We start from the raw sequence: 56215 nt of genomic DNA, 5'->3' as shown, positions 1-56215 counted from the left end.
TAACGCCCAGGGCAGCTGGTAGCCCCGGCGCCGGATCCCGGAGCCCCGGGCCGACGCCGACCCTTCAACCGCAAACCACGGGGTCCAAACTGCGGGGTCGCCCGTTTTTCGGCCCTTAACCACGGGGTTGCCACCGACCCCGTGGTTTAGACCCCGTCGTTTGGGCGGGGAGTTGAGGCGCGTCGGCTTTCGCACGTCCGGGTGGGCGGAGTTCGCACCCCGCCGTGGCCCGGCGCCTAATCGAAGACGACGGTGCGGTTGCCGTACACCTGCACGCGGTCCTCCAAGTGCCAGCGCAGGCCGCGGGCGAGAACCTGCTTCTCGGCGTCGCGGCCCTCGCGCTGCATGTCGCGCGGGGTGTCCTTGTGGGAGACGCGGATGACGTCCTGCTCGATGATCGGGCCGTCGTCGAGATCCGACGTGGCGTAGTGGCAGGTCGCGCCGATGAGCTTCACGCCCCGCTTGTGCGCCTGGTGGTACGGGCGGGCGCCCATGAACGACGGCAGGAAGCTGTGGTGGATGTTGATGGCGCGGCCCTCCCACATCTCGCACAGGTCCGGCGGCAGGATCTGCATGAAGCGCGCCAGCACGATGGCGTCGGGGTCCTCTGCGTTGACCAGTTCGGCGACCTCGTCGAAGGCCTTCCGCTTGCCGATGGCGTCCTTCGGGAAGGGCACGTGGTGGAAGGGCACGCCATGCGCCCGGGCCAGCGGCTCGAGGTTGTCGTGGTTGCCGATGACCGCGGCGATGTCCATGGGGTAGTCGTTCTGGTCGACGCGGCCGAGGAGGTCCTGCAGGCAGTGTCCTTCCTTGGTCACGAGGATCACCGCGCGCTTGGGCACGCCGTTGTCGCTGATCTTCCACTTCGCCTCGGGGCCGAGCTGTTCGACGACGGGGCGGAAGGCCTCGCGGATCTCCTCCAGCGTCATGTCGAGTTCGTCGGCGCGGACGGCCTGGCGGGTGAAGAACCACTTGCTCTCGGGGTCGGAGAAGAAGTGGGCCTCGGTGATCCAGGCGCCGATTCCGGTCAGGAACGACGACAGGTGGGAGACGATGCCGGTCGAGTCGGGGCAGCCGAGCGTCAGGATGTACTGGCGCTCCTGCGGGGCCTGCTTCGGTTGGGCCAACGGTGAACGGGTCATTCCCGGCATTTTAGTCGGCGGGCTTACGCTGGGGTCCATGAGCCATCCGTTTGCCGTGCAGAATGCCGCGAAGACCGATGTCGCGATCGTCGATCCCGAGTTGTCCGCCGACGGGGTTCGCGCGGCGGTGGAGGCGGCGGCGGAGGCCGGGTGCGCGGGGGTGCGGTTGTTGCCCGCGATGATGGGCGCGCTGGGCGGGGCGGATGCGGGTCGGCTGCGGGTGGGGGTGGTGTGCGGCTTTCCGACGGGCCGGTCCCACATTTTGGTCAAGGCCGCGGAGGCGCGTTTGGCGGCGGAGCACGGTGCGCATGATGTGGCGGTCGTCCTGGATCGGGCGGCGGTGGCCGCGGGCGACGTCAATGCGGTGTTGTCGGAGGTGGTGGCGTTGCGTGGGGCGGTGGCCGCGCCGACGCAGCTGACGGTGGTGGTCGAGGCGGGGCTGCATGCCTCGGGTGTGCTTGACGACGACGCCTTCGACCGGATCATCGGTGCCATCGCCGCCGGCGGGGCGGATGCCATCGCCACCGGAACGGGGTGGGGGACGGTCGGTGCGGCCGTGGGGGAGACCGGCCCGGAGCAGATTCTGCGCATTCGGGCGGCGGCGCCGGGCGTCGGAGTCATCGCGGTGATCGGGGAGGAGATGACCGATGACGCGCGGGACCCCGGTCGCTGCGCCGGTGAAGCGCTGGCGGCCGGGGCCCATGTGGTGCAGGTGCCGGGACCGTTGCCGGATTCCGTTTAGCGGTACTCGATCGCCGAGAGGCCCGACAGCGCGATGTCGGCGCCCTCGAGGGTGATGGACACGCCGCCGTCGGTGACCGCGATGTCCGCGACGGTGAAGCCGTGGCCGATGTCCTGCACGGGGCCCGCCACGGCGGCTTCGGCGAACAGGGAGATCAGGCCGCCGGCGTCGATGCCCATGAAGGAGCCGCCCTCGACTTCGGCGGTGACGCCGCCGTCGCGGACCACCGGGCGCAGGTCGACGGTGGCCAGGCCGCCGGAGAACTCGGCGGTGAGCACCCCGCGATCCGGGTGCGGGGTCAGGTCGGTCAGGCGCACGGCCGAGGTCACCAGATCCTCGAAGAAGTTGCCCGACCCGCCCGACGCATCGGAGACGCGGAGGTTGGCCTCGGCGATCATCAGCTCCGGCGGCAGTTCGGCGACGACCTCGACCTGCTTGGCCACCGGGTCGCTGGTGTTGGAGATGTCCACGTCGGTGAGGGTGACGTCCGCCGCCGGCGAGCCGACGATGCGCGGTGCGCCGTTTTCGGCGCGGGGGTCGGTGATGTCCAGAGTCGACGGGGTCTTCAGGTTCATGCCGCCGAGTTCGCTGGTCGCCAGCGCCAGCAGCACCGGGCTCGAGCCGAACGACGTCTGCACGTCTTCGGTCACCACGGCGCCGCGGGCCTCCTCCTGCTCGCGGAAACCGTCCGCGATTTCCTTGCCCAGGAACATCCTCAGGGCGATTTCGCCGACGATCAGCACCAGGGCGATGACAAGCACCACCCCGATGATCGTTCCCACCGGGTTTCCCCGCTTCTTGGACTTTCCGATCTTCGCGTTCACGTGTCACAGCATGACGCAAACACTCCGTCGGAGCCAACGAACGCCACGACGGCGAACGCCCGCACACCGTGGGGTGCGCGGGCGCGGGCCGTCGCAAAGCAAACGACGGACGGTGCGGCGACTGCCGCCGCCGGGACGGGACGGATCAGGCGTTGCCGGCCAGGTACTCCTGCAGGACGGCGGCTTCGCGCTGGAAGATGCCGTCGACGGCGGCGGCGACCTTCGGCTCGAGGATCGCGCCCATCATCGGCACGTTCACGGTGACGTCGGCGCCGGTGACGATGGCCGAACCATCGCCGGCCGGGGACAGCTTCTGGGTGCCCGAGAACGTCACCGGCATGCCCGTGACGTCGGCGGTGACCGTCGCATCGGCGGTATCGCCGGACAGCGGGCCCCAGGAGATCTTGCGCACGACGACGAGGTCGTTCTTGATCAGGGTCTTGACGGCGTCCGGCAGGGCGTCGGTGGCCAGGGTCTGCTTGATCTCGACGTTGACGCGGTCGCCCTCGTTGTCGAAGGAGACGACCTCGCCGGCGGGCATGGACGGGTTCTCGGCCAGGAACGTCCAGTAGGCGTTGTCCGACAGGGCCGCGTGGACCTTCTCGGGGGCGTAATTGACGTTGGCGGTGATTTCGGTATGGGAAGCCATGGGCCCGATACTAACGTGGGGGGCGTGCACGAATCAGCCTTGACGCGAATCTCCGTAGTTTCCGGGGCCAAAATCGACCACGACGTGGCTTTCCGCGATCTGACGACGCTGCGCCTCGGCGGCAAACCCGCCGCCGCGGTGCGCTGCTCGACCGTCGACGCGGTCGTCGACGTCGTTCGGACGCTCGACGAGGAGGGCGTGCCGCTGCTCGTCGTCGGCGGCGGATCGAACCTCGTCGTCGCCGACGAACCCGGCGACCTGGTGGCCGTGATCATCGAGGCCGACGACATTGCGCTGGGCACGTCCGGGCACGGGCTCGACGTCGATGGCGCGACCGTGGAGGCGGAGGCCGGCGCGGTGTGGGACGACGTGGTGGAGATGTCCGTCGCCGCCGGGTTCGGCGGGCTGGAGTGCCTGTCGGGCATTCCCGGGTCGGCGGGGGCGACGCCGGTGCAGAACGTCGGCGCGTACGGCGTGGAGGTGTCGTCGACGTTGGAGAGCGTGCGGTTGTACGACCGTCGCACCGGCGCCGACGAGTGGGTGTCGCCGGAGTCCCTCGAGCTGGCGTACCGGTACTCGAATCTGAAATTCACCGCGCGGGCCGTGGTGCTGGCCGTGCGGTTCCGCCTGACCGTCGACGGGTTGTCGGCGCCGCTGCGATACGGCGAGTTGGCCAAGCGCCTGGGCGTCGGCCCGGAGGAGGGCGCGTCCGGCGAGGCCCGCCGCCCCGTCGCCGACGTGCGCGAGGCCGTGCTGGCCCTGCGTCGCGGCAAGGGCATGGTGCTTGACGACGCCGACCACGACACCTGGTCCGCCGGTTCGTTCTTCACGAACCCGATCGTCGGAGAGGCCGAGGTGGAGGCCGTGCGGGAGCGGGTGGCGCGCAGGTGCGGTGCGGACGTCGCCGAGTCGATGCCGTCGTACCCGGGCGGGAAGCTGTCGGCGGCGTGGCTCATCGAGCGCGCCGGTTTCCCGAAGGGCCACCCGGGACCGGAGGCGCCGGCGCGGCTGTCGACGAAGCACACGTTGGCGTTGACCAACCGGGGCGGGGCGACGTCGGCGGACCTCATCGCCTTGGCGCGCGAGGTCCGCGACGGCGTCCGGGACGCCTTCGGAGTGACCCTGGTGCCCGAGCCGGTGTGGATCGGCGCCGAGCTGGACTAACGCCGGGCCGGCGCCCGGAGGCGCGGGATCAGTGCCCGCGGGTCGCCAGCGAATCGACGGAGACGCCGGTCTCCTGCAGCTGGGCCAGCAGCACGTCGCGCACGTCGCGGCGGCGTACCTTGCCCATCTGGTCGCGCGGCATCTCGTCGAGGTGGAAGAAGGCGCGCGGCACCTTGTAGCCCGTCAGGTTCTCGCGGGCATGCGCCCGGTACGCCCCGACGTCGAGGTTGGCGTAGTCGCCCAACGCCACCGCGGCGACGACGAGCTCCGACCCATCCGACTTCGGCAGGCCCACCACCGTCGCGTCGACGATGTCGGGGTGCTCCAGCAGCACTTCTTCGACCTCGGCGGGGTAGACGTTGAAGCCGCCGGTGATGATGACCTCCTTGATGCGCGCCACCAGGCGCAGGAATCCGTCCTCCTCCAGCACGCCGACGTCGCCCGTGCGGTACCAGCGGCCGCCTTCCGCGCCGTCCGGGCCGTCGGTGAAGGACTTCTCGGTTTCCTCCGGGTGGTTGAGGTAGCCGGCGAACACCTGCGGGCCGCGGACGATGACCTCGCCCTCCGTGCCATCCGGGACGTGCCGCGTCGGATCGTCCGGGTCGACGACCGCGATGTCGGTGTCCGGGAACGGGATGCCGACGTAGCCGGGGCGGCGGTTGCCGTCCATCGGGTTGCCCACGATGATCGGCGACGTCTCCGTCAGGCCGTAGCCCTCCACCAACCGGCCGCCGGTGAGGCGCTCCCACTTCTCGACGATGGACACCGGCAGGGTCGAGGCGCCGCAGAAGGAGAACTTCACGCCGGTGATGTCGACGTTCTTTTCCTCGGCGGCGTCGATGATCTTCTCGTACAGCGTCGGCACGCCCGGCACCCACGTGGAGCGGTTGGTCTTCATCACCTTCATGATCAGGTCCATCTCCGCCGCCGGGACGAGGACCAGTTCGGCGCCGATGAGCATGGCCAGGTTGTTGACGATGGTCAGGCCGTAGGCGTGGAAGAGCGGCAGGACGCCGAGGACGGTTTCCTTCTCGTCGCCCAGGCCCGGCACCCACGCCTTGCCCATCAGGATGTTGGCGACCAGGCCGCGGTGGGTCAGCTGCGCGCCCTTGGGGGTGCCGGTGGTGCCGGAGGTGTACATGATGACGGCGATGTCGTCGACGGCGACGTCCGCCGGGGAAACGATGTCGCGGCCGTCACCGCCGACCGCGTCGCCGATGACGGCGTCGAAGCCCATGACCTGCGGGGCGGGGGCGTGGAGTTTGTCGCGGGAGGCCTTCAGCGCCGGGATCGGCAGCTTCAACGCGGTGCGCATGATCCACGGCAGGTCGCGGAGCATGTCGACGGCGATGATCGTCTCCAGCGGGGTGTCGCGGCGCAGTTCCTCGAGCACGGGCACGGTCTTGTCCCAGCAGATGGCGACGCGGGCGCCGTGGTCGTTGAAGGGGTGGCGCAGTTCGTGGGCGGTGTAGAGCGGGTTGTGCTCGATGACGATGGCGCCGAGGCGCAGAATGGCCCAGTAGGCGATGACGTGCTGGGGGCAGTTGGGCATGACAAGTGCGACGTGGTCGCCGCGGCGGACGCCGAGGGCGCGCAGGCCGGCGGCGGCGCGGCGCACCCGTTCGTCGAGTTCGGCGTACGTCCAGCCGCGGCCGAAGAACCGCAGCGCGGTGCGGTCCGGGTGGTCCGCGATGGTCCGGTCGTAGACGTCGTTGAGGGTGGTGTCTCCGTAGTCGAGGTGGGGGTCGGTCCAGTCCGGGTAATGCTCCAGCCAGGTCCGGTCGGTCGATGCGCTCATGAGGTGCCTCCTTTGCAACCTACGTTAGAGTAACTTATTGTCGGTCGCGCGCCGGGGTCGATGTTTGCGGTCCTTGCTTGCCGACGGGCATTGTGGAGCCATGAACGGCCACATCGAGGCGTACGCCGGGCATCGTCCCGAGCGGGTCGCGGTCATCTCCATGCACACCTCGCCCCTGGAGCAACCGGGCACCGGCGACGCCGGCGGCATGAACGTCTACGTGTTGCGCACGTGCCGGGAATTGGCGTCGCGCGGCATCGCGGTGGACGTGTTCACGCGGGCCACGCGCCCGAGTCAGGGCGAGATCGTGGAGGTCGCGCCGAACCTGCGCGTCATCAACGTCACGGCGGGCCCGTACGAGGGGCTGTCGAAGTCGGAGCTGCCGACCCAGCTGGCCGCGTTCACCGGCGGGGTGCTCATGTTCGCCCGCTGCCACGGGCTGCGCTACTGCGTGGTCCATTCCCATTACTGGTTGTCGGGCCAGGTCGGGTGGTTGCTGCGGGATCTGTGGCGGGTGCCGCTGGTGCACACCGCGCACACGTTGGCGGCGGTGAAGAACCTCCACCTCGCCGAGGGGGATTCCCCGGAACCGGAGTCGCGGCGCATCTGCGAGCAGCAGATCGCGGACAACGCCGACGTCATGGTGGTCAACACGGACGAAGAGCGGGACAACCTCACCGGGCATTACGACGCCGACGCGTCGCGCATCGAGGTCATTCCCCCGGGCGTGGACGTGCACCTGTACAGCCCGGGCAGCGACCGCGCCACGGAACGCAGCCGAAGGGAACTGGGCATTCCGCTGCATGCGAAGGTCGTGCTCTTCGTCGGCAGGCTGCAGCGGCTCAAGGGGCCGCAGGTGCTGTTGCGCGCCGTCGCGGAGATGGTCGCCCGGCGCCCCCGGCACAACCTGAAGGTCATCATCTGCGGCGGGCCGTCGGGCACCGGGCTGGAGCGGCCGGACGAATTCCTGGACCTCGCCGAGGAACTGGGGCTCGGCGACGTCGTGCGCTTCCTGCTGCCGCGTCCGCCGGAGGAATTGGTCAGCCTGTACCGGGCCGCCGACGTCGTGGCGGTGCCCAGCTACAACGAGTCCTTCGGGCTGGTGGCCATGGAATCCCAGGCCGCCGGCACCCCCGTCGTCGCCGCGCGGGTCGGCGGGCTGCCCATCGCCGTGGCCGACGGCAAGACGGGCGTCCTCGTCGACGGCCACGACCCGCAGCGGTGGGCCGACGCGCTCGGCGAACTGCTCGACGACGACGAACGCCGAATCGACATGGCCCACGCCGCACCGGCCCACGCGGAGGAGTTCTCGTGGGAACGCACCGTCGACAAGCTTCTCGCCGTTTACGATCGGGCCTTGTCCGGGCGCGACGACGATGATTGCGGCCCACGCGACGCCGAAGGGAGCCGATGACATGACAGACGTCGACGACACCACCGAGAACACCGCCGCGCCGAGCGGCGACGGCCTGACCGCGCTGACCGCCCAGCTCGACCGCATGGGGGTGGAGCACAAGACCGCCGAGCAGTCGGCGATCGTCGTGCTGCCGGGCACCCGCAAACTCAAGACGGTGTGCCTGCTCACCCCCGCCCCCGATTCGCTGCGCGTCGAAGCCTTCGTGTGCCGCAACCCCGAGGAAAACCACGCCGGCGTCCACGAATGGCTGCTGCAGCGCAACCGACGCCTGTTCGGCATCGCCTACACCGTCGACGCCCAGGGCGACATCTACCTGGTCGGCCAGCTGCCGCCCGCGCTGTCCGACGAAGACCTCGACCGCGTGCTCGGGCAGGTGCTGGAAGCCTCCGACGGCGACTTCAACAAGATCCTCGAACGCGGGTTCTCCACCTCCATCAAGAGGGAATGGGAATGGCGCGTCGACCGGGGCGAGTCGTTGGCCAACCTGGAGCAGTTCCGCCACCTGGCCGACGAATCCTGAACCGCCCCTCGCGCACCCCGAAGCGGGGGATTCCCGGAATGGGGGAGCACGAGCGCGTCCCCCTGTTTTCGGGCATGATCGGGGGCATGAGCAACGGAAAACTTGTCCTCGTCCGCCATGGTCAGAGTGAGTGGAACGCCTCGAACCAGTTCACCGGCTGGTACGACGTCGCCCTGACCGACAAGGGCCGCGCGGAGGCCGTCCGCGCCGGCGAGATGATGGTCGAAGCCGGTCTCGAGCCGACCATCCTGTACACCTCGCTGCTGCGCCGCGCCATCAACACCGCTCACCTGGCCCTCGACGCCGCCGATCGCCTGTGGATCCCGGTCGTCCGCGACTGGCGTCTCAACGAGCGCCACTACGGCGCCCTGCAGGGCCTGAACAAGGCCGAGACCAAGGAGAAGTACGGCGACGAGCAGTTCATGACCTGGCGCCGCTCCTACGACACCCCGCCGCCGCCGCTGGACGACGACTCCCCGTACTCGCAGGCCAACGACCCGCGCTACGCCGGCGTCGAGAACCCGCCGAAGACCGAGTGCCTGAAGGACGTCGAGGAGCGCCTGATCCCGTACTTCGAGGCCGAGATCCTGCCGCGCCTGAAGAACGGCGAGACCGTCATGCTCGCCGCGCACGGCAACACCCTGCGCGCCATGCTCATGTACCTGGACGGCATCACCCCGGAGGCCATCGCCGAGGTCAACGTCCCGACCGGCATCCCGCTGGTCTACGAGTTCGACGCCGAGGGCAAGGTCCAGAACCCGGGCGGCACCTACCTGGACCCGGAGGCCGCCGCCGCCGGCGCCGCCGCCGTGGCCAACCAGGGCAACAAGTAACGCCTCCGCTTTCCGCGGTATGAGGGCCGCGTCCGCTTCGGCGGGCGCGGCCCTTGTCGTCGGCGTCCATTCAACCGCCGTGCGGCATTTCCGGTGTGGCGAACGAGGTTTCGCGTGTGCCCCGGGGTGGGGGATGGCGCGCGCGGCGGGTCCGGGTCGCCGGGCGCGGGGGTCGGGGAGGCGATAGGGTGGTTTCGTGACCTCCACCATTTTCGCTGCGTTAGTGGGTGCGGCCGTGATGGCCGCGGTTCTCATCGGCGGCGGCGCCGTCACCGGAGTGGTCAAGGCGGTGACGAAGAAGCGGTCGGGGGCGGAGGAACGCGTCACCACCATCGCCCAGGTTCTGCATCTGGCCATCCAGGGCGCCCCGACGGGCATCGTGGTCGTCGACATTTCCCGCGACGTCCTCCTGTCGAACCCGCAGGCGCACCAGCTCGGGCTCATGCACGAGCGCGTGCTCCACGACCTCGGCTGGGAGGCGGCGCTGCGGGTGTTCGACACGCAGGAGGAGCAGGAGCTCAACCTGGTCATTCCGGCGCGCCGGGCGGGTGCGCCCGACAAGTCGGTGCGCTGCCTGGTCAGCCCGTTGACCATGGCGGACGACCGGTTCGTGGTGCTCTATGCCACCGACGAGTCGGAGTTGGTGCGCATGGAGGCCGCGCGCCGAGACTTCGTGGCCAACGTCTCGCACGAGCTGAAGACCCCGGTCGGCGCGATGAGCCTGCTGGTGGAGGCGCTGGCGGAGGCGAAGGACGACCCGGAAGCCGTCGAGCATTTCAGCGAGAGCCTGACGCGCGAAGCGAAGCGCCTGTCCACGATGATCACCGAGCTGATTTCGCTGTCGAAGTTGCAGGGCGCGGAGGCGTTGCCCGACATGGAGCCGCTGAAGGTGTCGGAGATCGTCGACGCCGCCGTGTACCGCACCAAGATCCTGGCGGACCAGGCGGGCATTTCGGTGAGCACCGACTGCGAGGAGGGGCTGATGGTCATGGGCGACCGTTCGCTGCTCATCACGGCGGTGGCCAACTTGATCACCAACGCCGTCAACTACTCGCCGGAGCAGACGCCCGTCAGCGTGTCGGTGAAGATGACGGACGGCGACACCGTCGCCATCCGCGTCACCGACCGCGGCATCGGCATCTCACTTGCGGACCAGGAACGTATTTTTGAGCGATTTTTCCGCGTCGACAAGGCGCGTTCCCGCTCCACCGGCGGCACTGGCCTCGGTTTGGCGATCGTCAAACACGTCGTCGCCAACCACAAGGGGGCCATTAAGATTTGGAGCAGGCCCGGCACCGGCTCGACCTTCACCCTCGAACTGCCGGCCCTGAAGAAGGAAGGATGATCCACCCGTGACCTCCGTTCTCATCGTCGAAGACGAGGCCGCCCTCGCCGAACCGTTGGCGTTCCTCCTGAAGAAGGAGGGCTTCGAGGTCCGCATCGCGGGCGACGGCCCGACCGCGTTGGCCGAGTTCGAGGCGCATGATCCCGACATCGTCCTGCTGGACCTGATGTTGCCGGGCATGAGCGGCACCGAGGTGTGCAAGAACCTCCGGTTGCGGTCGAATGTTCCGGTCATCATGGTCACGGCCCGCGACAGCGAGATCGACAAGGTCGTGGGCCTGGAGATCGGCGCGGACGATTACGTGACCAAGCCGTACAGTTCCCGCGAGCTCATCGCCCGCATCCGCGCGGTGCTGCGCCGTGGCGGGGAGCAGGAGTTCGAGGGCGACGAGCTGGAGGAGGACGTCCTGCGGGGCGGCCGGGTGGTCATGGACGTCGAGCGTCACGTCGTCACGGTCGACGACGAGCCGGTGTCCATGCCGCTGAAGGAGTTCGACCTGCTGGAGTACCTGCTGCGCAACAGTGGCCGGGTGCTCACCCGCGGGCAGCTCATCGACCGGGTGTGGGGCGCCGATTACGTCGGCGACACGAAGACCCTGGACGTGCACATCAAGCGTCTGCGTTCGAAGATCGAGGTCAATCCGTCGCGTCCGCGGCACCTGGTCACGGTGCGCGGGTTGGGCTACAAGTTCGAAGAGTAGCCGGGTGGGCCGGGGGTAATCTGCGGCGGGCCACCGAGATTAGCTAAGTGTGAATAGGATTTGGACATGGCAGCTTCACCGATACTCACGGAACTGCGACTCACTTCGTTCAAGTCGTTTCGAGACGCGCGACTGGCGATTCCTCCTTTGCTGCTCATTACGGGGCGGAATAGTTCGGGAAAGTCGAACGTGTTCGACGCGGTGTCCGTACTGGCCCGGATCGCCGGTGGAGGGCCGCTAGCCAAGGTCCTGGATGACTCGACGAGTCCGGATGGAGCGATCCGGGGTGGTAGCCGAGGGTGTGCCCCGCATGGTACGGACTCCTTTTCCCTCGGGTGCGATGTTTCTATGGGAGCGACGGTCTATTCGTGGGACATTGAAGTCGAAGTCGGCGATCGTTTGGCTGTCGTGGACGAACGACTTGAATCCATGACCTCCGGTAAGACGAAGAGCCTGATTGGGCCGCCTCGGGTGTTGCACGACGATGATTCTCCTGGCATTGGGCGCGCGGTGGCGAATGGCAAGAAGGGGACTAATCCCGTCATTGATTTTTGGCGGGATAGAGCCGTTCTCGGACAAGTCGAAGCCGTACCCGATGCGGACGATGACGTCCGCGCCGGCGTCGCAGCAGTTCGTTCAACGCTGGGGTCGATGTACCAGCTGGACCCGATTCCGACTCGTATGAGAGCCTTCGTGCCGCGAACTGATTACAAGCTCCGACGACACGCAGACAACTTTTCCGCGACTCTTCACCGTTTGCAGGATCGGCAACCCGAGGCGTTTGGGCATGTCCAAGATCTCGTAGAACGCATCGTGGATGAACGTGTCCGGGGGCTCGACTTCAGTGACACCTCGCTGGGAGACGTCATGGTGGGCCTTCGGGAAGCACTTGGCCCGTTTGAGGCGGGTGCAGAGCAGTTCACCCCGGCCCGCGAGATGAGCGACGGACTCTTGCGTGTTCTCGGTGTTGCGCTTGTGCTGCTTGCAGACGCGGAACTCCTTGAAGTAGGCGTACCCGGGAAGAGAAATTCAGCTGTTCCCGCAGTTTTTGTCGAGGAGATTGAAAATGGGTTGCACCCATCGCAAGCCAGCTTGTTGTTAGACCTGCTGGTCGACGCGGTGGATTCATCTTCGCGACAGGTTGTGGCGACGACACATAGTCCTGCGTTGCTCGATGCAGCTGAAGGTTCGCTGAACGAGAGCATCCTGGTTTGTTACCGCGATTCGCAAACTGGCCTCAGCTGCCTGGTTCCGATGGTGGACTTGCCGCAATATCCTGAGGACATGGCCCGGGGCAGCATCGGTGACAACGTAACCGCCGGACGTTTGACTGGCCCGTTTCGGTCGGAACAGAATATTCATTCCTTCGATGATATTTTCGGGATTGCCTGATGTCGGCTATGCCGCGGGTGGTGTTCGTTGACACGTCAGTGTTGACGTGCTTGTTGGATGTTCCCGGCAAGAATCAGGACCGAGAATCGGTGATCCCCCAGTTCAAGACGTACAAAAAAGCCATGGTGACGATGATTCTCCCGGTTACCGCCGTGGTGGAGACGGGCAATCATATCGCGCAACTGTCGGACGGCCATCAGAGGAGGGAAGCCGCGCAGCGTTTCGATAAGACTCTCGCAAAGGTCGAAAGTGGTGAGTCACCCTGGATCCCCAATGAACTAACATGGGATCCAACGATGATCCGACGATTGCGGAATACTACCGCTAGCGGTGATGACCTCGTGGAGAGGTTGGCCCAGAAGGTTGGCGCCGGGGACTGCATGATCTTGGCTGAGCGAGCAGAGTACTCGGAGCGGTCGCAGATTCCGCTCTCGAATATTGCAGTATGGACGCTTGATGCCGAATTATCCGCGCGCGCCTGAATGGATTTCGATCGATGTAGCCCGGCCCGGGCGCCGAATCACACTTCGTCGGCAAGCAAACCTTCGGCGGCCGCGCGGGTCGCGGGATGGATGGCCAGCAGCGGGTACCCGGAGGGGCCGAATGCCCCGGCGAGTCCGGCGGCCTCGCGCGTGCGGCAATGGTCGGCGAGGATCTCGTAGCAGGCGCGGCCGATGAGTTCGACGAGTTCGGATTCGTGCGTTTTCCAGATGGCGTCGGCGTGGTCGTGGGCTTCGGGGGCGCCGGTGCAGTACCAGTCGAAGTCTTCGCCGCCGTTGCCCCAGCCGCGGCGGTCGTACTCCGTGATGGTGGTGCGGAGGATTTCGTGGCCGTCGGGGCGCTCTTCGTAGGCCTCGAGGCGACGTAGGGGGAGTTGCCAGCACACGTCGGGCTTGGCTTTGACGTGGTCGACGTCGTGGGCGACGGCCCACTGGTGGAGGGCGCAGCCGACCCCGCCCGGCCAGCCCGCGCGGTTGGCGAAGATGCAGGCGCCGTCGATCACCGGGGTTTTCAGCGCCGGTTCGGGGTTGCCGTCCTCGTCGTCGAGTTCGTCCCATTCGAGCCACGGTTCCAGGGGCTCGTCCACGCCGGAGTCGATGTCGCGGAACCAGGCGGTGACGGACTGCGGACGGTTTTGCCACCATCCGCTTTCCGACGGCCCGTCCCCGGCGTCGGCTTCCATCGCCCGGACCGTGGCGGTCAGGCGGTCGCGGTCCTCTTCGTCGCAGAGGAAGGCGCCGTGGCCGCAGCAGCCCACGTCCGTGTTGGCGGAGTCGATTCCGCGGCACGCGTCGGTGCCGAACACGCAGGAATACGTGGACAGGAGCCAGGTCAGATCGCAGGTGATGACGTGGTCGGGGTCCTCCGGGTTGGTGAACTCGAACCATTCGCGGGGGAAATCGGGGGCGACTTCCGCCGGGGATGGTGCGGTTCCCCGTCCGGGGCGGGGGTGGAGCTGATTCACACCGGAACACGGTAGACCGTCTAACCTGAGACACGTGCGATTAGGTGTATTGGACGTTGGCAGCAATACCGTTCATTTGGTGATGGTCGACGCCCGCCGCGGCGGGCACCCCACCCCGATGAGCGATACGAAGTCGACGATGAAGCTGGTCGAGTACCTCGACGACGACAATGATTTGTCGAAGAAGGGCATCGACAAGCTCACGGGTTACGTCGCCGAGGCCAAGGGCCTGGTCGAGCAGATGCGGTGCGAAGAGATGATCAGCTTCGCCACGTCGGCGGTTCGCGACGCCAACAATTCCGACGACGTGCTCGATCACGTGGAGAAGGAGACCGGCATTCGCCTGGAGATCCTCTCCGGCGAGGACGAGGCGCGGTTGACCTTCCTGGCGGTGCGCCGCTGGTACGGCTGGTCGGCCGGGCGGATCGTCAATCTGGACATCGGCGGTGGTTCGCTGGAGCTGACGTCCGGCACCGACGAGGATCCGGAGGCGGCGTATTCGTTGCTGCTGGGCGCCGGCCGCCTGACTCACGAGTGGTTCGACACTGATCCGCCGTCGCGCAAGAAGATCGATCTGCTGCGCGATTACATCGACGCCGAGCTCGTGGAGCCGGCCCGTCATCTGCGCACCCTGGGTGAGCCTGATCTGGCGGTGGCCACGTCGAAGACGTTCCGCACCCTGGCGCGCCTGACCGGTGCCGCGCCGAGCTCGGCGGGTCCGCGCGTCAAGCGCACCCTGACCGCTCCCGGTCTGCGCCAGCTGATCGCGTTCATCTCCCGCATGACGGCCGCCGACCGTGCAGAGTTGGAGGGCGTGAGCTCGAATCGCTCCCACCAGATCGTCGCGGGTGCCCTCGTGGCGGAGGCGAGTATGCGAGCATTGGGGATCGAGCAGGTGGAGATTTGCCCGTGGGCGCTGCGCGAAGGCGTGATTTTGCGTCGCCTCGACGGCAATCTGTACGGAAAGGGATGAGATGAGCGACGAGAAGCTCACCGTTGCCGAGCTGCTGGCGCGCCGTGACAAGGAGCGCGGCGGCTCCGCCGAGCCCGCGGAGCGCCCGCGTCGTCGGCGCCGCAGCCTGGAGGAAGGTGGCATTTCCGTCGCCGAACTGACGGGTTCGATCCCGCGCGTCAAGGCCGATGGTCCCCGCCGCGGAGCCCACGCCGCCGTCGAGGACGACGAGCAGATCGAGGATCGGGTCGAGGACCAGGTCACCGGGACCGCCGATTCGACTGAGGTCACCGAGACCGGCGAGGTCGGCGAGGCCCCGGAGTCCACTGGGGCCGCCGAGGTTGCCGAGGCTGCCGAGGTTCCGGACGAAGACGATTCCGCCGAGGCCGAGTCGGTCGAGGCCGAGTCCGTCGAGGAAGCGGTCGAAGAGCCCGCGGCCGAGACGCCGGAGGAACCGGTCGCCGAAGAGCCGGTGGAGGAGCCGGCCGCCGATGAGCCTGGGGAGGAGCCGGCCGCAGACGAGGAATCGGTGGCCGAGCCCGTCGCCGAGCAGCCCGTCGACGTCGAGGAACCGCGCGAGCCGCGCGAGCCGTTCTCCATCCCATCCGCCGTTCCCGTCGATCCGCGCCCGGTGATGGCCAACGACGAGACCGGCGAGATCACCTTCACGTTCACCAAGTTCCACGACGCCCGGACGGGCAGCGAGCCCGTCGCCGAAGCCGGTCCGATGGCCCGCGAGGTCCTCGAGGGCTCCATGGCCTACGACGATCGCCCGACGAACGTCATCCCGGTCGTGGAAGATGACGAAGCCGAGGCGGAGGTCGCGGTCGACGACGCCGCTTCGGCCCGGGAATGGGATGCGGCCGGCGACCGCGCCTTCGACGGTTCCGCCATCGCCGACGGCACGTTCACCGGCGGTTCCGCCGCAATGGTCGATCACGTCGACGACGTGCCCGCCGCCTACCGCGAACACGACGCGGAGTACGGCGCGGAATACGAGGATGACTACGGCTCGGACCACGACTCCGGATACGTGGCCGACTACGAAGACGATTACGACTCCGGATACGACGCCGACTACGACTCCGATTCCGACTACGACCATGTCGCGGAGTACGGCGAGGAGTACGACGCCGAGCCGGAAATCGAGGACCAGCGTCGCCGCGGCTTCGTCGACTTCTCCGACCCGTCGGATGAGCCGGAATCCGTCGACCCGCAAGCCTCCGCCGCCTCCGCGACGGCCGCGGCCCCCGCGGTGAAGGAGTCCGGTGCCCCGAAGTCGACGAAGGACCGCGAGGACTACGTCGAGGACAATTCGCTGTCCATCGGCCTACTCATCGCCCAGACGATCGTCGGCCTGCTGTTCGGCGGCCTGATCTTCGCGCTGTTCCTGATGCTCTGGATGGCCCTGCCGAAGGCCGTCGTCGCGGTCATCGCCGTGGCCTTCTCCTTCGGCCTGGTCATCGGCGTCAACCTCATCCGCCGCGAGCGAGACCGGCTGACCCCGGTGCTCGCCGGCATCGTCGGCCTGGTCGTCTCCTTCGCGCCGTACGTGCTCACCATGGTCTGATCCGCGAGCGAGCGCCGACACCCCGGCAGCGCCCCTTCTTGGTTAGCCAAGGAGGGGCGCTTTTGGCACACTGGCCGACCATGACACGAATTGCTGTTATCGGCGGAGGAAAGATCGGCGGCGCCCTCATCGGCGGCCTCATCGACGGTGGCGTGGACCCCAAGTCCATCTACCTGGTGCAGCGGTCGCCCGAGCGCCGCAAGGAGCTGCGCGACCAGTACGGCATCGTCGACGCCGACGACGCCGAGCAGGCGGTGGACGGCGCGGACGTGGTGTTCCTGTGCGTGAAGCCCCACGGCATCGTCCCGTTGCTCGACGAGATCTCCGGCGTCATCGACGAGGGCGAGGGCGACACCATCGTCGCGTCCATGGCCGCCGGCATCACCCTGGAGGAGCTCGAGTCGGTCTGCGCCGTCGGCACCCCCGTCCTGCGCGTCATGCCCAACACCCCGATGCTGGTCGGCCGCGGCGTCAACGCCATCGCCCCCGGCCGCTTCGCCAACGACGACCACGTCGCCCAGGTCGAGGCGCTGCTGGAGAAGGTCGGCCACGTCGAGGTCGTCGAGGAAAAGCAGATGGACGCCGTCACCGCGGTGTCCGGCTCTGGCCCGGCGTACTTCTTCCAGTTCGTCGAAGCGATGGTCGACGCCGGCGTCACCCTGGGCCTCAAGCGCGACCAGGCCCAGCGTCTGGCCACCGCCACCGCCGCCGGCGCCGCCGAAATGATGATGGCCGAGGGCGCCGACCCCGTGTCCCTGCGCGCCGACGTGTCCTCCCCGGGCGGCACCACCGCCGCCGCGACGAGCACGTTCGAAGAGGAGGGACTGCGCCGCGCGGTCATTCGGGCCATGCGCGCGTGCCGCGACAAGTCGGCCGCCATGGGGCGCCCGGCCGGTAAGTAGTCGGGCCGGCTCGTCGTAAAGCAAAGGCGGGTAGGAAATGTGCGGAGGAACCCGGATGCGCCGCCCCCGCCCGGGTGGCGTCTTCCGGCCCGCGCCACTTCGCTTCCGGGAGAGGGTTTCCGCAGATGACGGGCGCACGGGCGGCGAGCGCGACACCGGGGACGCACCAGCAACAAACGTAACGGTTGCCCCATTCGCGCCCTTGTATCGCAATGGCACCATCGATAACGGTAAGGTCTAAGAAGCAACCGCGTGTTCACAGTCTCTGCAGGAGGGGAAGCCTGCAGCGCGCGGAATGCGCTGAAGGGAAAACGATATGACGAATGCCGAGAACGGGACGTTTCTGACGGTGGCCGAGGTCGCCGAGATCATGCGGGTGTCGAAGATGACCGTCTACCGCCTGGTCCACGCCGGCGAGCTGCCGGCGGTGCGCGTCGGCCGTTCCTTCCGCGTTCACGAGAGCGCGGTCAAGACGTACCTGGACTCGTCCTTCTACGACGCCGGGTAAGTCCCCCCCCCGACGGGTCGTTCGCCGCGTTTCGCGCACGGTGGCGGGTGAGGGGCGTTTGACCCCGGCACCCGGCTCCCCGCTATGATTGACCCGATTGGCGCCCGACGCGCCCCATGATTCGCCCTCCGTCCGACTGCGGAGCCGGTGCCGGGGCGTCGCGTCGGTCGCGATAAGCCAGCAAGAAGTCAACGAATAGCGAGGTCGAGCCGATGGGTTCCGTCATCAAGAAGCGCCGCAAGCGCATGTCGAAGAAGAAGCACCGCAAGATGCTCCGACGCACCCGAGTGCAGCGCCGGAAGCTCGGCAAGTAGGCCACGGCGGCATCGCCCGCCCCGAGGGCCCACGGCGCCCGTTCCACGTCAGGTGGGGCGGGCGTTTCGTCGTTTTCGCGTGGCGACGCCCCGCCGCGCCGGTGAGCGCCGGTTCCGCCCGGTATCGTCGTGGGCATGATTTCGGAACCCGACCTCGAGTTCGTCGAGGAGACGTGGTTCCCCGCCCTCGCCCCGCTGCACGACCATTGGTTTCGCGTGGAATTGCATGGCGGGGACCGCATCCCCGCCGACGGGCCGACGATGATCGTCGCCAACCATTCCGGCAACCTGCCGGTCGACGCGATCATGACGCAGCTGTCGCTGCACCGCGAGTCGGGCCGGTTGCTGCGGTTGTTGGCCGGCGACGTGGCGTTTTCGCTGCCGGTGGTGTCCGACCTGGCCACGAAGGTCGGCGCGGTGCGGGCCGACAGGGACGCGGCGGCGGCGTTGCTGGAGGCCGGCGAGATGGTCGGCGTGTTCCCGGAGGGCTACCGCGGCCTGGGCAAGCCGTACACGCAGCGGTACCAGCTGCAGGCGTTCGGTCGCGGCGGGTTCGCGGCCACGGCCCTGCGCCACGGGGCGACGATCGTCCCGGTGTCCATCGTCGGCGCGGAGGAGATCTACCCGCAGCTCGGTGCGGTGTTCCGCGGTTCGGCGTTGTTGGGCGCCGAGGGAATGAAAACGTCGAACATCGGGCACGCGGAGGGCGCCGCCCCCGTCGACGAGGCGCTGGAGTCGCTGGTGTGGGGCATCGCCGACGTGCTGGCGGAAGGTGCGACGACGCCGCTGAAGGACCTGCCCGCCTGGGCGCTGGGGCCGGAGGGGGCGGCGGAGCGCAAGGCGCTCATCGAGTTGGTGCGCGACGTCGTGTTGTCCATCGCCCGAGGGCTGGGCATTCCGTACATTCCCACGACGCCGTTTTTCCCGTGGTTGGGCGTCGTCGGTGCGGTGCCGTTGCCGTCGAAGTGGCGCATCGACGTCCTCGATCCCATCGATCCGCGGGAGTGGGCGGAGGGCTACCGCGGCGGACTGATGGAGGCGCCCGAGCCGGGGGCGGGCGGTGATTCCGCACCGATTCGGCTTCACGACGACCCGGTGTCGGTCCTGGGATTGGCGGATGAGGTCAAGAGGCGCATCCAGGCCCGGCTGCTGCGCACCCTGCGGGATCGCACGAGCGCGTTTTACTGAGGGGCCCTTCGGCGGCCGCGTTCCCTCAGCTCGTTCCACGCCAGGTAGCCTCCGGCGGCGCACGCCCCGATGCCGGAGGCGACGATGGCCCAGCGGGCGGTCCGGAACATCGTGCGGCGCACCGTGCGGTATTCGCGCACGGCCCACCCGCGTTCTTCGGCGATGCGGCGAAGCCGTCGGTCGGGGTTGACGGCGACGGCGGAGCCGACCATCGACAACATGGGCACGTCGTTGGCGGAGTCGGAGTACGCCGCGCACCGCGACAGGTCCAGCCCCGAGGAGGCGGCCAGCGCGGCGACGGCGTGCTTTTTGCCCGGACCGTGGAGGATGTCGCCGACCAGTCGGCCGGTGAACTTGCCGTCCTCCACTTCGGCCACCGTGCCGAGCGCACCGGTCAGACCCAGGCGTTTGGCGATGACCTGCGCGAGCTGCACCGGCGCGGCCGTCACCAGCCACACCTCCTGCCCGGCCTGCAGATGCAGGTCCGCCAACTCGCGGGTGCCCGCGTAGACGCGGTCGCCGATGATCTCGTCGAAGATCTCCTCCGCCATCGCCACGGTCTCGGCGACGTCGTGGCCCTTGATGAAGGCCAGCGCCTGCTCGCGGGCGTCGGCGATGTCGTCGGCGTCTTCCGAGCCGGACACCCGGAACTTCACCTGCTTCCACAGCATCCCGCCGAGCTCCCGGAAGTCGAAAAAACCCCGGCGGGCCAGGCCCGCGCCGAACAGAAAGATGGACGCACCCTGGACGAGGGTGTTGTCCACGTCGAAGAACGCGGCGGTGCCGACGTCCTGCGGAATGTCCGGGTGGGGCTCCGACAGCCGTTCGGACCCGCCGGCCGCATCGACGGCGCCGTGGACGGACCGGTAGCCGACCAGCAGCTCGTCGGAGTCGATGCCGTAGACGTCGCCCATCGCGGCCAGTGCCGCGGCCTCGCCGGCTGCGCGCTGCGACTCCCCGTCGAGCGGGCGCAGGGCCACGGTCTCCAGGAAATTGCGCACCGTTCCGTGCGAGGGCAGCAGTTCCGACAAAATGTCGCCCGGCAACAGGGACGGCCGGTCGGATCCGGGAGTGGACACTGGGTTTCCTAAACTTCTCGCGGGAGCTGCCGACGATCGGCGGCCGGTGGGCCGCACGCCGGTGGGTTCATCGTATGCTTTCCCCGGTTTTTCCGTGTCGGGAAGGGGCGTCGCGCGCCGGGTGCCGCGGCCGCCCGAAACCGGCCGACTGCCCGCACCTGCGACGAAAGGGGGCGACGACATGCCCGTCGTCACGCTCATGACCCGCGCGACCTGTGGTTCCTGTGCCCGCGTGGAAGCCCAGATCCGGCCCATCGCGCAGCGTTTCGGCGCGACCGTGGAGGTCGTCGACGTCGATGCGGGAGACGGGGCCGACGCCGTCGAGTTCGGGGATCGGGTGCCGGTGGTGCTCGTCGACGGCGAGGAGATCGCCTGCTGGGAGATCGACGACGAGGATCTGATCGACGCCCTGAGCTGACGCGGCGGGGCGGGGAATGGGCGCCCCCCATGGGCTACATCGGGCGATGATGGGGGATGCGCGCGTTTGTGGAATACCCCCGGCACGGTCTACCGTTGATGAAAATGAGCCCACGGCGATGGCGGGCGCACAACGCCTGTCATCACCCTAGGGCATGGTGGATCTGGCATCCGCACCGGGGTCGGCGTCATGCGCCGTCACCCCGGTTCGCGCCGTTTTCACCTCGATCAGGATCCGCGTGGCGACGGCGTCGCAAACCGTATGGCTGGGCGGAAATCGAGATCCGGCCGCCGAATCGACCCGCCGGATGGAGGAGGAACGGATAGCGGTGGTTATGCCGTGAGTGTGCTGCTCGTCGGGATGTCGCACCGGTCCGCGCCAGTGTCCATGCTGGAGCGCGTGTCCGTGGCCGACACGGATCAGCCGAAGACCCTCGCCCGGCTCCTCGAGGAGGACGCCGTGTCCGAGGCGATGCTGGTCTCCACCTGCAACCGCGTCGAATACTACGTCGCCGCCCGCGGATTCCACGCCGGTCTGTCGGCGGTCATCCGCGAAATCGTCGACCGCTCCGGCCTCGACGTCGACGATCTGACGCCCCACCTCTACGTCCGCTACGCCGAAGGCGCCGCGGAGCACATGCTGTCCGTCGCCTCCGGGCTGGACTCCATGGTCATCGGCGAGCAGCAGATCATCGGCCAGATCCGCGCCGCCTACCAGAGCGCCGACGAGCACGGGGCGGTCGGCCGCACCCTCCACGACCTCGCCCAGCGTTCCCTCCACACCGGCAAGCGCGTCCACTCGGAGACCGACATCGACGAGGCCGGCGCCTCGATGGTGTCCGTCGCCGTCGACGAGGCGATCCGCGCCATCAACCCCGATTACCGTCCGGGCGACGCCGACGGCCTGGCCGGGAACAACGCGCTGATCCTCGGCGCCGGCGCCATGAGCTCGCTGGCCGCCACCCATCTGGGGCGCGCTGGCGTTTCGCACATCACCGTCGCCAACCGCACGCTCGATCGCGCGCAGAACCTGGCCGACCACTCCATCGAGGCGGGTGTCCCGGCCCGCGCCATCGCGCTGGAGGACTACCGCGACGTCCTCGACGACGTCGACATCCTCGTCACCGCCACCGGCGCGATGAGCCCCGTCGTCCTCATCGACCACGTCCGCGACGCCGGCCCGCTGGCCATCGCCGACCTGTCGATGCCGCGCGACGTCGAAGACGGCGTCGGCGAACTGCAGGGCATCGCGCTGTTCGACATCGAGCGCCTGCAGATGACGTCGACCCGCGAACTCGGCCGCGACGACGAAATCGCCGCCCGGGCGATCGTCGACGAGGAGCTGAAGAGCTACCTGCAGGCGCAGCGCGCACTGGAGGCCGCGCCGACGGTCAAGGCGCTGCGCGAAAAGGCCGCCGAGGTCGTCTCCGCCGAACTGCTCCGGCTGGAGGCGAAGACCCCCGGACTCACCGAGCGCGAGCGCGAGGAGGTCGGACGAACCGTGCGGCGGGTCGTCGACAAGCTCCTGCACGTGCCCACCGTCCAGGTGAAGAAGCTGTCCGGGGAACCCGGCGGCACGTCCTACGCACAGGCCCTGCAACGCCTGTTCGACCTTCCGCTGTCCACGCCCCAGTCGCTGTACGCCGACACCGACATCCCCGCCGACCTCATGGTCGGCGACCGCATGGGCCGCATGCGCGGCACCGCGGACATCGAGGGCATCATGCGATCCACAACCGGAGGAAACCGTGGCTGACACCAACACCGACACCCAGCGCACCGACGCCAACGCCGGAGTCGCCGGGGACGACCGGCCCGTGATCCGCATCGGCACCCGCGGCTCCGAACTGGCCACCACCCAGGCCGGCCACGTGCGCGACGCGCTGATCCGCATGGGCCACGAGGCCGAGCTGGTCATCGTCAAGACCGCCGGCGACGCCAACCGCCACGACCCGGTGGAGAAGATCGGCATCGGCGTGTTCACCCAGGCCCTGCGCCACGCGCTGCGCGAAGACGTCTGCGACGTCGCCGTCCACTCCTTCAAGGACCTGCCCACCGCGCCGGAAGACGACCTGATCATCGCCGCCGTGCCGCAGCGCGTCGACCCGCGCGAGGTGCTCATCTCCCGCGGCAACCTGCCGCTGGCCGAGCTGCCGCAGGGCGCCAAGGTCGGCACTTCCGCCCCGCGCCGCGTCTCCCAGCTGCGATCCGTGCGCCCCGACCTGGACATCCGCCCGCTGCGCGGCAACATCGAAACCCGCATGGGACGCGTCGACGACGACCTCGACGCCGTCGTGCTGGCCCGCGCTGGCCTGGACCGCACCGGCCGCCTCGACCGCGCCGCCGAATCCCTCGCCGTCGACGTGCTCATGCCGGCCCCCGCCCAGGGCGCCCTCGCCGTCGAGTGCCGCGCCGCCGACAAGCGCCTGGCGCTCATCCTCGGTCGCCTCGACGACGCCGAATCGCACGCCCGCGCCCGCGCCGAACGCACCATCCTCTCCGAGCTGCAGGCCGGCTGCACCGCGCCGGTCGCCGCGCACTCCGAGATCACCGACGACGGCCGTCTGGAGCTGACCGCCGGCGTGTTCGCCCTCGACGGGTCCCGCCGCCTGGTCGAGTCCGGCGTCGGCGCCCCGGAAGACGCCGAGGAGATCGGCCGCGCCGTCGCCGCCCGACTGCTGGAGCAGGGCGCCCACGACGTCATGGGAGACACCCTTCGCTGACGCCCGGGGCCCGCCGGCCCTCCGTTTCAGACAAACCCGCCCCCGAACCACCGAGAAGAAGAGCAACGCCACCACGATGAGCACCCCCCGCACGACGCCCGCCGGACGAATCCTGTTCGTCGGCGCGGGCCCGGGCAACCCGGACCTGCTGACGCTGCGCGCCCGCGAAGTCCTCGCCGGCACTTCCGTAGCCTTCGTCGACCCCGACGTTATGCCGGGCGTACGCGAACTCGTCGCCGCCGATCTTCCGGTGCCGGAGGACGTCCTTCGCGAGGCGGAGGAGGCCTACGAGCGCCTGTGCGCCGACGCGAAGGCCTCGGGATCGCGCCGCAAGCCGCCGCGCCCCGCCCCGCCGACCGCCGCGGACATCCGCGAGCCCATCGAGGACCCCACCGAAATGAGCCGCGCCCTCGTCGCCGAGGCCCGCCGCGGCCACGACGTCGTCCGCCTCGTCGCCGGCAACCCGTTGACCAGCGACGCCGTGCTCGCCGAGATCAACGCCGTGTCGCGCAACAACATCGAGTTCCAGATCGTGCCCGGCATGTCCGTGCCGTCGACGGTCCCGGCCTTCGCCGGCATCGCCCTGGGCTCGACGTACACCGAAACCGATCTCGGGCGCGCCGACGTCGACTGGGACGAGCTCGCCGCCGCCCCGCAGCCGCTGGTGCTGCAGGCCGTCGAGGACGACCTGTCGGCCATCGCCGGGGAACTGTCCGCCCGGGGCCTGCCGGACTCGCTGCCGGCCTCGGTGACCGTCCACGGCACCACCCGCCTGCAGCGCACCTACGACGTCACGCTGGGCACCCTCGCCCAGTTGTCGGGCGACCTGTCCGGCCCGCTGGTGGTCACCCTGGGCAAGGGCGTCGACAAGCGTTCGAAGTACAGCTGGTGGGAAAACCGCGCGCTGTACGGCTGGAACGTGCTGGTGCCGCGCGCGAAGGGCCAGGCCGGCCCGATGCGCACCCGCCTGGCCGCCCATGGCGCCATTCCGATCGAGGTGCCGACCATCTCCATCGAGCCGCCGCGCAGCCCCGCCCAGATGGAGCGCGCGGTCAAGGGCCTGGTCGACGGGCGCTACCAGTGGGTGGTGTTCACGTCGGTCAACGCCGTCAACGCGGTGTGGGACAAGTTCACCGAGTTCGGCCTGGACGCGCGGTCGTTCGCCGGCGTGCGCATCGCCGCGGTCGGCCACAAGACGGCGGCCGCGATCCGCGAGCTGGGCATCACGCCCGAGCTGCTGCCCGACCCGACCCGCCAGAACGCGGCCGGCGTCGTCGAGGTGTTCCCCGAGTTCATCGAGGGCATGGACCCGGTCAACCGGGTGCTGCTGCCGCGCGCCGACATCGGCACCGACGTGCTGGTCGACGGGCTCATCGATTTGGGCTGGGAGGTCGACGACGTCACCGCCTACCGCACGGTGCGCGCCGCCCCGCCGAGCGCGGAGATCCGCAGCATGATCAAGACCGGCGGTTTCGACGCCGTGTGCTTCACCTCCGGGTCGACGGTGAAGAACCTGGTGGGCATCGCGGGCAAGCCGCATGCGCGCACCATCATCGCGTGCATCGGCCCGATGGCGGCGGCCACCGCCCGCGAGTACGGGCTGCGCGTCGACGTCATGCCGGAGCGGGCGGGCATCACCGATCTGGTGGACGCCCTGGCCGAGCACGTCGCCACGCTGCGTGCCGCCGGCCAGCTGCCGCCGCCGCGGAAGAAGCGCCGCAAGCGGAGCACGGAGGCCAAGGCCCCGCAGGCCGCGCAGGCCCCGCAGGCTGCGGCCGAGTCGCGTGACGACGGCCCGGCGCAGACGGCGGAAACGGCCGCCGAGTAGGCGACGCCGGGGTCGGCCGCGGGCGGGACCCCGGTGCCCGTTTCCCGGCGGTCGGCCGTACCCTGGGGGCATGACGGAATCCGGTATCCCCTCAGCCAACGTTCCCGCCCCGATCCGCAGGCCGCGCCGCCTGCGCTCCACCCCGGTGATGCGGCGGATGACGGCGGAGACGTCGCTTGCGGTCGATGATCTGATCCTGCCCATGTTCGTCGCCGACGGCCTGGACGGGCCCCGCCCGATCTCCTCGCTGCCCGGCGTGGCGCAGCACACGGAGGATTCGCTGGTTCGCGCGGTCGAGGAGGCCGCGGAACTGGGCATCCCCAGCGTCGACCTGTTCGGCGTGCCGCTGGACTCGGACAAGGACGCCGAGGGCGCGTGTTCGTGGCGGGAGGACGGGGTGCTCAACCGGGCGCTGTCGCGCCTGCGCCGCGAGTTCGGCGACGACGTGCTGATCATGGCCGACACCTGCCTCGACGAGTTCACCGATCACGGCCACTGCGGCGTGCTGCGGGAGGACCGCTGGGGCCGCACCGTCGTCGACAACGACGCGACGCTGACCAACTACGCCCGCATGGCCGTCGCCCAGGCCGACGCCGGCGCCCACATCGTGTCGCCGTCCGGAATGATGGACGGCCAGATCGAGGTCATCCGCGCCGCGCTCGACGAGGCCGGTCACGCCGACGTCGCCATCATGGCGTACTCGGCGAAGTACGCCTCCGCTTTCTACGGCCCGTTCCGCGAGGCCGTCGGCAGCTCGCTGCAGGGCGATCGCCGCACCTACCAGCAGGATCCGGCGAACCGTCGCGAGAGCCTGCTGGAAGTCGAGCTCGACGTCGCCGAGGGCGCCGACTTCGTGATGGTCAAGCCCGCGATGGCGTACCTGGACATCGTGCGCGAGGTCGCCGACATGTCGCCGGTGCCCGTCGCCGCCTACCAGGTGTCCGGCGAATACGCGATGATCCACGCGGCCGCCGCCAACGGCTGGATCGACCTGGAGGCCGCGATGATGGAATCCGTCCTGGGCATTCACCGGGCCGGTGCCGAGCAGGTGCTCACCTACTTCGCCGTTGACATCGCCCGGAAGCTCCGGCAGCGATGAGCGAGCGTCCCGCACCGCCGGAGCAGATCGTCGGCGCCTGGCAGGCGTGGTTGGCCACGTGCGTGCTGCAGGTTGCGGCGGCGATGACCACGCTGGCCATCAATCTGCTCAACCCCGGCGCGCTGCTCGACGTCTCGGGTTTCGGAGGCGAGCCGGTCGGGGGTTCGTTCCCCGAGCTCAGCGCCGACGAGAAGATCATGGTGGCCCGCGGATCGGCGATCTTGACCATGCTCCTCACCGTGGTGTTCGCGGGCATATTCGCGTTTTTGACGTTCCGCATGCGCGCCGGCGCCAAGTGGGCCCGCCTCATCCTCGTGGCGGGTTCGGCGTATTTGATCGTGCGCATGCTCACCGTGCTCATGGGCGGCCCGGTCGGCCCGTGGCCGCTGGCCCCGGTTCCGCTTCAGCTCGCGGACGGCGCCCTGACCATCGCGTCGGCCACCGCCGCGGGCGCCGCCGTCGTGCTGGCCTCGGGGCGCAACGCCATGGAGTATTTTGGCGCCGGAGGAAGCGATTCCGGCGATGGTCCGGGATCGGCGTCGGGGAAGGGTCCCCGGCGTGGTCGTGGAAAGGAAGGCGGACATGGCCGCTGACGCAACCGTCGGTCGCCCCGCATGGCTGTTGACGTTGATCGGCGGGGCCATCGCGCAGGCCGTCGTGGCTTTGCTGGTGCTCACGGAGGATCGCTCCGGCGTGCGTGCCGACGTCTCCCGGGACATCGTCATCGTCGGCGTGTTGGGCATCGTCACGGCGATCGTCGTCGCGGTGCTCGCCCCCTCCGCCGGGGAGTCGAAGGTGGTCCGCCGGGTGCTGATGGGCGTCATCGCCCTGGTGGCGTTCGTCTCGCTCGCCGGCAGCATGGCCATGGCCGTGACGCCGTGGACGGCGGTTCCCGCCGGCGTGATGGTCATCGGCCTCGTCCTGCTGTACCGCGACCTCAAGGCCGGCAAAGGCGGCGCGGCGCAATGAGCCCGTCATCGCGGCCCCCGAATTGCACCGCCGCCCCGAGTGAACCCGGCGAGGGCGCCCCGGACCCCAAGGATGGGGCGACCCCGACGTCGGCGGGCCCCGCGGGTGCGGGCCATCGCGGGCGATCCGCGACGGCGGACGCATCGGTGCATGACGCCGAGCACGTCAAGGCGCGGGAACTGCGCGAGACCGACGAACGGGTCAACCGCGCCATCGATGAGGCGAAGGAGGCCGCCGCGTGGTTGCGGTCGTCGCGCCGCCATGACGACGACGAAAGCCTCCACCAGCGGCTGGCCCGCCGCACCGGCACGGGGCTGACGTCCTACGGTCTGGTCCTGGAGGGACTGGAGTCGGCGCTGGCCGCAGACGAGGCGGAGAAGATCCTCGACGCTTTTCCCGACGTGACGGCCACCGTCGTCTACTCGCCGGGCCGCGCGTGGATCACCGCCCCCGACGACTTGCCCCCGGACACGCTCATCGCCGCGCTCGAGGAACACGGCATCGTCGCCTACCTGACCCGCAATTCGCTGCGCCGCCGGGCCACCCGGTTGGACGCGGCGCCCCGTCGCCGTCCGGCCGTGCCCGCCGCCGCACAGCAGATGGCCGAGGCGAGGATCCGTCGTCGTGAAGAAGCGCTGCTCGCGGAAGGCTCCAACGAGGTCCTGTTCACGGCCCGCGCCCTGGTGACGCGGACGAGGTTCATCGTGTCGCTGCTGCTGAGCATCCCGGTGCTCGTGCTGTCGCTGCACGTGCCGTGGCAATTCGACGGATGGCAGTGGTGGGCCGCCGCCCTGACCACCGTCGTGGCGCTGTGGGGCGGCTGGCCGTTCCACCGCGCGATGCTGGCGTCGATGCGCAGGAGAATGTCCGCGCTCGACGGGGCCAGCGCCGTGGCCATCCTCGCCGCGTGGGCCTGGTCCATCGGGGAGATCGTCTTCGGCGAGGCGGGCCGGATCGGCTTCACGACGTCGCCGACGTGGTTCGCCTTCAACTACGACCGCAATGCGCCCGCGGAGCTTTTCCTCGACGTCGCCTGCGGCGTGACCGTGCTGCTGTTGGCCGGTCGCTTGGCCACCAGATACAACCGCGTGCGCACCGGCGCCGCCATGAGCGTGTTGCGCATCCCCGCCGACCGTCAGGTCACCGTGGTGCGCAAGACGGGCAAGGCCGCCAAACCCGAGCATCGCCGCGTGCCGGTGGCGGAGCTCAACATCGGCGAGGACGTCGTCGTCCCGCCCGGGCAGATCATCCCCGTCGACGGCAGCGTCGTCGGCGGCGCCTCCCGGGTCGACTCCCGGGCCGTCGGGGGAGGGGCCGAGCCGACCGAGGTGAAGGTCAACTCCCGGGTGTGGGCCGGGTCGATGAACCTGGATCAGAAGCTCAAGGTCCGCGTGTCGCGCACCGGTTCCAAGACGCGTGCGGCCGCCATTCAACGGTGGATCCAGACCGCCATCCGCGAAGAGGACGTCGCCCACCAGACCGCAGTGCGCTCCGCGTCGGTGCTCGTGCCGTGGACGATGACGCTGGCGGTGTCGGCGTTCGGCATCTGGTGGCTCGTCTCCGGCGGCCCGGGCGGGGCCTTCGCCGTGGCGCTGGCCATCCTCATCGGCATCGCGCCGGTGGCCCTGGCCATGTCGACGTCGACGGCGCTGCGCATCGGCATTCTCTCCGCCGCCGAACGCGGCCTGCTCATCCGCAACGCCGACGCGTTCCGGTCGCTGGCCGTCGCGGACTCCGTGATGTTCAACCGCGTGGGCACCCTGACCGAGGGGGAGATGCACGTCCTGCAGGTGCAGGCGGCGCAGGGGGAGAACCCCGAACTGATCCTCCGCGTCGCCGGCGCCCTGATGATGGAATCCGACCACCCGGTCTCCGCCGCGATCGTGCGCGCATGCCGCGTCTCCCGGGACTCCGGAACCGGCGGCGGCGACGTCCCCCACTGGATCGAAGTCCACCACGTCGAAATCGACGCCGACGGAGCGTTCATCGGCCAGGCGGAATTGCCGGTGGCCAACTCCGACGGCGAGGTCGAAATGCGCTTCGTCGAGGCCAGCCTGTGGCGCCCCCGCGACATGTCGGCGCTGGACGAGCGCATGGCCGTCGCCGCGATGGGCGGCGGCACGCCCCTGGTGATCAGCTGGCGCGGCAAGATCCGCGGCGTCATCACCGTCGGCGAGGACATCAAACCCGATGCAGTCGAGGCCATCGACGAGCTGGAGGACATGGGCGTCGACACCATCATGATCACCCGCGACCCGTACCCGGTGGCCCGGCGCTTCGCCGACCGCCTGGGCATTTCGCGCGTCTACGCGGGCATCGTCCCCGGACGGAAGGCCGCGGCCGTGCGCGGCGTCCACGCCGGCGGGGAGACCGTGGTGATGGTCGGCGGTTCCGACGTCGCCGAATGCCTCCGCGTCGCCGACGTCGGCGTGCTCATGGAGGCCGACGCGGGCGTCGACGACCTCGAGATCGAGGAGTCGGACGTGGTGTCCCTGCGCTCGCGGGTCGGCTCCATCCCGGAGGCCATCTCCCTGGCGCGCGACGTCACCCGGACCATGTCCGGCAACATCACCTTCGCCTGGGGCTACAACATCGCAGTGCTGGTGTTGTCCGTCGCGGGCGTGCTGCACCCCCTCACCGCATCGGTGCTCATGGTGCTGGTCGGGCTGTGGATCGAATGGCGGTCGCGTCGCCTCAACCGCATCATGGGCCGCGGCGGCAAACGCCCGGCTCTGTCGCGCCGCATGGTCTCCCGCGCAATGGGCCGAAGCTGACGCCGGAGGCGACGCGGGACGGGGCGGGTGCGCCCGATGCGCGGGCGTTTTCCCTACGATGGGCGGCGTGACTACACCCCAGCGGACCTCAAATCAGCAGACGGACAAATCCGCGCGGCTCTTCGCCGACGCACGTGCGGTGACCCCGGGCGGAGTGAATTCCCCCGTGCGCGCATTCGGCTCGGTGGGCGGCACGCCCCGCTTCATCGAGTCGGCGCAGGGGTCGCGTCTTCGGGACGTCGACGGCAACGAATACGTTGACCTCGTGTGCTCCTGGGGCCCCATGCTCATGGGTCACGCCCACCCGGCCGTCGTCGAGGCCGTCCGCGAGGCCGCCGGCCGCGGCCTGTCCTTCGGCGCCCCCACCGCGGGCGAGGCCGAGTTGGCGCAGGAGATCATCGACCGCACCTCCGTGGAGGAGGTCCGCCTGGTCAACTCCGGCACCGAGGCCACCATGTCGGCGGTGCGCCTGGCCCGCGGCTTCACCGGCCGCAGCAAGGTCGTGAAGTTCGACGGCTGCTACCACGGCCACGTCGACGCGCTGCTGGCCTCGGCCGGGTCGGGCGTCGCCACCTTCGGCCTGCCGGATTCCCCGGGCGTCACCGGCGCCTCGGCCGCCGACACCATCGTCGTGCCCTACAACGACGTCGACGCCGTGCGCCGCGCCTTCGCCGAGAACCCGGGCGAGATCGCCTGCATCATCTCCGAGGCCGCCGCCGGCAACATGGGCACCGTCGCGCCGGGCGAGGGCTTCAACGCCGAGCTCAAGCGCATCGCCAACGACGACGGCGCCCTGCTGATCCTCGACGAGGTCATGACGGGCTTCCGCACCTCCGCCAAGGGCTGGTACGGCATCGACGGCGTCGCCGGCGACCTGACCACGTTCGGCAAGGTCGTCTCCGGCGGTCTGCCCGCCGCGGCGTTCGGCGGCCGCCGCGACATCATGGAGCACCTCGCCCCGCAGGGCCCCGTGTACCAGGCAGGCACGCTGTCGGGTAACCCCGTCTCCGTCGCCGCCGGTCTGGCCAGCCTCCGGGCCGCCGACGATGCGGTGTACGCGGCCGTCGCCGCCAACGCCGACCGCATGGCGGGCATCCTGTCGGACGCGCTGACCGCCGAGGGCGTCGCCCACAACATCCAGCGCGCCGCCACGTTCTTCTCCCCGCGTTTCGCGGAAGGGGAGGGCCGCAACTTCGCCGACATGAAGGCCGCGGACACGTTCCGGTACCCGGCGTTCTTCCACGCGCTGCTGGAAAACGGCGTCTACGCCCCGCCGAGCTGCTTCGAGACGTGGTTCGTCTCCTCCGCCCTCACCGACGACGACTTCGAGATCATCGAGTCGGCCGCGCGCGTGGCCGCCGAGGCCGCAGCTGCGGCGACCCCGGAGGCCGGCAAGTGACCGGGTCGGGCACCGGGCGCATGCCCGTCCATTCGCCGCGCACGATCGTCCACCTGGTGCGTCATGGCGAGGTGCACAATCCGTCGCAGATCCTCTACGGCCGACTTCCGGGTTACCGCCTGTCGGACCGGGGTCGCGCGATGGCGGAGGCGACGGCGGAGTCCTTCGCCGGCCACGACGTCGCCTACGTCGCGTGTTCGCCGCTGCAGCGCACCCGCGAGACGTGTGAGCCGGTGACGCGCGTGACGGGCCTGGAGCCGGTCATCGACGCCGACGTGCTGGAGGCGGGCAACACCTTCGAGGGGCTGCACGTCCGCGGTTGGGATTCCGATCTGTGGAACCCGCGCTATTGGCCGCGTCTGCTGCGTCCGAGCGTGCCCAGCTGGGGCGAGCCGTACGAGGAGATCGCCGACCGCATGTACCGTGCCATCGACCGCGCCCGCGAGGCCGCGGAGGGCCGGGAGGCGATCATCGTCACGCACCAGCTGTGCGTCGTCGCCGCCGCGCGTCGCGCCCGTGGCCTGCGGCTGGCCCACAACCCGGCGAACCGCCAGTGCGATCTGTCGTCGGTGACGTCGCTGGTCTACCTCGGCGACACCATCGTCGACGTGCGCTACTCGGAGCCGGCGGGCCACCTCTGACTGACGGCGGCCCCAACAGTGATTCGGTGTCGCGGCGCCGTTATCGTTACATTGCAGTGGACCCCGATCTTCGAAACGGACGGCACCCGACATGCGCCCCCTTTTCCGCACCATCGCCGCCGTGGCGGGCATTGGCCTGGCCATGACGCTGACGGCGTGTTCCGACGACACCGTCGGCCATGATGCCGTGGCCATCGGCGGCACCTTCGAGTTCGTCTCGCCCGGCGGGCAGACGGTCATCGAATACGCCCCGGAGGACCGTGCCCCGGTCGCCGACGTGTACGGGAAGTCCCTCATGGAGGACGACGCGGAGATCCACCTGTCGGATTTCGAGGGTGAGATCGTCGTCCTCAACGCATGGGGCCAGTGGTGCGCGCCGTGCCGTTCCGAGTCGGATGACCTGCAGATCGTCCACGAGAAGATGCAGGACGCCGGCCTGGGCACGATCCTGGGCATCAACGTCCGGGACCACGTCATTTCCGCTCCCCGCGACTTCGTGGAGGACAACGGCCTGACCTACCCGTCGATCTACGACCCGCCGTTCGTCAACGCCGCCGCTCTCGGCGGCATCCCCGCGTCGGTGATTCCGACGACGATCATCCTGGACCGCGAACACCGCCCGGCGATGGTCTTCCTGAAGGAAATCGACGAGTCGGAGTTGTGGGAGGCCGTCGAGAAGGTCGCCGCCGAGGATGGGGCGGCCTAAATGCTCCTCGCCTCCGGAGTCGGCGACGCGTTCGCGGACGCCGCGGCCCAGGGCCCGATCGTCCTGGCCGTGCTGGCTGCGGCCGCCGCGGGTCTGGTGTCCTTCGCCAGCCCGTGCGTGATTCCGCTGGTGCCCGGATACGTGTCGTACCTGACGGGCATTTCGGGTGCCGCCGGCAAGAGCCGTGCCCGGGTGGGCCTGGCGGCGCTGTTGTTCGTCGCCGGTTTCACCGTGATCTTCGTGCTCGGTTCGGCGTCGGTGTTCGGCCTGGTGTCCACGTTGCGCGTGGGGGCCCGGACGCTGACGGTCATCGGCGGCGTGGTCACCATCATCATGGGCCTGGTGTTCATGGGCATGGTGCCGGCGTTGCAGCGCGACACGCGCATGGCGCCGAAGCGGTGGACGACGTGGCTGGGCGCCCCGATGCTCGGCGCGGTGTTCGCGCTGGGGTGGACGCCGTGCCTGGGGCCGACGCTGACGGCCATCATTTCGGTGTCCGCGGGCACCGAGGGGCTGACCGCAGCGCGCGGCGTGGGGCTGATCGTGGCGTATTGCCTGGGCCTGGGCCTGCCGTTCATCCTCGTCGCGCTGGGCTCGGCCCGGGCGATGAAGGGCGTGGAGTGGCTGCGTCGCAATTCCCGCAGGATCCAGATCGCCGGCGGGGTGATGCTCGTTCTGGTGGGCATCGCGTTGGTGACGGGGATCTGGGACATGTTCGTCAATTGGATTCAGGTGGCGTTCATCACCGACACGGTGACGCCGATTTAAGGAGATGGCAGCAGGGATGGCGACAACCACGCAGGGGCAGGGTCGCGCGCGGGGAACCGTCGGCGCCAGGGCGATGCGTCCGGTGCGGGCGGCGTGGCGTTGGCTGACCAGCATGCGCACCGCGCTGATCCTGTTGTTCCTGCTCGCCTTCGCGGCCATTCCGGGCGCGTTGCTGCCGCAGCGTCAGCTGTCGCAGGAGAAGGTCGAGGAGTACCTGGCCAACAACGGCAAGATGGCGGAGATTTTCGACAAGCTGCAGCTTTTCGACGTTTTCTCCTCCTTCTGGTTCACCGCCATTTACGTGCTGCTGTTCGCGTCGTTGGTGGGGTGCATCATCCCGCGTTCCTGGGAGCACTGGCAGGCGATGCGCACGCCGCCGACGCGGGCGCCGAAGAATCTGGCCCGGTTGCCCATGAACGACGTGGGCGACGTCGACAAGCCCCTGCACGAGGTGAAGGCGGACGTCGCCGCGCGCCTGAAGCGGTGGCACGTGACGGAGACCCCGGCAGACGAGGACCGTGCGGGCGCGACGTCGTTTTCCGCCGAGCGCGGGTACCTGCGCGAGTTCGGCAACCTGGTGTTCCACCTGGGGTTGGTCGCGCTGCTGGTCACCATCGCCGCGGGCAAGATGCTGTACTACGAGGGCCAGGTCATCCTGGTCACGGACACCGGCACGGAGATCCAGGACGAGGCCGTCCAGGGTGCGGTGAGCAACCCGTTCTGCAACACGGCCCCGGCGAACTTCGACTCGCTGCGTTCGGGCAACACGTTCGACGGAACGGGCCTGAACCCGTTCTGCGTGCTGGTGGAGGATTTCGTCGCCGACTACCTGCCCAACGGCCAGGCGGAGATGTTCACGTCGAACATCCGCTGGGCCGACGGGGAGCACATGCGCGATCCGGTGGAGACGTGGAACGAGCAGCAGCTGCGGGTCAACCACCCGCTGCGCGTCGACGGCGACCGCGTGTACCTGCAGGGTCATGGTTTCGCGCCGGTGGTCCGCGTGACGTGGCCCAACGGCGAGTCCCGCACGTCGGTGGTGCAGTTCCGCCCGGATGATCCGACGTTCTTCCTGTCGTCGGGCGCCATGCGCTTCGACCCGCCGGCCGGCATGTACCCGGATCTGTACGAGCGCCGCCAGAATCAGATCGCCATCGAGGGTCTGTTCGCCCCGACCGCGGAGTTCACCGGCGACACCGGCCAGTTGCTGACGTCGGCGTACCCGGCGATGAACGATCCGGCCATCGCCGTCGACGTCTACCGCGGCGATGCGGGTCTGGACACCGGCCGCAGCCAGCAGCTGTTCTCGCTGGACCGCGATCTGATGCATTCGGGCCAGTTGGAGAAGATCGACCGCGTGAACCTGAAGGAGGGCGAGGACGTCACCCTCGACGACGGCACGAAGGTGGAGTTCCTCGGCGCCAAGGAGTTCGTCAACCTGCAGGTGTCGCATGACCCGACGCAGGTGTGGGTGCTGTGGTCGTCGATCGTGATGCTCGCCGGTCTGCTGGTGTCGCTGGCGGTGAAGCGCCGCCGCCTGTGGGTGCGCCTGCACCCGGTGTCGGACGGCGTCACCCGCGTGGAGTTCGGCGGTTTGGCCCGCACGGACCGCGCCGGTTGGGGCGACGAGTTCGATTCCTTCGTGCGCGGCGTGCTCGGCCGCCCGGAGCCGGAGGACGAGTAGCCGGTTCGGGCGCGGGCGTCCGGGCGCGGGTGTCCGGGCTCCGCACGGTGACTGCTTGACGACGGTCCGTCGTAAAGTTGGGTGCCCCCGGCCTGCGCAGATGCCCCCGGGGGTTGGGTTTTCGGCCCGATCGGGACTACGGTCATATCCGATCGCACGAACCTCCGGAAAGACAGGAAACGGCCCCGATGCCCGTCAATCAGACCCTGGCGCAGTACTCCGACTGGTCCTACTTCACGGCCTTCGCGCTGTACGCGCTGGCGCTGCTGCTGTTCGTCGCCTACTACGTCCGACGCCTGTCGGCCCTCGAGGCCCGGGCCGAGGCCCGCTCCGAGACGGCCGAGAAGGTCCTCGTCGGATCCGGCGCCGGAGGTGCGACCACCACCGCCGACGCGACCGGCGCCGCGGACTCCGCCGCCGACGGTTACGGCCCCGCCGACAATGACTCGCACGAGGTCGCCGAAAAGTTCCGGAAGGCCGCCTCGATCGGCTCGATGGCAGAGACGGTCCTCTACATCGGCGTCGCCGTGCACCTGGCGTCCGTCGTGCTGCGCGGCCTTTCCGCCGGGCGTTTCCCGTGGGGCAACCTGTACGAGTACATCACGGTGTTCACCCTGTTCGCCATGGTCATCGCGTCGGTGATCCTGCGCCGCAACGAAACCCGCGTCTTCTGGCCCTGGCTGCTCACCCCGGTCGCGGCCCTGATGTTCTACGGCGGCACCTCGCTCTACGCCGAGTCCGCCCCGGTCGTCCCGGCGCTGCAGTCGGTCTGGTTCCCGATCCACGTGTCCACCGTCTCCATCGGCGGCGGCATCTTCCTCGTCTCCGGCATCGCATCGCTGCTGTACCTGTTGCGCATCAAGCAGCCGAAGGGCGCCGAGAAGGGCCGCCTGGGCAAGCTGGCCATGCCGCTGCCGACCGCCAAGACCCTCGACGCCATCGCGTACCGCACCGCCATCTGGGCGTTCCCCCTGTTCGGCCTCGGCGTCGTCTTCGGCGCGATCTGGGCAGAGGTGGCGTGGGGTCGCTTCTGGGGCTGGGACCCGAAGGAGACCGTGTCCTTCGTCACCTGGATCGTCTACGCCGGCTACCTCCACGCCCGCGCGACGTCCGGCTGGCGCAACGCCGCGGCCGCGTGGATCAACATCGTCGGCTTCGCCACCATGGTGTTCAACCTTTTCTTCATCAACATGGTTGTTTCGGGCCTGCACTCCTACGCCGGCCTGAACTGATGCACGCGACGTCGAAGGGCTCCCTGACCCTGGGAGCGTTCCTGTTCCTCATCGGCCTGCTGTTCACCGTGCTCGCCCCCGGCGGGCTCGGCGAGGTGACCATGGTCGCCGGCGTCGCCATGATCCTGGCTGCGTTCGCGCCCCCGGGCGTCATCCGGCGGTTCGGCACGAAGCGGGCGCTGCTCGCCGGGATCGGCCTCATCGTCGTCGGCGCCGTGCTCACCGTCGCCGACTGGTCGGCCCGCACCGCAGGGTGGGTCGAAATCGTCGGCGGCGCGTTCTTCCTGGGCGGCATCCTGGTCATGACGATCTACGCCACCGCGCCGAAAGACTCCACCGGCGCGCCCGCACCGCACCACGACCGGATGGGACGGCCCTGACCGAGGGGTACGGTGGGCGCATGCGCATCCTCGTCACCGGCGGCGCCGGTTTCATCGGCTCGAACTTCGTGTTGCGGACCCTGGCCACCCGCCCGGACGTCGACGTCACCGTCCTCGACTCCTTCACCTACGCCGCCAACCCCGACAGCCTGCGCGAACGCCCCGCAACTCAGGCGTCGGGGGATTCCATGGCCCCCGCGTCCGCGACCTCCGCGACACCGTCGCCCTTCGTGTGCGAGGTGATCGAAGGCGACGTGCGCGACGGGGAACTCGTCGACCGGCTCGTCGCAAAGCACGATGCCGTCGTGCACTTCGCCGCGGAATCGCACAACGACAATTCCCTGCGCGACGCCGACCCGTTCGTCAGCTCCAACGTCGCCGGCACCGTCGCCGTGCTCAAGGCCTGCACGCGCCACGACGTGCGGCTGCACCACATCTCCACCGACGAAGTCTTCGGCGACCTCGCACTCGACGACCCCGCCCGATTCACCCCGCACACCGCCTACAACCCGTCGAGCCCGTACTCCGCGTCGAAGGCCGCCGCCGACCACTTCGTCCGCGCCTGGGTGCGCAGCTTCGGCCTGGCCGCGACGATCAGCAACTGCTCCAACAATTACGGGCCCCGCCAGCACCCCGAAAAGTTCATCCCCCGCCAAATCTGCAGACTGCTGCGCGGCCGGGCGCCCCGGCTCTACGGCACCGGCGACAACGTCCGCGACTGGATCCACGTCGACGACCACAACGACGCCGTCTGGACCATCCTCGACCGCGGCACCGCCGGCGAAACCTACCTCATCGGCGCCGACGGGGAGCGGGCCAACATCGACGTCATCGGCGACGTCCTCGCCGCATTCGGCCGCGACCGCGACGACTTCATCCACGTCACCGACCGGCCCGGCCACGACCGCCGCTACGCCATCGACCCGTCGTCCATGACCGCCCTGGACTGGGAACCCGCCCACCGCGACTTCGCCGCCGGACTGGCCGCCACCGTCGAGTGGTACCGCGACAACCCCGAATGGTGGGGGCGCGCATACGACGCCGCCGAAGCCGGTTACGCACGCGTGGAAAAGCAGATCACGCCCTGATCCGGCGCGGGCCCTAGACTCGGGAGCATGACGCAGGGCAACGACGAAACGCACCGCAGGGACTCGACCACCGACGCGACGGGCGACGCCCGCGCCACCTTCCGGCCCACCGCGATCCCGGGGGTCCACGTCTTCCAGCCGATCATCCACGGCGACGCGCGCGGGTCGTTCCACGAATGGTTCAAGGCCGACGCGTTCATCGACGCCACCGGCCACCCGTTCATCCCGGAGCAGGCGAACATGAGCGTCTCCGCCGCCGGAGTCGTCCGCGGCCTGCATTTCGCCGACGTCCCGCCGGGGCAGGCGAAGCTGGTCACCTGCGCCGCCGGCCGGGTGGTCGACGTCATCGTCGACGTCCGCCGCGGGTCCCCGACGTTCGGCGAGCACATCACCGTCGAGCTGGAGCCGGGCACCCGGCGGGTGGTTTACATTCCGGTGGGCGTGGCGCACGGTTTCGTCGCGCTCGACGACGACTCGGTGCTCACCTACCTGACCTCCACCGGATACGACCCCGAGATCGAAAGGGCCGTGTCCATCGCCGATCCGCAATTGGGCGTCGACATCGAGGGAATTCTCGCGGGCGCGGGGGTGGCCGTCGTAAAGCCGATCCTGTCCGACCGCGACGCCGCCGCACCCGCCATCGCCGAATTCGAAGCCGCCGGCGGGGCCCTGCCCGACTGGGAAGACTGCCGCGCCATGGAAAACGAACTGCGCGACGAATGGGCCATCGCCAACGAAGACGTCGGGGAGGCGTGACACCGCCATGAAGGGCATCATCCTCGCGGGCGGCACCGGATCGCGGCTGTGGCCCATCACGAAAGCCGTGAGCAAACAGCTCGTGCCCGTCTACGACAAACCGATGATCTACTACCCCCTGTGCACCCTGATGCTGGCCGGGGTGCGGGACATTCTGATCATCACCACGCCCGAGGACGCGCCGCAATTCACGCGCCTGCTCGGCGACGGGTCCGACTTCGGCGTCAACCTGACCTACGCCGAACAGGACGAACCCCGCGGCCTGGCGGAGGCGTTCATCATCGGCGCCGACCACATCGGCGACGAACCCGTGGCGCTGGTGCTCGGCGACAACATCTTCTACGGCGCCGGCCTGGGCACCCAGCTGCGGCGATTCCGCGAGCCCGGGGGAGGGGCGATCTTCGCCTACTGGGTCGCCGACCCCACCGCCTACGGCGTCGTCGACTTCGACGAAACCGGGAAGGCCACCGGGTTGCAGGAAAAGCCCGAGAATCCGCGGTCGAATTTCGCGGTGCCGGGCCTGTACTTCTACGGCCCCGACGTCGTCGACATCGCACGGGGGCTGGAGCCGTCGGCGCGCGGCGAATTGGAGATCACCGACATCAACCGCGCGTACCTCGAGCAGGGCCGACTCACGGTGGAGATCCTGCCGCGCGGCACGGCGTGGCTGGACACCGGGACCGTCGACATGCTCATGGCCGCAGGTGATTTCGTGCGGACCATCGAACAGCGGCAGGGCCTGAAGATCGGCTGCCCCGAGGAGGTCGCCTGGCGGATGGGGTGGCTTTCCGACGACGACCTCGAGCAGCGGGGGCGGGCCCTGGTGAAGTCGGGGTACGGCCAGTATTTGTTGCAGCTGCTCGCGCGCGGCAAAAACGTGTAGCCGGTGGCGGGATGGTCGGTCGGTACGCGACCAGCACGGACCTGACCGGCCCGCACTCGACCTGCGCGGGCTTGGTGTTCTTCGCAGTGGCCCCATCAGTCCCGGGTGCCTCAAATTTCGGGGCGTCGCCCAAAACGACTCATGTGATGTCGGTAAAACCCCAGGTCGGGCGAGAAGGCGGTGAGTCGTTTTGGGCGATTCGTGTGGTTTTACCGCGTAAGGGGCCGGCTGAGGACCGACGGAGGAGGCGGCAGAGAGTCGACGCCTTCGAAAACCGGACCATTCGCGTGGAGTGGAAGGTCAGGGACCGGTTTGGCGCAAAACCGGACCATGCGCCCAGAGTCGAAGGACCGTGATGGGCCAGCGGAGTGTCGGCAAAGACTCGGGGACCTTACAACCGGATCAATCGCCCGGAGTTGAAGGTCAGGAGTGAAGGCCTTGGTCGTCAGGAGTCCGCTTCGTCAGAGGTGGTGCCGTCGTCGGTGGTGTCGTTTCCGTCTGCGCGAGGGCCGTTGGCGCCGGAACCGTCGTCACTGCCGGTGTCGCTGCCTCGTCCGGCGTTGCCCGAGGCCCGGCGACGACGTTCCTCCGCCAGACGCCGCTGCTCACGTTCGGCCTCTTCGGCCCGCTCGCGGGCGCGCTGTTCGTCGAAACGCTGCTTTTCCAGGCGCCAAAGGAAATCCTCGTCGTCGTCGGGGCCCTTGATGCGCGGCTGCCCCGCCTCCGAGCGCGGGCCCCAACCGATTCCGCCGCGGCGATCACCGCCGAGCGAACCCGGCCCGGCCATGCCGCTGCGGCCCACGCCCTTGCCCCACGTACCGGGCCCGAAAGCGCGCCACACCAGCACGATCACGACGACGATCAGGATCAGAATCAACAAACGGCCCACCTGGCACCTCCTACGTAAACCCAGGATACGTAGAGTGTCATGTGTGAGTGACAATGCGAAGCAGACCCCCGGCGCCGCTGGTGCCCCTGGTGCCGCCGGTGCCGCCGGTGCCGCCGACGCCCCGGCGGCCGGACGTGGGCAGGCTCCCGACGAGAAGGCGCACCGCGCGCAGCGCAACCGGGCGTTCAAGGACGTGTTCTGGTACGGCCTCGCCCGGTTGGTGCTGTTCCTCGTCGTGTTCGCCGTGCTGGTCGGCGTCATCGTGCTGTTCGAGATTCAGATCCCGCTGGCCATCCTCGCCGTCCTGGCGTTGATCGTGGCCATGCCGGCGTCGGTGTTCCTCTTCCCGACGCTGCGCCTGCGAGCCAACGAAGGCGTGGCGGTGTGGGACGCCAACCGCCGCGCGCACAAGAAGTACGTGCGCGAGCAACTCGCCGAGCGCGAGGCGGAGTAGGCGCAGTAGACGGAGCACATGCCGACGGTGGCCCCGGCCTCCGGCTACGGCAACCCCCGCCCCGTTCCCGCCTATCCCAGCGCGAGCGCCAGGGCCGTGACCACGGCCCACAGCAGCATGGCCCGGCCCGCCATCCCCAGTACGGGGATGAGGTCCGGGCCCTTCGCGTTTCCGGTGACCGGGCGCGATGCGACGTAGATCAGGGGTGCCGCGACGAGCCCGACGAGCGCCCAGGGGGTGGCGAATGCCAGGGCGACGGTCGCGATCAGCGGCATGGCGGCGAGGGCGACCCATGCCTTGCGGGTGTTGGCGTCGCCGAGGCGCACGGCGAGGGTGACTTTGCCGGCTTCGGTGTCGGAGGGGATGTCGCGGAGGTTGTTGGCCAGGTTCACGGATGCGGAGATCGCGCCGACGGCGATGGCGGCGGTGACGCCGGGCCAGCTGATCCGTCCGGACTGGGTGAATTCGGTGCCGAGCACGGCGACGAGTCCGAAGAACACGAATACGGCGACTTCGCCGAGGCCGCGGTACCCGTAGGGGGTGTCGCCGCCGGTGTAGAACCAGGCTCCGGCGATGCAGGCGACGCCGACGAGGACGAGCCACCAGGCGCTGAGCAGGGCGAGGGCCAGGCCGGCGATGCCGGCGACGCCGAATGCGGCGAAGGCGGCGGTTTTCACGGTTTTCGGGGGGACGAGTCCGGATCCGGTGAGTCGTTGCGGGCCGGAGCGGTCGTCGTCGGTGCCGCGGATGCCGTCGGAGTAGTCGTTGGCGTAGTTGACGCCGACGATCAGCGCCCAGGCGACGATGAGTGCGAGGGCCGCGCGGCCCCACAGGATGTCGGAGTGGTGTGCGGCTGCGCCGACGCCGGCGACGACGGGGGCGAAGGCGTTGGCCCAGGTGTGGGGGCGGGCGCCTTCGAGCCAGTCGGAGAAGGTGGCGGGCCGGTCGGCGGGGGCGGGGGTGGTGCGCGCGGTCATTGGGACATCATCTCCCATCGGGTGGAGAGCTGTTCGGCCAGGTTCGTGCGGTCGAGCTTTCCGCTGGGCAGGGTGGGCAGTTGCTTGACGACGAAGACGGCTCTGGGCACTTGGTGTTTGTCCAGGGCAGGGGCCAGGCGGGTGCGGAGGTGTTCGGAGATGGCGTGGTCGGTGGCGGGGGGTTGGGAGAGGATGTCCCCGGCGAGCGTCACGGCGGCGACGACGGCGTTGCCGAGTTCGGGGTGGGGTACGCCGACGACGGCCGCGTCGGCGATGCCGTCGAGTGCGGTCAGCGCGTCTTCGATGGGGCCGGGCAGGAATTTGAGGCCGCCGGAGACGATGACGTCGTCGATGCGGCCGAGCACCGTGAGCCGGGTCGCCCCGGCCGGGCCGGACCCATCGGGGGAAACCGTGTCGGGGGAACCGATGTCGCGGGAGTCGGTGTCGGGGGAAACCGTGTCGGGGGAACCGGCGTCGGGGGAGGAGGTGATGCGGCCGGCGTCGGAGGTGCGGAAAACGCCGTGGACGTCGTCGGGGCGCTGCGGGGTGCGCGGGGCGGGGGCGGGCCGCAGGTCCGGGGAATCGACGTTGCGGTACCCGCGGGAGACCATCGGGCCGGTGATGACGATGCGGCCGGAGTCTTCTTCGACGGACACTTCCGCGCCGTCGAGGGGCACGCCGTCGTATGCGATGCCGCCGGAGGTTTCGGACGAGCCGTAGCTGGTCACCGCGATGATCCCGGCGGCACGGGCCCGGGCCAGCAGCTCCGGCGCCGTGGCCTGGCCTCCGACCAGCACCCCATCCAGCGTCGCCAGCGCCTCGGTGGCGGCGGGGTCGTCGAGGATCCTCCGCAACTGCAGCGGAACCACCGACGTATAACGGCGACGCCCGGTCATCGCCCCGATGGCGTCGGCCATTGCGCCGGGGCGGAAGCCGTCGTCAAGCTCCATGGCCGCCGGAACCTCGCCGGCCCTGATCGTGCGCAACAGAACCTGCAGCCCCGCGATGTGGGCCGGGGGAGTGGCCAACAACCACTGACCCGGCCCACCCAGACGGGCGTGGGTCGCATCGATCGACGCGCACAGGTTCGCCATGGTGAGCATCGCCCCCTTGGGGGTGCCCGTCGAGCCGGACGTGCAGGCGACGATCGCCACGTCGGCGGAGATGGGTTCGCCCGCGGCCTGGGACCGGGCTAGCAGATCCGCCCGGGCCGGATCATCGGCGGGAACCGGCAGCAGGGAGCGCCTCCCGGCCAAGGCATCGGCCAGGGCGGGGACGGCGTCGAGGGCGCGCCGACCCGGCCACATGGGCAACGATTCGAGTCGGCGCGTAACAACTTCCTTGGTGTGCACGATTGTCAGGGTAGGTGTCCGCCCCACCCCCGCGGCGGTCGCCCGCCGGGTGCGGGCCGAGCGTGCGCCCGGGATGAATGGGGTTTCCGCTTTCGGAATCGGTGCGGGACCCTTATGCTCGTTGCAGTTTGGATGATTCCGTACCTGGCGTCGGCACCCGTGCCCATGCGGCACCGGTGCGGACGGCACGTCGGCGAAAGTCCCCCATGCGGCCCGACCGGCCGCGACAACCACGAACAACCGAAGGAAACACGCATGCTCCGTCGCGTCACCACGTCCGTCATCGCGGCCGCCGCCCTCGTCGGCGCCGCCGCCGCTCCGGCCAACGCCCTCATCTTCGGCACGAACGAGGGCCCGGAGAACGAGCGTGGCGCGGTCGTCCGCGTGCACATGCTCACCGAGGGCGGCGTCGCCGAGTGCACCGGCACCGCCGTTTCCGAGCAGTGGGTGATCACCGCCCGGCACTGCACCGAGGACCTGGCCACCGATGATCAGGGCCGCATCTCCGGCATGATCACCACCGGCGAGGGCCCCCTGGGCTCCGAGTCCGTGCGCTCCCACCAGGTCAACGCCATCGCCGACGCCTACGACGCCGACAACGTCAACGGCGATGTCGCGCTGATCCACGTCACCGAGCCGATGGACGTCACCCCCGCCGAGATCAACTACGGCGACGTCGTCGGCCAGACCGGCACCGCCTACGGCTGGTCCACCCTGGGCACCGGCGCCACCGGCACCCTGCCGGGCACCGCCATCAACATCGAGGGCAAGGACGTGCACCCGCTGTACGAGCCGAGCCAGGCCTACCTGACCACCTCGAACCGCCCCGCCCAGCTGCAGCAGGGCGACTCCGGCGGACCGCTGTTCGTCGACGGCAAGGTCGCCGGCGTCCTGTCGGTGGGCGTCGGATCCCTGTTCAACCCGGTCGAAATCTCCGCGACCTACATGCACGCCAAGCTGGAGGGCCTGCAGGGTTGGGTCGACGCGACCGTCGCGACCAACCCGGACGCCGAGCCCGGCGAACTGCCCGAGGTTGCCCCCGGCGGCATCGGCCAGCTGATCCCGCAGCTGCCGATCGTGCCCGGCTGGGGCGAGCTCATCGACATCGTCGGCATCGACTGCCTGTAAGTCACAGCCTTCCCGGGCGGAACGGAAAACCCGCCGCAGGCCACGTCATGTGGCCCGCGGCGGGTTTACGCGTTTGCGGGGCGCGCACCGGGCGGCGGGCCGTCGTCACTCGGCAACGGCCCAGCACCCGTCAGCAGGGCGCCGTCAGTAGTAGAAGGGGAAGTCGTCCCAATTCGGGTCGCGCTTTTCCAGGAACGCGTTCTTGCCCTCGACGGCCTCGTCTGTCATGTACGCCAGTCGTGTCGCCTCGCCGGCGAACACCTGCTGGCCCATCAGGCCGTCGTCGGTGAGGTTGAACGCGAACTTCAGCATGCGCTGCGCCGTCGGCGACTTGCCGTTGATCGCCCGGCCCCACTCCACCGCGACGTCCTCCAGGTCGGCGTGGTCGACGACCTCGTTGACCGCGCCCATCCGCTGCATCGTGTCCGCGTCGTAGGGGCGGCCCAGGAAGAAGATCTCCCGCGCGAACTTCTGGCCCACCTGCTTGGCCAGGTACGCCGAGCCGTAGCCGGCGTCGAAGGACCCCACGTCGGCGTCGGTCTGCTTGAAGCGGGCGTGCTCGCGCGACGCCAACGTCAGGTCGGCGACCACGTGCAGCGAGTGGCCGCCGCCGGCCGCCCAGCCGTTGACCACGGCGATGACCACCTTCGGCATGGTGCGGATCAGCCGTTGCACCTCCAGGATGTGCAGGCGGCCGCCCTCGGCCTTCACGCGGGCCTCGTCGACGGAATCGGCGGTGGCGCCGACGACGTCCGAATCGTGCGCCGTGGCGTACTGGTAGCCGGAGCGGCCGCGGATGCGCTGGTCGCCGCCGGAGCAAAACGCCCACCCGCCGTCCTTCGGCGACGGCCCGTTGCCGGTCAGCAGCACCACGCCCACGTCCGGGGTGCGGCGCGCGTGGTCCAGCGCCCGGTACAGCTCGTCGACGGTGTGCGGGCGGAAGGCGTTGCGCACCTCCGGGCGGTCGAAGGCGATGCGGACGATGCCGTTGACGCGGCCCTCGCCGGCGTGGCGGTGGTACGTGATGTCGGTGAGGTCCTCGAATCCGGGCACCGTCTTCCACTCGTCGGGGCGGAAGGGATTGGCGGAAGCGTTCTGGTCGGTCATGGCCCAAGGTTATCGGTTCGGCGTGGCACGATGGGGCCATGTCCCGGCCCGACCCCGCAGAACGTTCCGACTCGCCCGCACCGTCCGACTCGCCCGCGGCACCCGCCGCGCCCGCCGTGCCCGCGTTGGCCGACATGCTCGACCGTGCCCGCGTGGTGGCGTTGCCGCTGCGGACCAGGTTCCGCGGCGTCGACGTGCGCGAGGCGATGCTTTTCGACGCCCCGGGCGGCTGGGCGGAGTGGTCGCCGTTTCCGGAGTACGGCCCGGAGGAGGCGTCGCGGTGGTTGCGGTGCGCGGTCGAGTTGGGGTGGGGTGCGCCGCCGACGCCGGTGGTCGAATCGGTGGAGGTCAACGCCACCATCCCGGCGGTCGACGTGTCGGCCGATGGGGAGGCGGTCGCTCGGCTGCTGGAACGCTACCCGGGGTGTGCGACGGTGAAGGTCAAGGTCGCGGAGGCGGGGCAGACGGTGGCCGACGACGTCGCGCGCGTCGATGCGGTGCGCGCGTGGTTTTCCTCTCGGCACGTCGCCCCGAAAGTCCGCGTCGACGCCAACGGCGGGTGGACGCCGGCGGAGGCCGTCGACGCCATCGCCGCCCTGACCCGCGGCGGGCCGTTGGATTACGTCGAGCAGCCCTGCCGCACGGTCGGCGAGCTCGCCGAGGTCCGCCGGGCGCTGAGCCGGCGCGGGATCGTCGCCCGGATCGCCGCCGATGAGCTGATCCGCAAGGCCGACGACCCCCTGGCCGTGGTGCGCGCCGGGGCCTGCGACGTCGCCGTGGTCAAGGCCGCGCCGCTCGGGGGCGTCGGGCAGGTCGTCCGCGTCGCCGAGGAGATCGGGCGGCTGGGCGTGCCGGTCACGGTGTCGTCGGCGCTGGAGACCGCCGTCGGCATGGGCGCGGGGTTGCGGGCGGCTGCGGCGTTGCCGGTGCTTTGCGACGCCGACGGAACGCCCGTCCACCCGAATCCCGCGGGGCTGGCCACCGGTTCGCTGTTCGAAGTCGACGTGGCGCGTCGGGACATCGTCGACGGTCGCATCGCCGTGGGGCCGGTCATCCCCGACGCCGCCGTGCTCGACGAGTGCGCCGCGTCGGGAGCACGCCGCGACTGGTGGTTCCGTCGCCTCGAATCCGCGCTGGACGTGCTGCGCTGACGCCGTCGCCGCCCCTCGCGGCGCTCCACTAACCTGGTCACCGTGATGGACGGCAATGGCAATGACGGCAATGCGGCGGCGAACTCCCCGGCGGCTCCCTCCGAGGTGATGGCGGGGCTCATCGTCGACGAGCTGATCCGTTGCGGCACCCGGGAGGCCGTGGTGTGCCCCGGTTCGCGTTCGGCGCCGCTGGCCCGCGCCCTGCTGTCCGCCGAGCGCGCCGGGCGCCTGCGCCTGCACGTCCGCCCCGACGAACGGTCGGCGGGATTCCTGGCGCTGGGCTTGGCCGCGGCGACGGGGACGGTGACGCCGGTGGTGGTGACCTCGGGCACCGCAGTGGCGAACCTGCTGCCCGCGATGGTGGAGGCGACGTATTCGGGAGTGCCGCTGATGGCGCTGACCGCCGACCGTCCGGCGTCGTACCGGGGCACCGGCGCGAATCAGACCATCGTCCAGGACCGGCTGTTCGCCGACGCCAGCGTCTGCGAGGTCGACGTCGACGGCACCACGCCGGTGTCGGACTCGGGCGCGGCGGCGCTGCGGGCGCGGATCGACCGCATCGTGGCGGCGGCGCTGGCCACCGGGCGGGGCGGTGCGGTGCACCTCAACGTCCGGCTGGTCGAACCGCTGGTGCCCGACGAGGAACGCCTCCCGGATCTGCCCGCCGGCCGCGGCGATGGTCCGTGGACCGAGCTGTGCCACCTCAACGGCGGACGGGCGGGACACCGGGCCGTCGCAAAGCTTGACGTGTCCCGGAAAACGCTGGTCATCGCGGGTTCGGGTGCGCCCGACGTGCCGGAGCTGGCGCAGGTGCCGACCATCGCCGAACCCAACGCGCCCGCCCCGGAGACGCCGGTGCACCCGCTGGCGGCGGCGACGTTCGGGCGCGACGACTGCCGACCCGAACAGATCGTGGTGCTCGGGCGGCCGACGCTGCACCGTGGCGTCGCGCGACTGCTGGCGGACCCGCGCATCGACGTCACCGTCGTGGCAGACGGCGACGACTACCCGGACGTCAGCGCCAACGCGCGGCGGGTCGTGGCGGGCATCGACGTCGTCGGCGAATGCGGCGACGAATGGCTGGAGATCTGCGAGGCAGCCTCCGAGCTGGCGGCGGCGGCCGTGCGCGACGTCGTGTCCGCCCATGAACCGCTGACCGGCCTGCACGTCGCGGCGGCGGTCGCGGACAGCCTCCGCACCGGCGAGCAGCTGGTGCTCGGCGCGTCGAACCCCGTGCGCGACGCGTCGTGGTCCGGGCTGCCGTTCCCGGGCGTCGACGTCCATGCCGGGCGCGGAGCGGCGGGCATCGACGGCACCGTGGCCACCGCCATCGGCATCGCCCTGGCCCGGGATCGCGCCCATGCCGACGAGATCCGCCCGCCGCGCACCATCGCGCTGATGGGCGACCTGACGTTCCTGCATGACGCGGGCGCGTTGCTCATCGGCCCGGGCGAGCCGCGCCCCGAGTCGCTGACCATCGTCGTGGCAAACGATTCCGGCGGGGGCATCTTCGAAACCCTCGAGGCGGGTGCGCCGGCGTTGCGCGGCAGCTTCGAGCGGATCTTCGGCACGCCGCAGGCGGTGGACATCGCGGCCCTGTGTGATGCCTACGGGGTGGAGCATCAGGAGGTCGCCGACCTGCGGGACCTGCTGGCCGTGCTGCATCCCGACACCGACGTCGACGGCATCCGGGTCGTCGAGGTCGCCACGTCCCGGGCGGGCCGCAGGGAGCTTCACGACGAGCTGGCCCGGAAGGCGGCGCTGGGATAGATGACGGGGCCGGATGCAGGAGGAGTGAAGCGGGAGCGCGAGGCGGCGCGCGGGATTCCCGGCGTGTACACGGGATGGCCGCGGCGACTCCGGCAGCTGATCCTGTTCCTGCTCATCTGCCTGGCGGTCGTGTGCGCGGGAATGGTCTACGGCGCGTGGTCGGACGACCGGGCCATCGAATCGGATACCGGCCGTGCCGTCGCGGCGGTGCGGCACGTCGGCGCGCTGCGCACGGCGGTCGACTTCATCGACGAAACCGGCGAGTTCCGGTCCCCGCCGACGGGCCTGCTGTATCCGGTCGGTCTGGAGGAGGGGCAGCGGGTGCGCGTCGAGTACGACCGCGCCGATCCCGAGCGGGTGCGCGTCGAGGGGCGGCGGTGGACGCTGTCGATCATCCCGGCGCTGAGCATCTTCGTAGTCGGTCTGCTCGTGGCGGCGCCCCCGTGGTGGCTGAGCATCCGCGCCACCCGCCGTTTACGTGAAAATTCCGAAACCGTTACCGGGCCGACACCGCGAGGTGAGGTGGGGATGTGATGGTGGAACGCATGCGAGTTGCGATTGTCGCGGAAAGCTTTCTTCCGAACATCAACGGCGTGACCAATTCCGTCCTCCGGGTCCTGGAGCACCTGGACGATCACGGCCATGAGGCGCTGGTGATCGCCCCGGGGGCCAGGCCCTTCCAGGAGGAGCAGGAGACGTACCGGGGTTTCCGCATCGAGCGGGTGTCCACCGTCATGGTGCCGATGGTCGATTCCCTGCCCATCGGCGTCCCCGAGGCGCGCGTGGCGTCGCTGCTGGCCAAGTTCAAGCCCGACGTCGTCCATTTGGCGTCGCCCTTCGTCCTCGGTGCGGCGGGTGCCTTCACCGCGAAGACGCTGCGCATTCCGGCCGTCGCCGTCTACCAGACCGATGTCGCCGGTTTCGCCAAGAACTACAAGCTGGCGGGGCTGTCGTCGGCGGCGTGGGCCTGGACCCGCGTCATCCACAACGCCTGCGCCCGCACGCTGGCGCCGTCGTCGCCGACCATCGCCGACCTGGAACGCCACCGCATCCGCAACGTGCACAAGTGGGGCCGCGGCGTCGACGCGGTCCGCTTCCACCCGGCGAAGCGGTCCGAGGCGCTGCGCAGGATGTGGAGCCCGGAGGGCAAGCCGATCGTCGGCTACGTCGGCCGCCTGGCCGCGGAGAAGTCCGTCGAGCGTCTCACCGAGCTGTCGAAGCGCGGTGACGTGCAGGTGGTCATCGTCGGCGACGGCCCGGAACGCCCGGATCTGCAGAAGCGCATGCCCGACGCCGTGTTCACCGGCCAGCTCACCGGCGAGGATCTGCCGCAGGCGTTCGCCAGCCTGGACCTGTTCGTCCACACCGGCGATTTCGAGACGTTTTGCCAGGCGGTCCAGGAGGCCCACGCCTCGGGTGTGCCGGCCATCGCCCCGAACGCCGGCGGCCCCCGCGACCTGATCACCCCCGGCGTCAACGGCGACCTGCTCGAGCCGGGGACGTTCGTCCGGGACCTGGGGGCGGCCGTGGACGGGCTCATTTTTCCGGGCGACCCGGAGGGCGCCGAGCGGATGCGGCGGGTGTGCCGCGACACCGTCCGCGAGCGCACGTGGTCTGCGCTGTGCGAGCAGCTCATGGGTCACTACGTGGCGGTGAGCGGCGCCCACCCCGGTTCGCTGCGCCGCCGCAACGCCGCGTAGCCTGGCGGGGTGGCTAGGGCAGATCTGGGCAAGGACCCCCGCGACGTCGCGACGATGTTCGACGGCGTCGGCGAGAACTACGACATCACCAACACGGTGCTCAGCGCCGGCATCGACGCGCATTGGCGTCGCGAGACCGGGCGCCGCCTCGATCTGGCCCCCGGCGAGCTGGTTCTCGACCTCGCCGCGGGCACGGCCGTGTCCACGGTGGAGCTGTCGAAGTCGGGTGCCACGGTCATCGCCTGCGATTTTTCGCGGGGCATGCTCAAGGCCGGCGCCCACCGCGATGTGCCGAAGGTGTGCGGCGACGGCATGAACCTGCCGTTTCCCGACGGGACCTTCGACGCGGTGACCATCAGCTTCGGTCTGCGCAACATCCACGACTTCCGCGCCGGCCTGCGTGAAATGGCCCGCGTGACTCGCCCGGGCGGCCGCCTGACGGTGTGCGAGTTCTCCACGCCGACGGTGCCGGTGTTCAGCCAGCTGTACAAGGAGTACCTGATGCGCGCCCTGCCGGCGGTGGCGAAGGCGGTGTCATCCAACCCGGACGCCTACGTCTACCTGGCCGAGTCGATCCGCGCCTGGCCCGGGCAGGAGGAACTCGCCCGCGAGATCAACCGCAACGGGTGGGCTGAATGCGGTTGGCGGAACATGACCTTCGGCATCGCCGCGCTGCATTCGGCGGTCAAACCGGCGTAGCTTTTCGCTTGACGACGCCCACCTGCTCGGTGGCGCGTCCCCGGGTCGAGTTCGGCGTCGATCCCCCTGGGCGATGCCCCGCCCCCGGTTCGCCGGTGCCGATGCCGCCGATCTCGGCGAGCGTCAGCTCCAGGGACGCCGGGAGTCCACCGCGAAAGACGCCTTGCCCGCCGCGCGCCACACGCGGGCGGTGAGATCCCGGTCCTCCGGCGTGATCAGGTTGCCCATCAGGCGGGCGGCGGCGCCCATGACGGCATCGCCCCAGGGGGCGCCGAGCGTCAGCGGGCCGCCGGCGGGCAGCAGCCACGGCACCGTCAGGCCGGCGGCCAGACGGCGGGCGAGGGAGTATGCCTCGCCGTAATGGTCGCGCAGCATCGCCGGCCACGAATGAGTCAGCCCCGCCGGATCCCCGGCGACGTCGCGCAGCAGGCCCACGACGAGCCGCGCCGACTCCATGCCGTAGTCGATGCCCTCGCCGTTGAGCGGGTTGACCAGGGCCGCGGCATCGCCGAGCAACGCCCAGTTCGGGCCGGCGATGTGGCTGACCGCCCCGCCCATCGGCAGCAGGGCCGACGTCACCGCCTCCGGTTGCCCCAGGCCCCATGCATCGCGGACCTGCCCGGCGTAATGGTGGAGAAGCTTCTTCACGTTGACCTTCGCCGGTCGCGACGACGTCGCCAACGCGCCGCAGCCCAGGTTCACCCGACCGCCGCCGAGCGGGAAAATCCAGCCGTACCCCGGCTGCACCGTGCCGTCTTCGTCGCGAAGCTCCAGGTGGGAGTGGATCCACTCCTCCTCGCGGGTCGTCGTGCAATAGGACCGGGCGGCGACGCCGAACACCGAGTCCCGGTGCCACGTCCGACCCAGCTGCTTGCCGACCGGACTGCGCACGCCATCGGCGACCAAAAGCCAGCGGGTGGCGATGCGCTGCTGCGCGCCGTCGTCAAGCCGAACCGACACGGCCGCCACGCTGCGGCCCGGGCCCCGCTCCACCGACGTGACCGGAGTCCCGTCCAGCAACGTCGCGCCACGAGACACCGCATGGTCGACGACCATCGCATCGAACACCGTCCGGGGCACCGCCGAACCGACCGCGGGAAACGCCCCCTCCGGCCACGGGGCGGTGATGGAACCACCGAAACCGTGGAGCTTCAGGCCGCGGTTGCGGGCGCGGGAGAGCACCTCGTCGGCAAGCCCCAAGCGCTCCAGCTCCGCGATCGCCCGCGGCGTGAGCCCATCTCCGCAGGTCTTGTCGCGCGGAAAGGTCTGGGCGTCGATCAACAACACGTCCAACCCACGGTCCGCCGCATGCGCCGCCGCCGCGGCCCCCGTCGGGCCGGCGCCGACCACCACTACATCGGCGGAGGACGGGATGTGCTGCGGAATCGGCGACTGGGCGGTCATGGTCATCAAGGCTATACGGGCCGCGGGCACGGGAGGGGAGGGGGACGCCGTCGGGCGGGGCCTGATGATTGGGCATGAGCCCCGGTGAATTACGGTATGTTCGGCATATCCACAGGTTCGCCGCGGCCACTCGTCGCGGGCGTGTGCCGCGGTCGGTCGCTTCCGTCGACGCCCGCGCGAACCGATGAACCGACGACGATTCGAATCAAAGGCGGGACCCGAATGCGTAACGGCGCAACCAGCGTTTCCGACGCTCCGAGCATCCAGCGGACCGGCGGCGAGCGCGTCGCCAGCGTCGAACTCGGCGACCCCGAGCTGGAGCGCGTCGTCACCGAGGGCATGCGCGCCAGCGAGGAACTGCTCATCGGCGAGCTCAGCAAGGGCGAGGAATTCCTGGTCGAACGCGTGCGTCACCTGGCCGACGCCGGCGGCAAGCGGTTCCGCCCCATGTTCGCCATGCTCTCCGCGCAGTTCGGCCCCCGCCCCGACGCCGACGACGTGGTCACCGCCGCCACGGTCATCGAGATGACCCACCTGGCGACCCTGTACCACGACGACGTCATGGACGAGGCCGACATGCGCCGCGGCGTCGAGTCCGCCAACTCCCGCTGGGGCAACTCGGTGGCCATCCTCTCCGGCGACTACCTCTTCGCCACCGCCTCCCGCCTGCTGGCGCGCCTGGGGGCGGAGACCGTCGCCCACTTCGCCCGCACCTTCGGGGATCTGGTCACCGGCCAGATGCGCGAATCCATCGGCGCCCCGGAAGGCGCCGACCAGGTGGAGCACTACCTGCAGGTGATCCGGGAGAAGACCGGCGTGCTCATCGCTTCCTCCGGTTATCTCGGCGCGCTGCACGCGGGGGCGGACGAGAAGACCGTCGAGGCCCTGTCCCGCTACGGTGGCCTGGTCGGCCTGGTTTTCCAGATCGTCGACGACATCATCGACATCTCCTCCGATTCGGAGCAGTCCGGCAAGACCCCGGGCACCGATCTGCGCGAGGGCGTGTTCACCCTGCCGGTGCTCTACGCGCTGCGCGAGGAGGGCCCGGTCGGCGACCGGCTGCGCGAAATCCTCGTCGGCCCCGTCACCGACGACGACCTGGTGGCGGAGGCCCTCGACCTGCTCGGCCGTTCCGCCGGACCGGAGCAGGCGCTGGCGCTCGTCCGCGAGCTCATGGAGGAGGCGGAGGCCGTCATCGCCGATCTGCCCGAGATCCCGGCGAAGGACGCCCTGCGCCACGTCGCCGACTACACCATCGCCCGCGTCGGGTAGCTCTTCCGCACCCGGTTCGCGACGGCGGACACGTGAAAGCCGGCCCCCGCTGTCCCGGGGGCCGGCTTCGTCGTAGTTGCCGTCGCGGCCATCGCGGCCACCGTCGTCCGATGCGCCCCGTCAGCGGCCGTTTTGCCGATGACGAACGTCGCCGCCGCCAGCGGATTTGGTGCCCCGGGGAAGTTCTGGGTAGCATTCCTTTCGCACCCATGAGGTGCACGCCAGATTGCCCGAGCGGCCAAAGGGAGCGGATTGTAAATCCGTCGGCATTGCCTTCGTTGGTTCGAATCCATCATCTGGCACCACACGGAACCGGGGCCCGGATCGCGACAGTGATCCGGGCCCCGGTTCTTTCGCGTGCGCACCCGGGCCATTGCGCACCCGGGCCCTGCTTTGCGACGTCGGGGACGTGCGTCGTCGTCACGCGAGAAGGGCCGGGAGGCGACGCGCGGAAAGGTGCCGACGAGACTCGGGGAAAGGGAACGCGGAAGCGGCCTGAATGTGCCGCCGCTATGCGCGAAAATCAGCCTCGATTCGTGGTCTGGCCTGCTGATTTGTGTATGCTGTCGAGGTCGGGTTAATCTTTCTCTCGGCTTCGCAGGGAGCGCCCGAGGGTCCACAAGACCGCAAGCGCGAACCTAGTTGCCATGCCCCCTTAGCTCAGTCGGCAGAGCGTTTCCATGGTAAGGAAAAGGTCGACAGTTCGATTCTGTCAGGGGGCTCCATTCTTTTGTTCGGCAGTAGCCACCACGGCAGCGTCGGGCGAGTGAGAATGCGGGGCGATGTAGCTCAGATGGTGAGAGCGCACGACTCATAATCGTGAGGTCGGGGGTTCGATCCCCCCCATCGCTACTGGTGACCACGTTCACCATCCCCGGCTAGCCCGCGTGCTAGGGTGGGACACCGTTGCACGGATTCCGTGCGACGAAGGGGCGTAGCTCAATTGGCAGAGCAGCGGTCTCCAAAACCGCAGGTTGCAGGTTCAAGTCCTGTCGCCCCTGCAAATACCCCTTAAGCCGGAAACCCCCTCGAGGAGAGACGTGGCCGAGGAAAAGAGCACCACCGCAGCAGCGCGCCCCACGGGCAAGCGCCAGGTTTCAGGTGCCACCCCCACCGTGGCCAGGGACAGCCGCCCGGTCAAGCGCAACGACGAAGAGCGCCTGGGCACCCGCAACCCCGTGACCTTCGTCAAGCAGGTCATCGCGGAAATGCGCAAGGTCATCTGGCCCACCGGCAAGCAGATGGTCGTCTCCACCATCGTCGTCCTGCTGTTCCTGGTGTTCATGGTCGCCCTGGTGTGGGGCGTCGACACCCTCGCCGGCATGGGCATTCAGGCGATCTTCAGCGGGTAAGGTATACTCGCCGACAACGATGTTTCATCCCGCCACCGCACCAAGCGGTAGGCGGGATTATCTTTTGCATTGTCCGCCGCGGCAACGGCCGAGCCGCCCCGCGGCGACGCACACGGACACGGCGCACTCGCTGCGCACAGACTGGAAGGGTCGCACCGAATGAACGACGGTCAGAACATCTTCTCCGACGCCGAAGGCCAGACCGGCCCCATCGGCGACGCGATCATCGACGCCGCGAAGGAGGCCGCCGAGGCCGACTCCGGCGACGCCGCCACCGCCGCGGCCGAGGGCGCGGGCCAGGACGCCGCGGAGGGCCTCGAGGCGGCCGGCGCCGTCGACGCCGCCGAAGGCGCCGAGGGTGGCGACGACGCCGCCGAGGCGCAGGAAGTCGACCCGGAGGCCGAGTACCGTCAGCGCCTGCGCGAGTTCCAGCGCGAGCTCAAGCGCCGCAAGGGCGACTGGTACATCATCCAGTGCTACTCGGGCTACGAGAACAAGGTGAAGGCCAACCTGGAGATGCGCGCCCAGACCCTGGGCGTCGAGGAGCAGATCCACGAGGTCATCGTCCCCATCGAGGAGGTGCAGGAGCGCAAGGACGGCAAGCTCAAGACCGTCAAGCGCAAGCTGCTGCCCGGCTACGTGCTCGTCCGCATGTCCCTCGACGACCCGTCGTGGTCCGTCGTCCGCGATACGCCGGGCGTGACGTCCTTCGTCGGCTCCGAGGGGCACCCGACCCAGGTGAAGATCCGCGAGGTCGCCAAGTTCCTCATGCCGAAGGAAACCGTCACCGCCGACGCCGCCGAGGGCGCCCAGGCCGGCGACGCCGCCGAGCTGTCCGTCGCCGCCGCCCCCAAGGCCGAGGACGACAAGGTCGCCATCGACTACGAGGTCGGCGAGTCCGTCACCATCCTGTCCGGCCCGTTCGCCTCCGTGGCCGCCACCATCTCCGAGATCGACCCCGCCACGGGCCGCATCAAGGCGCTGGTGTCCATCTTCGGCCGCGAGACCCCGGTCGAGCTCGGCCTGGACGAGGTCGAGAAGCTCACGTAGCACGCCCCCCGGTCCGCCGCGGGGCCGCCCGGGCCTGCTCCGCGCCCGCCCCGCGCCCG

General features: G+C 69.7%; 55 protein-coding genes and 4 tRNA genes (1 of these 59 cut by a window edge). 48 read left to right on the top strand and 11 right to left on the bottom strand.

Translation table 11 applies throughout. From position 1 onward, the window contains the following. Positions 1 to 22, top strand: partial view of a DUF2516 family protein gene (locus HMPREF3121_RS05930; RefSeq protein ID WP_070520918.1) — the end only. The gene continues 296 nt to the left of window position 1, outside the view; only the last 22 of its 318 coding nucleotides appear in the window; its start codon lies beyond the left edge, outside the window; the stop codon is at positions 20 to 22. Positions 23 to 236: 214 nt separating this feature from the next. Here the strand turns inward: HMPREF3121_RS05930 and purU are convergent, their stop codons facing one another. Then, complete coding sequence (gene purU / locus HMPREF3121_RS05925) at positions 237 to 1142, bottom strand: formyltetrahydrofolate deformylase (RefSeq protein WP_052054126.1); 906 nt, start codon at positions 1140 to 1142, stop codon at positions 237 to 239. Between the two features lie 37 nt (positions 1143 to 1179). Here purU and HMPREF3121_RS05920 point away from each other — a divergent pair, with 37 nt between their 5' ends. Beyond that, a complete protein-coding gene (locus HMPREF3121_RS05920) occupies positions 1180 to 1884 on the top strand; it encodes a hypothetical protein (protein ID WP_141742999.1) in 705 nt (234 codons plus the stop codon). Here the strand turns inward: HMPREF3121_RS05920 and HMPREF3121_RS05915 are convergent. Together HMPREF3121_RS05915 and HMPREF3121_RS05910 are read right to left on the bottom strand one after the other, a co-directional pair. Next, positions 1881 to 2708, bottom strand: a complete 828-nt coding sequence (locus HMPREF3121_RS05915) for a hypothetical protein (protein ID WP_083291329.1) — start codon at positions 2706 to 2708, stop codon at positions 1881 to 1883. The two genes, HMPREF3121_RS05920 and HMPREF3121_RS05915, sit on opposite strands and share 4 nt — an antisense overlap. Before the next feature lie 145 nt (positions 2709 to 2853). Beyond that, the gene (locus HMPREF3121_RS05910; RefSeq protein WP_070520913.1) at positions 2854 to 3357 is read right to left on the bottom strand and encodes a DUF2505 domain-containing protein; all 504 of its coding nucleotides are present in this window, start codon (positions 3355 to 3357) and stop codon (positions 2854 to 2856) included. A 24-nt stretch (positions 3358 to 3381) separates the two neighbouring features. Between HMPREF3121_RS05910 and HMPREF3121_RS05905 the strand changes: the two genes are divergently transcribed. After that, a complete protein-coding gene (locus tag HMPREF3121_RS05905) occupies positions 3382 to 4521 on the top strand; it encodes a UDP-N-acetylmuramate dehydrogenase (RefSeq protein WP_070521020.1) in 1140 nt (379 codons plus the stop codon). 28 nt (positions 4522 to 4549) lie between these two features. Here HMPREF3121_RS05905 and HMPREF3121_RS05900 read toward each other — a convergent pair whose 3' ends face one another. Continuing rightward, a complete protein-coding gene (locus HMPREF3121_RS05900) occupies positions 4550 to 6319 on the bottom strand; it encodes a long-chain-fatty-acid--CoA ligase (protein ID WP_070520910.1) in 1770 nt (589 codons plus the stop codon). A gap of 100 nt (positions 6320 to 6419) precedes the next feature. Between HMPREF3121_RS05900 and mshA the strand changes: the two genes are divergently transcribed. The 7 genes from mshA (at position 6420) to HMPREF3121_RS05865 (ending at position 13008) form a co-directional block, all read left to right on the top strand. After that, the gene (gene mshA / locus HMPREF3121_RS05895; protein ID WP_070520906.1) at positions 6420 to 7733 is read left to right on the top strand and encodes a D-inositol-3-phosphate glycosyltransferase; all 1314 of its coding nucleotides are present in this window, start codon (positions 6420 to 6422) and stop codon (positions 7731 to 7733) included. A gap of 1 nt (position 7734) precedes the next feature. Next, positions 7735 to 8256: a type III secretion system chaperone family protein gene (locus tag HMPREF3121_RS05890; protein ID WP_070521018.1), complete on the top strand. Its 522-nt coding sequence runs from the start codon at positions 7735 to 7737 to the stop codon at positions 8254 to 8256. 86 nt (positions 8257 to 8342) lie between these two features. Continuing rightward, complete coding sequence (locus HMPREF3121_RS05885; protein ID WP_070521015.1) at positions 8343 to 9089, top strand: phosphoglyceromutase; 747 nt, start codon at positions 8343 to 8345, stop codon at positions 9087 to 9089. Between the two features lie 196 nt (positions 9090 to 9285). After that, on the top strand, positions 9286 to 10434 hold the full coding sequence (locus HMPREF3121_RS05880; protein WP_083291328.1) for a sensor histidine kinase: 1149 nt from the start codon (positions 9286 to 9288) through the stop codon (positions 10432 to 10434). A gap of 7 nt (positions 10435 to 10441) precedes the next feature. Next, complete coding sequence (locus HMPREF3121_RS05875) at positions 10442 to 11134, top strand: response regulator transcription factor (RefSeq protein WP_070520903.1); 693 nt, start codon at positions 10442 to 10444, stop codon at positions 11132 to 11134. A 66-nt stretch (positions 11135 to 11200) separates the two neighbouring features. After that, a complete protein-coding gene (locus HMPREF3121_RS05870) occupies positions 11201 to 12526 on the top strand; it encodes an AAA family ATPase (protein WP_070520899.1) in 1326 nt (441 codons plus the stop codon). Between the two features lie 50 nt (positions 12527 to 12576). Further along, positions 12577 to 13008 (top strand): hypothetical protein, encoded by a 432-nt coding sequence (locus HMPREF3121_RS05865; protein WP_141742997.1) that lies wholly within the window; start codon positions 12577 to 12579, stop codon positions 13006 to 13008. A 38-nt stretch (positions 13009 to 13046) separates the two neighbouring features. Here the strand turns inward: HMPREF3121_RS05865 and HMPREF3121_RS05860 are convergent, their stop codons facing one another. Further along, positions 13047 to 13991, bottom strand: coding sequence for a DUF3109 family protein (locus HMPREF3121_RS05860; RefSeq protein ID WP_070520895.1), 945 nt, complete (start codon positions 13989 to 13991; stop codon positions 13047 to 13049). A 34-nt stretch (positions 13992 to 14025) separates the two neighbouring features. Here HMPREF3121_RS05860 and HMPREF3121_RS05855 point away from each other — a divergent pair, with 34 nt between their 5' ends. The 6 genes from HMPREF3121_RS05855 (at position 14026) to HMPREF3121_RS05835 (ending at position 19425) form a co-directional block, all read left to right on the top strand. Then, entirely contained in the window at positions 14026 to 14964 is a 939-nt protein-coding gene (locus HMPREF3121_RS05855; protein ID WP_168161373.1) for a Ppx/GppA family phosphatase, read from the top strand. Position 14965: 1 nt separating this feature from the next. After that, positions 14966 to 16513, top strand: coding sequence for a hypothetical protein (locus HMPREF3121_RS05850; protein WP_070520892.1), 1548 nt, complete (start codon positions 14966 to 14968; stop codon positions 16511 to 16513). 80 nt (positions 16514 to 16593) lie between these two features. Then, positions 16594 to 17415, top strand: coding sequence for a pyrroline-5-carboxylate reductase (proC, locus tag HMPREF3121_RS05845; RefSeq protein ID WP_070520888.1), 822 nt, complete (start codon positions 16594 to 16596; stop codon positions 17413 to 17415). Positions 17416 to 17731: 316 nt separating this feature from the next. Next, positions 17732 to 17923 carry a helix-turn-helix domain-containing protein gene (locus HMPREF3121_RS05840; RefSeq protein ID WP_035120050.1) on the top strand — a complete coding sequence of 64 codons (192 nt, stop codon included), beginning with the start codon at positions 17732 to 17734 and terminating at the stop codon, positions 17921 to 17923. 212 nt (positions 17924 to 18135) lie between these two features. After that, entirely contained in the window at positions 18136 to 18237 is a 102-nt protein-coding gene (locus tag HMPREF3121_RS12175) for a 30S ribosomal protein bS22 (RefSeq protein ID WP_003855542.1), read from the top strand. A 135-nt stretch (positions 18238 to 18372) separates the two neighbouring features. Then, the gene (locus HMPREF3121_RS05835; protein WP_070520885.1) at positions 18373 to 19425 is read left to right on the top strand and encodes a 1-acyl-sn-glycerol-3-phosphate acyltransferase; all 1053 of its coding nucleotides are present in this window, start codon (positions 18373 to 18375) and stop codon (positions 19423 to 19425) included. Here the strand turns inward: HMPREF3121_RS05835 and HMPREF3121_RS05830 are convergent. Then, positions 19419 to 20504: an HAD family hydrolase gene (locus HMPREF3121_RS05830; RefSeq protein WP_070520883.1), complete on the bottom strand. Its 1086-nt coding sequence runs from the start codon at positions 20502 to 20504 to the stop codon at positions 19419 to 19421. The genes HMPREF3121_RS05835 and HMPREF3121_RS05830 overlap by 7 nt on opposite strands. A gap of 181 nt (positions 20505 to 20685) precedes the next feature. Between HMPREF3121_RS05830 and HMPREF3121_RS05825 the strand changes: the two genes are divergently transcribed. The 18 genes from HMPREF3121_RS05825 (at position 20686) to rfbA (ending at position 39851) form a co-directional block, all read left to right on the top strand. Beyond that, entirely contained in the window at positions 20686 to 20922 is a 237-nt protein-coding gene (locus HMPREF3121_RS05825; protein ID WP_070520880.1) for a glutaredoxin family protein, read from the top strand. A gap of 339 nt (positions 20923 to 21261) precedes the next feature. Next, on the top strand, positions 21262 to 22677 hold the full coding sequence (locus tag HMPREF3121_RS05820) for a glutamyl-tRNA reductase (protein WP_083291325.1): 1416 nt from the start codon (positions 21262 to 21264) through the stop codon (positions 22675 to 22677). Positions 22678 to 22738: 61 nt separating this feature from the next. Next, entirely contained in the window at positions 22739 to 23644 is a 906-nt protein-coding gene (gene hemC / locus HMPREF3121_RS05815) for a hydroxymethylbilane synthase (RefSeq protein ID WP_070521011.1), read from the top strand. Positions 23645 to 23720: 76 nt separating this feature from the next. After that, complete coding sequence (locus HMPREF3121_RS05810; RefSeq protein WP_083291324.1) at positions 23721 to 25472, top strand: bifunctional uroporphyrinogen-III C-methyltransferase/uroporphyrinogen-III synthase; 1752 nt, start codon at positions 23721 to 23723, stop codon at positions 25470 to 25472. A 70-nt stretch (positions 25473 to 25542) separates the two neighbouring features. Further along, the gene (gene hemB, locus HMPREF3121_RS05805; protein WP_070520874.1) at positions 25543 to 26571 is read left to right on the top strand and encodes a porphobilinogen synthase; all 1029 of its coding nucleotides are present in this window, start codon (positions 25543 to 25545) and stop codon (positions 26569 to 26571) included. Next, positions 26568 to 27164 (top strand): hypothetical protein, encoded by a 597-nt coding sequence (locus HMPREF3121_RS05800; protein ID WP_070520871.1) that lies wholly within the window; start codon positions 26568 to 26570, stop codon positions 27162 to 27164. Before hemB ends, HMPREF3121_RS05800 begins: the two co-directional genes overlap by 4 nt. Then, entirely contained in the window at positions 27154 to 27540 is a 387-nt protein-coding gene (locus tag HMPREF3121_RS05795; protein WP_070520868.1) for a hypothetical protein, read from the top strand. Before HMPREF3121_RS05800 ends, HMPREF3121_RS05795 begins: the two co-directional genes overlap by 11 nt. Then, on the top strand, positions 27537 to 30314 hold the full coding sequence (locus HMPREF3121_RS05790) for a heavy metal translocating P-type ATPase (protein ID WP_083291323.1): 2778 nt from the start codon (positions 27537 to 27539) through the stop codon (positions 30312 to 30314). The genes HMPREF3121_RS05795 and HMPREF3121_RS05790 overlap by 4 nt, the downstream gene beginning before the upstream one ends. 67 nt (positions 30315 to 30381) lie before the next feature. After that, entirely contained in the window at positions 30382 to 31713 is a 1332-nt protein-coding gene (gene hemL / locus HMPREF3121_RS05785) for a glutamate-1-semialdehyde 2,1-aminomutase (protein WP_371327326.1), read from the top strand. A 20-nt stretch (positions 31714 to 31733) separates the two neighbouring features. Continuing rightward, positions 31734 to 32354: a histidine phosphatase family protein gene (locus HMPREF3121_RS05780; protein WP_070521008.1), complete on the top strand. Its 621-nt coding sequence runs from the start codon at positions 31734 to 31736 to the stop codon at positions 32352 to 32354. A gap of 91 nt (positions 32355 to 32445) precedes the next feature. Continuing rightward, positions 32446 to 33060, top strand: coding sequence for a TlpA disulfide reductase family protein (locus HMPREF3121_RS05775; protein WP_070520860.1), 615 nt, complete (start codon positions 32446 to 32448; stop codon positions 33058 to 33060). Next, positions 33061 to 33828, top strand: coding sequence for a cytochrome c biogenesis CcdA family protein (locus HMPREF3121_RS05770; RefSeq protein ID WP_035120029.1), 768 nt, complete (start codon positions 33061 to 33063; stop codon positions 33826 to 33828). A 73-nt stretch (positions 33829 to 33901) separates the two neighbouring features. Then, on the top strand, positions 33902 to 35512 hold the full coding sequence (locus HMPREF3121_RS05765) for a cytochrome c biogenesis protein ResB (protein ID WP_070520857.1): 1611 nt from the start codon (positions 33902 to 33904) through the stop codon (positions 35510 to 35512). Between the two features lie 188 nt (positions 35513 to 35700). Further along, the gene (ccsB, locus tag HMPREF3121_RS05760) at positions 35701 to 36744 is read left to right on the top strand and encodes a c-type cytochrome biogenesis protein CcsB (protein ID WP_070520854.1); all 1044 of its coding nucleotides are present in this window, start codon (positions 35701 to 35703) and stop codon (positions 36742 to 36744) included. Beyond that, positions 36744 to 37124, top strand: a complete 381-nt coding sequence (locus tag HMPREF3121_RS05755; protein ID WP_070520851.1) for a hypothetical protein — start codon at positions 36744 to 36746, stop codon at positions 37122 to 37124. Before ccsB ends, HMPREF3121_RS05755 begins: the two co-directional genes overlap by 1 nt. A gap of 20 nt (positions 37125 to 37144) precedes the next feature. Then, positions 37145 to 38212 (top strand): dTDP-glucose 4,6-dehydratase, encoded by a 1068-nt coding sequence (locus HMPREF3121_RS05750; RefSeq protein WP_070520849.1) that lies wholly within the window; start codon positions 37145 to 37147, stop codon positions 38210 to 38212. 27 nt (positions 38213 to 38239) lie between these two features. Further along, on the top strand, positions 38240 to 38968 hold the full coding sequence (locus tag HMPREF3121_RS05745) for a dTDP-4-dehydrorhamnose 3,5-epimerase family protein (RefSeq protein ID WP_083291321.1): 729 nt from the start codon (positions 38240 to 38242) through the stop codon (positions 38966 to 38968). Between the two features lie 7 nt (positions 38969 to 38975). Next, on the top strand, positions 38976 to 39851 hold the full coding sequence (gene rfbA, locus HMPREF3121_RS05740) for a glucose-1-phosphate thymidylyltransferase RfbA (RefSeq protein ID WP_070520846.1): 876 nt from the start codon (positions 38976 to 38978) through the stop codon (positions 39849 to 39851). Between the two features lie 445 nt (positions 39852 to 40296). Here rfbA and HMPREF3121_RS05735 read toward each other — a convergent pair whose 3' ends face one another. After that, a complete protein-coding gene (locus HMPREF3121_RS05735; protein ID WP_070520843.1) occupies positions 40297 to 40740 on the bottom strand; it encodes a hypothetical protein in 444 nt (147 codons plus the stop codon). A gap of 43 nt (positions 40741 to 40783) precedes the next feature. On the opposite strand from HMPREF3121_RS05735, the gene HMPREF3121_RS12705 reads away from it, so the two are divergent. After that, complete coding sequence (locus HMPREF3121_RS12705) at positions 40784 to 41194, top strand: DUF4229 domain-containing protein (RefSeq protein WP_070520841.1); 411 nt, start codon at positions 40784 to 40786, stop codon at positions 41192 to 41194. 71 nt (positions 41195 to 41265) lie between these two features. On the opposite strand, the gene HMPREF3121_RS05725 is transcribed toward HMPREF3121_RS12705, so the two are convergent. Then, complete coding sequence (locus tag HMPREF3121_RS05725) at positions 41266 to 42171, bottom strand: 1,4-dihydroxy-2-naphthoate polyprenyltransferase (protein WP_070520838.1); 906 nt, start codon at positions 42169 to 42171, stop codon at positions 41266 to 41268. Further along, a complete protein-coding gene (locus HMPREF3121_RS05720; protein WP_246816084.1) occupies positions 42168 to 43523 on the bottom strand; it encodes an AMP-binding protein in 1356 nt (451 codons plus the stop codon). Before HMPREF3121_RS05720 ends, HMPREF3121_RS05725 begins: the two co-directional genes overlap by 4 nt. Before the next feature lie 255 nt (positions 43524 to 43778). Here HMPREF3121_RS05720 and HMPREF3121_RS05715 point away from each other — a divergent pair, with 255 nt between their 5' ends. Beyond that, on the top strand, positions 43779 to 44651 hold the full coding sequence (locus HMPREF3121_RS05715) for a S1 family peptidase (protein WP_070520832.1): 873 nt from the start codon (positions 43779 to 43781) through the stop codon (positions 44649 to 44651). A gap of 144 nt (positions 44652 to 44795) precedes the next feature. On the opposite strand, the gene HMPREF3121_RS05710 is transcribed toward HMPREF3121_RS05715, so the two are convergent. Then, positions 44796 to 45758 (bottom strand): 1,4-dihydroxy-2-naphthoyl-CoA synthase, encoded by a 963-nt coding sequence (locus tag HMPREF3121_RS05710; RefSeq protein ID WP_070520830.1) that lies wholly within the window; start codon positions 45756 to 45758, stop codon positions 44796 to 44798. Between the two features lie 134 nt (positions 45759 to 45892). On the opposite strand from HMPREF3121_RS05710, the gene HMPREF3121_RS05705 reads away from it, so the two are divergent. The 5 genes from HMPREF3121_RS05705 to HMPREF3121_RS05685 all read left to right on the top strand — a co-directional run bounded on the left by HMPREF3121_RS05705 (position 45893) and on the right by HMPREF3121_RS05685 (position 51078). Beyond that, complete coding sequence (locus tag HMPREF3121_RS05705; protein WP_070521003.1) at positions 45893 to 46909, top strand: o-succinylbenzoate synthase; 1017 nt, start codon at positions 45893 to 45895, stop codon at positions 46907 to 46909. 108 nt (positions 46910 to 47017) lie between these two features. Then, entirely contained in the window at positions 47018 to 48679 is a 1662-nt protein-coding gene (menD, locus tag HMPREF3121_RS05700; RefSeq protein ID WP_070521002.1) for a 2-succinyl-5-enolpyruvyl-6-hydroxy-3-cyclohexene-1-carboxylic-acid synthase, read from the top strand. Continuing rightward, positions 48680 to 49213, top strand: coding sequence for a DUF3592 domain-containing protein (locus HMPREF3121_RS05695; RefSeq protein WP_239252658.1), 534 nt, complete (start codon positions 48680 to 48682; stop codon positions 49211 to 49213). 11 nt (positions 49214 to 49224) lie between these two features. Next, positions 49225 to 50379, top strand: a complete 1155-nt coding sequence (locus HMPREF3121_RS05690) for a glycosyltransferase family 4 protein (RefSeq protein ID WP_070520996.1) — start codon at positions 49225 to 49227, stop codon at positions 50377 to 50379. A gap of 9 nt (positions 50380 to 50388) precedes the next feature. Further along, complete coding sequence (locus HMPREF3121_RS05685) at positions 50389 to 51078, top strand: demethylmenaquinone methyltransferase (protein WP_070520827.1); 690 nt, start codon at positions 50389 to 50391, stop codon at positions 51076 to 51078. 123 nt (positions 51079 to 51201) lie between these two features. Here HMPREF3121_RS05685 and HMPREF3121_RS05680 read toward each other — a convergent pair whose 3' ends face one another. Beyond that, positions 51202 to 52482, bottom strand: coding sequence for a geranylgeranyl reductase family protein (locus HMPREF3121_RS05680; RefSeq protein ID WP_070520993.1), 1281 nt, complete (start codon positions 52480 to 52482; stop codon positions 51202 to 51204). A gap of 222 nt (positions 52483 to 52704) precedes the next feature. Between HMPREF3121_RS05680 and HMPREF3121_RS05675 the strand changes: the two genes are divergently transcribed. The 7 genes from HMPREF3121_RS05675 to nusG all read left to right on the top strand — a co-directional run bounded on the left by HMPREF3121_RS05675 (position 52705) and on the right by nusG (position 56156). Further along, positions 52705 to 53754, top strand: a complete 1050-nt coding sequence (locus tag HMPREF3121_RS05675; RefSeq protein ID WP_070520824.1) for a polyprenyl synthetase family protein — start codon at positions 52705 to 52707, stop codon at positions 53752 to 53754. 220 nt (positions 53755 to 53974) lie between these two features. After that, a tRNA-Tyr gene (locus tag HMPREF3121_RS05670) sits at positions 53975 to 54059 on the top strand. Between the two features lie 344 nt (positions 54060 to 54403). Continuing rightward, positions 54404 to 54479, top strand: a tRNA-Thr gene (locus HMPREF3121_RS05665). Between the two features lie 53 nt (positions 54480 to 54532). Beyond that, positions 54533 to 54606 (top strand) — tRNA-Met (locus tag HMPREF3121_RS05660). Positions 54607 to 54682: 76 nt separating this feature from the next. Then, positions 54683 to 54755: transfer RNA gene (locus tag HMPREF3121_RS05655), tRNA-Trp, on the top strand. Positions 54756 to 54794: 39 nt separating this feature from the next. After that, entirely contained in the window at positions 54795 to 55106 is a 312-nt protein-coding gene (secE, locus tag HMPREF3121_RS05650; protein ID WP_070520821.1) for a preprotein translocase subunit SecE, read from the top strand. A 159-nt stretch (positions 55107 to 55265) separates the two neighbouring features. Beyond that, positions 55266 to 56156 carry a transcription termination/antitermination protein NusG gene (gene nusG, locus HMPREF3121_RS05645; protein ID WP_070520818.1) on the top strand — a complete coding sequence of 297 codons (891 nt, stop codon included), beginning with the start codon at positions 55266 to 55268 and terminating at the stop codon, positions 56154 to 56156. The last annotated feature ends 59 nt before the right edge of the window (positions 56157 to 56215 follow it).

Origin of the sequence: Corynebacterium sp. HMSC11E11, from assembly GCF_001807025.1 — a bacterium.
In the GTDB taxonomy this organism is placed as follows: Bacteria; Actinomycetota; Actinomycetes; order Mycobacteriales; family Mycobacteriaceae; genus Corynebacterium; species Corynebacterium freneyi.
The sequence above is the reverse complement of the archived record's forward strand: the minus strand, read 5'-3'. Positions and strand labels throughout refer to the sequence as shown.

Bases quoted from the DNA above. Each gene is read 5' to 3' on its own strand.
- purU (WP_052054126.1), bottom strand. From the start codon at position 1,142: ATGACCCGTTCACCGTTGGCCCAACCGAAGCAGGCCCCGCAGGAGCGC.
- HMPREF3121_RS05920 (WP_141742999.1), top strand. From the start codon at position 1,180: ATGAGCCATCCGTTTGCCGTGCAGAATGCCGCGAAGACCGATGTCGCG.
- HMPREF3121_RS05910 (WP_070520913.1), bottom strand. From the start codon at position 3,357: ATGGCTTCCCATACCGAAATCACCGCCAACGTCAATTACGCCCCCGAG.
- HMPREF3121_RS05900 (WP_070520910.1), bottom strand. From the start codon at position 6,319: ATGAGCGCATCGACCGACCGGACCTGGCTGGAGCATTACCCGGACTGG.
- mshA (WP_070520906.1), top strand. From the start codon at position 6,420: ATGAACGGCCACATCGAGGCGTACGCCGGGCATCGTCCCGAGCGGGTC.
- HMPREF3121_RS05890 (WP_070521018.1), top strand. From the start codon at position 7,735: ATGACAGACGTCGACGACACCACCGAGAACACCGCCGCGCCGAGCGGC.
- HMPREF3121_RS05885 (WP_070521015.1), top strand. From the start codon at position 8,343: ATGAGCAACGGAAAACTTGTCCTCGTCCGCCATGGTCAGAGTGAGTGG.
- HMPREF3121_RS05870 (WP_070520899.1), top strand. From the start codon at position 11,201: ATGGCAGCTTCACCGATACTCACGGAACTGCGACTCACTTCGTTCAAG.
- HMPREF3121_RS05850 (WP_070520892.1), top strand. From the start codon at position 14,966: ATGAGCGACGAGAAGCTCACCGTTGCCGAGCTGCTGGCGCGCCGTGAC.
- proC (WP_070520888.1), top strand. From the start codon at position 16,594: ATGACACGAATTGCTGTTATCGGCGGAGGAAAGATCGGCGGCGCCCTC.
- HMPREF3121_RS05840 (WP_035120050.1), top strand. From the start codon at position 17,732: ATGACGAATGCCGAGAACGGGACGTTTCTGACGGTGGCCGAGGTCGCC.
- HMPREF3121_RS12175 (WP_003855542.1), top strand. From the start codon at position 18,136: ATGGGTTCCGTCATCAAGAAGCGCCGCAAGCGCATGTCGAAGAAGAAG.
- HMPREF3121_RS05835 (WP_070520885.1), top strand. From the start codon at position 18,373: ATGATTTCGGAACCCGACCTCGAGTTCGTCGAGGAGACGTGGTTCCCC.
- HMPREF3121_RS05825 (WP_070520880.1), top strand. From the start codon at position 20,686: ATGCCCGTCGTCACGCTCATGACCCGCGCGACCTGTGGTTCCTGTGCC.
- HMPREF3121_RS05810 (WP_083291324.1), top strand. From the start codon at position 23,721: ATGAGCACCCCCCGCACGACGCCCGCCGGACGAATCCTGTTCGTCGGC.
- hemB (WP_070520874.1), top strand. From the start codon at position 25,543: ATGACGGAATCCGGTATCCCCTCAGCCAACGTTCCCGCCCCGATCCGC.
- HMPREF3121_RS05800 (WP_070520871.1), top strand. From the start codon at position 26,568: ATGAGCGAGCGTCCCGCACCGCCGGAGCAGATCGTCGGCGCCTGGCAG.
- HMPREF3121_RS05795 (WP_070520868.1), top strand. From the start codon at position 27,154: ATGGCCGCTGACGCAACCGTCGGTCGCCCCGCATGGCTGTTGACGTTG.
- HMPREF3121_RS05790 (WP_083291323.1), top strand. From the start codon at position 27,537: ATGAGCCCGTCATCGCGGCCCCCGAATTGCACCGCCGCCCCGAGTGAA.
- HMPREF3121_RS05780 (WP_070521008.1), top strand. From the start codon at position 31,734: ATGCCCGTCCATTCGCCGCGCACGATCGTCCACCTGGTGCGTCATGGC.
- HMPREF3121_RS05775 (WP_070520860.1), top strand. From the start codon at position 32,446: ATGCGCCCCCTTTTCCGCACCATCGCCGCCGTGGCGGGCATTGGCCTG.
- HMPREF3121_RS05770 (WP_035120029.1), top strand. From the start codon at position 33,061: ATGCTCCTCGCCTCCGGAGTCGGCGACGCGTTCGCGGACGCCGCGGCC.
- HMPREF3121_RS05765 (WP_070520857.1), top strand. From the start codon at position 33,902: ATGCGTCCGGTGCGGGCGGCGTGGCGTTGGCTGACCAGCATGCGCACC.
- ccsB (WP_070520854.1), top strand. From the start codon at position 35,701: ATGCCCGTCAATCAGACCCTGGCGCAGTACTCCGACTGGTCCTACTTC.
- HMPREF3121_RS05755 (WP_070520851.1), top strand. From the start codon at position 36,744: ATGCACGCGACGTCGAAGGGCTCCCTGACCCTGGGAGCGTTCCTGTTC.
- HMPREF3121_RS05750 (WP_070520849.1), top strand. From the start codon at position 37,145: ATGCGCATCCTCGTCACCGGCGGCGCCGGTTTCATCGGCTCGAACTTC.
- HMPREF3121_RS05745 (WP_083291321.1), top strand. From the start codon at position 38,240: ATGACGCAGGGCAACGACGAAACGCACCGCAGGGACTCGACCACCGAC.
- rfbA (WP_070520846.1), top strand. From the start codon at position 38,976: ATGAAGGGCATCATCCTCGCGGGCGGCACCGGATCGCGGCTGTGGCCC.
- HMPREF3121_RS05725 (WP_070520838.1), bottom strand. From the start codon at position 42,171: ATGACCGCGCGCACCACCCCCGCCCCCGCCGACCGGCCCGCCACCTTC.
- HMPREF3121_RS05715 (WP_070520832.1), top strand. From the start codon at position 43,779: ATGCTCCGTCGCGTCACCACGTCCGTCATCGCGGCCGCCGCCCTCGTC.
- HMPREF3121_RS05710 (WP_070520830.1), bottom strand. From the start codon at position 45,758: ATGACCGACCAGAACGCTTCCGCCAATCCCTTCCGCCCCGACGAGTGG.
- HMPREF3121_RS05705 (WP_070521003.1), top strand. From the start codon at position 45,893: ATGCTCGACCGTGCCCGCGTGGTGGCGTTGCCGCTGCGGACCAGGTTC.
- menD (WP_070521002.1), top strand. From the start codon at position 47,018: ATGGCGGGGCTCATCGTCGACGAGCTGATCCGTTGCGGCACCCGGGAG.
- HMPREF3121_RS05695 (WP_239252658.1), top strand. From the start codon at position 48,680: ATGACGGGGCCGGATGCAGGAGGAGTGAAGCGGGAGCGCGAGGCGGCG.
- HMPREF3121_RS05690 (WP_070520996.1), top strand. From the start codon at position 49,225: ATGCGAGTTGCGATTGTCGCGGAAAGCTTTCTTCCGAACATCAACGGC.
- HMPREF3121_RS05680 (WP_070520993.1), bottom strand. From the start codon at position 52,482: ATGACCGCCCAGTCGCCGATTCCGCAGCACATCCCGTCCTCCGCCGAT.
- HMPREF3121_RS05675 (WP_070520824.1), top strand. From the start codon at position 52,705: ATGCGTAACGGCGCAACCAGCGTTTCCGACGCTCCGAGCATCCAGCGG.
- nusG (WP_070520818.1), top strand. From the start codon at position 55,266: ATGAACGACGGTCAGAACATCTTCTCCGACGCCGAAGGCCAGACCGGC.